General features: G+C 70.5%; 46 protein-coding genes and 1 pseudogene (1 of these 47 running past the window's edge). 27 read left to right on the forward strand and 20 right to left on the reverse strand.

All coding sequences use genetic code 11. The features are described 5' to 3' along the window. Positions 1–368, reverse strand: a 368-nt coding sequence (locus tag ABZ078_RS24430) for a winged helix-turn-helix domain-containing protein (RefSeq protein ID WP_356578383.1), incomplete at its 3' end; no start/stop codon positions are given. Positions 369–415: 47 nt separating this feature from the next. Here ABZ078_RS24430 and ABZ078_RS24435 point away from each other — a divergent pair. Then, on the forward strand, positions 416–991 hold the full coding sequence (locus ABZ078_RS24435) for a carboxymuconolactone decarboxylase family protein (protein ID WP_356578385.1): 576 nt from the start codon (positions 416–418) through the stop codon (positions 989–991). Positions 992–1,116: 125 nt separating this feature from the next. Here the strand turns inward: ABZ078_RS24435 and ABZ078_RS24440 are convergent, their stop codons facing one another. The 3 genes from ABZ078_RS24440 to ABZ078_RS24450 form a co-directional block, all read right to left on the reverse strand. After that, positions 1,117–2,604 carry a glutamate synthase subunit beta gene (locus ABZ078_RS24440; protein ID WP_356578387.1) on the reverse strand — a complete coding sequence of 496 codons (1,488 nt, stop codon included), beginning with the start codon at positions 2,602–2,604 and terminating at the stop codon, positions 1,117–1,119. 223 nt (positions 2,605–2,827) lie between these two features. Next, positions 2,828–3,307 (reverse strand): anthrone oxygenase family protein, encoded by a 480-nt coding sequence (locus ABZ078_RS24445; protein WP_356578389.1) that lies wholly within the window; start codon positions 3,305–3,307, stop codon positions 2,828–2,830. Between the two features lie 377 nt (positions 3,308–3,684). After that, the gene (locus tag ABZ078_RS24450) at positions 3,685–4,380 is read right to left on the reverse strand and encodes a DUF2293 domain-containing protein (RefSeq protein WP_356578391.1); all 696 of its coding nucleotides are present in this window, start codon (positions 4,378–4,380) and stop codon (positions 3,685–3,687) included. Between the two features lie 282 nt (positions 4,381–4,662). Between ABZ078_RS24450 and ABZ078_RS24455 the strand changes: the two genes are divergently transcribed. Both ABZ078_RS24455 and ABZ078_RS24460 read left to right on the forward strand, forming a co-directional pair. After that, positions 4,663–5,304, forward strand: coding sequence for a uridine kinase (locus ABZ078_RS24455; protein ID WP_356578393.1), 642 nt, complete (start codon positions 4,663–4,665; stop codon positions 5,302–5,304). A gap of 304 nt (positions 5,305–5,608) precedes the next feature. Then, entirely contained in the window at positions 5,609–6,046 is a 438-nt protein-coding gene (locus tag ABZ078_RS24460) for a CBS domain-containing protein (protein ID WP_356578394.1), read from the forward strand. Positions 6,047–6,217: 171 nt separating this feature from the next. On the opposite strand, the gene ABZ078_RS24465 is transcribed toward ABZ078_RS24460, so the two are convergent. Further along, entirely contained in the window at positions 6,218–7,345 is a 1,128-nt protein-coding gene (locus ABZ078_RS24465) for a magnesium and cobalt transport protein CorA (RefSeq protein ID WP_356578395.1), read from the reverse strand. Positions 7,346–7,633: 288 nt separating this feature from the next. On the opposite strand from ABZ078_RS24465, the gene ABZ078_RS24470 reads away from it, so the two are divergent. Further along, on the forward strand, positions 7,634–8,428 hold the full coding sequence (locus tag ABZ078_RS24470) for a methyltransferase (protein ID WP_356578397.1): 795 nt from the start codon (positions 7,634–7,636) through the stop codon (positions 8,426–8,428). A 299-nt stretch (positions 8,429–8,727) separates the two neighbouring features. Here the strand turns inward: ABZ078_RS24470 and ABZ078_RS24475 are convergent, their stop codons facing one another. Both ABZ078_RS24475 and ABZ078_RS24480 read right to left on the reverse strand, forming a co-directional pair. Next, positions 8,728–9,672 (reverse strand): sugar kinase, encoded by a 945-nt coding sequence (locus ABZ078_RS24475; protein ID WP_356578399.1) that lies wholly within the window; start codon positions 9,670–9,672, stop codon positions 8,728–8,730. 73 nt (positions 9,673–9,745) lie between these two features. Continuing rightward, entirely contained in the window at positions 9,746–10,654 is a 909-nt protein-coding gene (locus ABZ078_RS24480) for a pseudouridine-5'-phosphate glycosidase (protein WP_356578401.1), read from the reverse strand. A gap of 99 nt (positions 10,655–10,753) precedes the next feature. Between ABZ078_RS24480 and ABZ078_RS24485 the strand changes: the two genes are divergently transcribed. Next, positions 10,754–11,182 carry a VOC family protein gene (locus ABZ078_RS24485; RefSeq protein ID WP_356578403.1) on the forward strand — a complete coding sequence of 143 codons (429 nt, stop codon included), beginning with the start codon at positions 10,754–10,756 and terminating at the stop codon, positions 11,180–11,182. 67 nt (positions 11,183–11,249) lie between these two features. On the opposite strand, the gene ABZ078_RS24490 is transcribed toward ABZ078_RS24485, so the two are convergent. From ABZ078_RS24490 to ABZ078_RS24500, 3 genes and pseudogenes are all read right to left on the reverse strand, one after another. Next, positions 11,250–12,536: an MFS transporter gene (locus ABZ078_RS24490; protein WP_356578405.1), complete on the reverse strand. Its 1,287-nt coding sequence runs from the start codon at positions 12,534–12,536 to the stop codon at positions 11,250–11,252. 139 nt (positions 12,537–12,675) lie between these two features. After that, a complete protein-coding gene (locus ABZ078_RS24495) occupies positions 12,676–13,230 on the reverse strand; it encodes a methylated-DNA--[protein]-cysteine S-methyltransferase (RefSeq protein ID WP_356578407.1) in 555 nt (184 codons plus the stop codon). Positions 13,231–13,307: 77 nt separating this feature from the next. After that, positions 13,308–14,165, reverse strand: a pseudogene (locus ABZ078_RS24500) (glycerophosphodiester phosphodiesterase family protein); the annotation flags it as partial. Between the two features lie 278 nt (positions 14,166–14,443). Between ABZ078_RS24500 and ABZ078_RS24505 the strand changes: the two are divergent. From ABZ078_RS24505 to ABZ078_RS24530, 6 genes are all read left to right on the forward strand, one after another. Then, a complete protein-coding gene (locus ABZ078_RS24505) occupies positions 14,444–15,310 on the forward strand; it encodes an MHYT domain-containing protein (protein ID WP_356578409.1) in 867 nt (288 codons plus the stop codon). 40 nt (positions 15,311–15,350) lie between these two features. Then, positions 15,351–17,498, forward strand: coding sequence for an excinuclease ABC subunit UvrB (gene uvrB, locus ABZ078_RS24510; protein ID WP_356578411.1), 2,148 nt, complete (start codon positions 15,351–15,353; stop codon positions 17,496–17,498). A 143-nt stretch (positions 17,499–17,641) separates the two neighbouring features. Then, positions 17,642–18,220, forward strand: a complete 579-nt coding sequence (locus ABZ078_RS24515; RefSeq protein WP_356578412.1) for a TerD family protein — start codon at positions 17,642–17,644, stop codon at positions 18,218–18,220. A gap of 62 nt (positions 18,221–18,282) precedes the next feature. After that, positions 18,283–20,358, forward strand: a complete 2,076-nt coding sequence (locus ABZ078_RS24520) for a TerD family protein (protein ID WP_356578414.1) — start codon at positions 18,283–18,285, stop codon at positions 20,356–20,358. Between the two features lie 224 nt (positions 20,359–20,582). Then, positions 20,583–21,584, forward strand: coding sequence for a TerC family protein (locus ABZ078_RS24525; protein ID WP_356578416.1), 1,002 nt, complete (start codon positions 20,583–20,585; stop codon positions 21,582–21,584). 252 nt (positions 21,585–21,836) lie between these two features. Further along, positions 21,837–22,937, forward strand: coding sequence for an ionic transporter y4hA (locus ABZ078_RS24530; RefSeq protein WP_356578418.1), 1,101 nt, complete (start codon positions 21,837–21,839; stop codon positions 22,935–22,937). Positions 22,938–23,070: 133 nt separating this feature from the next. On the opposite strand, the gene ABZ078_RS24535 is transcribed toward ABZ078_RS24530, so the two are convergent. Both ABZ078_RS24535 and ABZ078_RS24540 read right to left on the reverse strand, forming a co-directional pair. After that, on the reverse strand, positions 23,071–24,339 hold the full coding sequence (locus tag ABZ078_RS24535) for an MFS transporter (RefSeq protein WP_356578420.1): 1,269 nt from the start codon (positions 24,337–24,339) through the stop codon (positions 23,071–23,073). Between the two features lie 94 nt (positions 24,340–24,433). Beyond that, complete coding sequence (locus ABZ078_RS24540) at positions 24,434–25,480, reverse strand: S66 peptidase family protein (RefSeq protein WP_356578421.1); 1,047 nt, start codon at positions 25,478–25,480, stop codon at positions 24,434–24,436. A 105-nt stretch (positions 25,481–25,585) separates the two neighbouring features. Here ABZ078_RS24540 and aroQ point away from each other — a divergent pair, with 105 nt between their 5' ends. Then, positions 25,586–26,059: a type II 3-dehydroquinate dehydratase gene (aroQ, locus tag ABZ078_RS24545; protein ID WP_356578423.1), complete on the forward strand. Its 474-nt coding sequence runs from the start codon at positions 25,586–25,588 to the stop codon at positions 26,057–26,059. 307 nt (positions 26,060–26,366) lie between these two features. Here the strand turns inward: aroQ and ABZ078_RS24550 are convergent, their stop codons facing one another. Both ABZ078_RS24550 and ABZ078_RS24555 read right to left on the reverse strand, forming a co-directional pair. Beyond that, positions 26,367–27,023, reverse strand: coding sequence for an MBL fold metallo-hydrolase (locus ABZ078_RS24550; protein ID WP_356578425.1), 657 nt, complete (start codon positions 27,021–27,023; stop codon positions 26,367–26,369). Between the two features lie 66 nt (positions 27,024–27,089). Next, positions 27,090–27,776 (reverse strand): maleylpyruvate isomerase family mycothiol-dependent enzyme, encoded by a 687-nt coding sequence (locus ABZ078_RS24555; RefSeq protein WP_356578427.1) that lies wholly within the window; start codon positions 27,774–27,776, stop codon positions 27,090–27,092. Between the two features lie 224 nt (positions 27,777–28,000). Here ABZ078_RS24555 and uvrA point away from each other — a divergent pair, with 224 nt between their 5' ends. Further along, entirely contained in the window at positions 28,001–31,057 is a 3,057-nt protein-coding gene (gene uvrA / locus ABZ078_RS24560) for an excinuclease ABC subunit UvrA (RefSeq protein ID WP_356578428.1), read from the forward strand. 151 nt (positions 31,058–31,208) lie between these two features. On the opposite strand, the gene ABZ078_RS24565 is transcribed toward uvrA, so the two are convergent. The 3 genes from ABZ078_RS24565 to ABZ078_RS24575 form a co-directional block, all read right to left on the reverse strand. Then, complete coding sequence (locus ABZ078_RS24565) at positions 31,209–32,123, reverse strand: carbohydrate kinase (RefSeq protein ID WP_356578430.1); 915 nt, start codon at positions 32,121–32,123, stop codon at positions 31,209–31,211. Next, positions 32,120–33,358 (reverse strand): LacI family DNA-binding transcriptional regulator, encoded by a 1,239-nt coding sequence (locus ABZ078_RS24570; RefSeq protein ID WP_356578432.1) that lies wholly within the window; start codon positions 33,356–33,358, stop codon positions 32,120–32,122. Before ABZ078_RS24570 ends, ABZ078_RS24565 begins: the two co-directional genes overlap by 4 nt. 230 nt (positions 33,359–33,588) lie before the next feature. Then, positions 33,589–34,545, reverse strand: a complete 957-nt coding sequence (locus ABZ078_RS24575; protein ID WP_356578434.1) for a hypothetical protein — start codon at positions 34,543–34,545, stop codon at positions 33,589–33,591. 930 nt (positions 34,546–35,475) lie between these two features. Here ABZ078_RS24575 and uvrC point away from each other — a divergent pair. From uvrC to pgi, 12 genes are all read left to right on the forward strand, one after another. Continuing rightward, positions 35,476–37,617: an excinuclease ABC subunit UvrC gene (gene uvrC, locus ABZ078_RS24580; protein WP_356578436.1), complete on the forward strand. Its 2,142-nt coding sequence runs from the start codon at positions 35,476–35,478 to the stop codon at positions 37,615–37,617. Next, positions 37,614–38,630 (forward strand): RNase adapter RapZ, encoded by a 1,017-nt coding sequence (gene rapZ / locus ABZ078_RS24585; RefSeq protein WP_356578438.1) that lies wholly within the window; start codon positions 37,614–37,616, stop codon positions 38,628–38,630. The genes uvrC and rapZ overlap by 4 nt, the downstream gene beginning before the upstream one ends. Next, positions 38,627–39,694 (forward strand): uridine diphosphate-N-acetylglucosamine-binding protein YvcK, encoded by a 1,068-nt coding sequence (yvcK, locus tag ABZ078_RS24590; protein WP_356578440.1) that lies wholly within the window; start codon positions 38,627–38,629, stop codon positions 39,692–39,694. Before rapZ ends, yvcK begins: the two co-directional genes overlap by 4 nt. Next, the gene (gene whiA / locus ABZ078_RS24595) at positions 39,685–40,674 is read left to right on the forward strand and encodes a DNA-binding protein WhiA (protein WP_356578442.1); all 990 of its coding nucleotides are present in this window, start codon (positions 39,685–39,687) and stop codon (positions 40,672–40,674) included. The genes yvcK and whiA overlap by 10 nt, the downstream gene beginning before the upstream one ends. 151 nt (positions 40,675–40,825) lie before the next feature. Next, a complete protein-coding gene (locus ABZ078_RS24600) occupies positions 40,826–43,780 on the forward strand; it encodes a M14 family zinc carboxypeptidase (RefSeq protein WP_356578444.1) in 2,955 nt (984 codons plus the stop codon). Positions 43,781–44,009: 229 nt separating this feature from the next. Then, positions 44,010–45,017 carry a type I glyceraldehyde-3-phosphate dehydrogenase gene (gene gap, locus ABZ078_RS24605; RefSeq protein WP_356578446.1) on the forward strand — a complete coding sequence of 336 codons (1,008 nt, stop codon included), beginning with the start codon at positions 44,010–44,012 and terminating at the stop codon, positions 45,015–45,017. Positions 45,018–45,170: 153 nt separating this feature from the next. After that, entirely contained in the window at positions 45,171–46,382 is a 1,212-nt protein-coding gene (locus ABZ078_RS24610; RefSeq protein WP_356578448.1) for a phosphoglycerate kinase, read from the forward strand. A gap of 5 nt (positions 46,383–46,387) precedes the next feature. Beyond that, on the forward strand, positions 46,388–47,164 hold the full coding sequence (tpiA, locus tag ABZ078_RS24615; protein ID WP_356578450.1) for a triose-phosphate isomerase: 777 nt from the start codon (positions 46,388–46,390) through the stop codon (positions 47,162–47,164). Positions 47,165–47,294: 130 nt separating this feature from the next. Then, the gene (secG, locus tag ABZ078_RS24620) at positions 47,295–47,525 is read left to right on the forward strand and encodes a preprotein translocase subunit SecG (protein WP_356578524.1); all 231 of its coding nucleotides are present in this window, start codon (positions 47,295–47,297) and stop codon (positions 47,523–47,525) included. Between the two features lie 233 nt (positions 47,526–47,758). Beyond that, positions 47,759–48,094 carry an RNA polymerase-binding protein RbpA gene (locus ABZ078_RS24625; protein ID WP_003976875.1) on the forward strand — a complete coding sequence of 112 codons (336 nt, stop codon included), beginning with the start codon at positions 47,759–47,761 and terminating at the stop codon, positions 48,092–48,094. Positions 48,095–48,240: 146 nt separating this feature from the next. Continuing rightward, positions 48,241–49,509, forward strand: a complete 1,269-nt coding sequence (locus ABZ078_RS24630) for an MFS transporter (RefSeq protein ID WP_356578452.1) — start codon at positions 48,241–48,243, stop codon at positions 49,507–49,509. Between the two features lie 53 nt (positions 49,510–49,562). After that, the gene (gene pgi, locus ABZ078_RS24635; RefSeq protein WP_356578454.1) at positions 49,563–51,218 is read left to right on the forward strand and encodes a glucose-6-phosphate isomerase; all 1,656 of its coding nucleotides are present in this window, start codon (positions 49,563–49,565) and stop codon (positions 51,216–51,218) included. A 124-nt stretch (positions 51,219–51,342) separates the two neighbouring features. Here the strand turns inward: pgi and ABZ078_RS24640 are convergent, their stop codons facing one another. The 3 genes from ABZ078_RS24640 to ABZ078_RS24650 are packed head-to-tail and all read right to left on the reverse strand — an operon-like array spanning position 51,343 to position 54,983. Continuing rightward, positions 51,343–53,625: an FtsX-like permease family protein gene (locus tag ABZ078_RS24640; RefSeq protein ID WP_356578456.1), complete on the reverse strand. Its 2,283-nt coding sequence runs from the start codon at positions 53,623–53,625 to the stop codon at positions 51,343–51,345. Positions 53,626–53,676: 51 nt separating this feature from the next. Then, on the reverse strand, positions 53,677–54,429 hold the full coding sequence (locus ABZ078_RS24645; RefSeq protein WP_356578525.1) for an ABC transporter ATP-binding protein: 753 nt from the start codon (positions 54,427–54,429) through the stop codon (positions 53,677–53,679). Positions 54,430–54,467: 38 nt separating this feature from the next. Next, complete coding sequence (locus tag ABZ078_RS24650) at positions 54,468–54,983, reverse strand: PadR family transcriptional regulator (RefSeq protein ID WP_356578458.1); 516 nt, start codon at positions 54,981–54,983, stop codon at positions 54,468–54,470. A 124-nt stretch (positions 54,984–55,107) separates the two neighbouring features. Here ABZ078_RS24650 and ABZ078_RS24655 point away from each other — a divergent pair, with 124 nt between their 5' ends. Together ABZ078_RS24655 and ABZ078_RS24660 are read left to right on the forward strand one after the other, a co-directional pair. Then, positions 55,108–56,379, forward strand: a complete 1,272-nt coding sequence (locus ABZ078_RS24655; RefSeq protein ID WP_356578460.1) for an ABC transporter substrate-binding protein — start codon at positions 55,108–55,110, stop codon at positions 56,377–56,379. A 131-nt stretch (positions 56,380–56,510) separates the two neighbouring features. Continuing rightward, positions 56,511–57,671: the 5' portion of an alpha-amylase family glycosyl hydrolase gene (locus tag ABZ078_RS24660; RefSeq protein WP_356578461.1), read on the forward strand. The gene runs 768 nt beyond the window's last position; the window shows 1,161 of its 1,929 coding nt (coding positions 1–1,161); its start codon is at positions 56,511–56,513; its stop codon lies off the right edge, out of view.

Raw genomic sequence — 57,671 nt, forward strand, 5'->3', positions numbered from 1 at the left:
CGAACGCCGGTGGCCGGTACGACGTACGACATGGGTGCGGCATCGCCTCCGAGCACACGCCGCGCCGTCTCACTACTGTCCATGCCCGGGGCAACGCCGAGGCCCGAGCCCTGGCGGGCGGTGAGCCAGCCCTCGGCGACCAGCTCCGCGTACGCGTCGGCCACGGTGTTGCGGGCCACCCCGAGGTCCGCGGCGAGCGAGCGGTACGGCGGCAACCGGGTGCCGGGCGCGAGCCGCCCACCGCGCACGGCCTCGCGCAGCGCACGGGCCAACGCGGCCCGCCGCCCGCCCGGCCCGGACCACTCCGAGAGGTCCAGATGCAGGTCGGCGCCGATCCGTTCCGCGGAATTGACCCACGATTTCGCCATGGAAATGCACCCTACAGTCGGTCTTTCCGGCTCGTAGCGTGAAGCCCATGACGACGAACACGACTGCCGCGCAGGGCACTTCCGCCATCGACTCGGCCATCGACTCCGCCACCGAGGCCGACATCGACTCACCCATCGAGGCCGCCGAGGCCGCCGAGGCCGCCGAGGCCGCGCGGACCTGCCTGGACCTCGCGAAATCCGCCCCGAAGGTCTTCCGCGCCATCGTCGGCTTCGACGCGGCCGCCCGCGAGGGCCTGGACCCCGCACTCGTCGAGCTGATCCAGATCCGCGTCTCGCACCTCAACCACTGTGCCTACTGCCTCCACATGCACACCAACGACGCCCGCAAGGCCGGCGAGAGCGAGGACCGGCTGCACATGGTCGCCGTCTGGCGCGAGGCCCGCCACTTCTTCACCGAGAGGGAACAGGCAGCCCTGGCCCTGACGGAAGCGGTGACCCTGGTGGCCGACGGCGGAGTCCCCGACGAGGTCTACGCCCGGGCCGCAGCCCACTTCGACGAGCAGGAACTGGCGCACGTACTGGCCCTGATCCTCACGATCAACACGTGGAACAGGGTGGCTCTGGCGACGGGGAAGGTGGCGGGGACGGACGAGCGGCGTTGACCCGCCTGTCTTGAGCCCTGGCGCCCCAGCGTCCGGCTCCGGCTCCTGCTCCGGCTCCTGCTCCGGCTCCGGCTCCGGCTCCTGCTCCACGGTGCCGGACCTACCGCGACCGGCGACCGGCGCTCTCACACCGTCATCGGGCGGTCGTACGGCGATATCGGCGCCGGCAACCGCGAACTCCCCGTGAGGTGACGGTCGACGGCCGCCGCCACCGCCCGCCCCTCCGCGATCGCCCACACGATCAGTGACTGCCCCCGGGCGGCATCCCCCGCGGCGAACACGCCGGGGGCGTTCGTGGCGAACCCCGCGTCCCGTGCGAGCGTGCCGCGCGGCTCCAGCTCCAGCCCCAGCTGGTCGATCAGCCCATCGCCCCGATCGGGCCCGGAGAAGCCGAGGGCGAGCAGCACGAGGTCGGCCGGCAGCGTCCGTCCGGTGCCGGGCAGCGGGCGGCGCCCCGCGTCCACTTCGACCAGGTGCAACGACCGCACGTGCCCATCGGCGTCACCGGTGAAGCGGAGCGTGGACGCCGCGAACAGCCGCGCGTCCGCGTCCGCCGCGGGCGCCGTCCGCAAGTCACGCGCCTCCTCGTGGGCCGCCGACAGACGGTAGAGCTTCGGGTACGTCGGCCAGGGCTCGGTGTCCTCGTCCCGCTCGGCGCCCGGCTGGGCGTAGATGTCCAACTGGGTCACGGACGCGGCACCCTCCCGCACAGCCGTGCCCAGACAGTCGGCCCCGGTGTCCCCGCCGCCGACGATGACGACATGCTTCCCGGCGGCGGACATCGGAGAACTCTCCAGGTCCCCCTCGCACACCCGGTTGGCCAGCGGCAGGTACTCCATCGCCTGATGAATGCCGCTCAACTCGCGCCCGGGAACGGCAAGTTCACGCCAGGCGGTGGCACCCGTCGCGATCACCACGGCGTCGTAGCGCGACCGCAGCTCGGCCGCCCCGATGTCCCGCCCGACCGCCGTCGACGTACGGAACTTGGTCCCCTCGGCCCGCATCTGCTCGATCCGCCGCTCCAGATGGTGCTTCTCCATCTTGAACTCGGGGATGCCGTACCGCATCAGCCCGCCGATCCGGTCGTCCTTCTCGTACACGGCGACCGTGTGCCCCGCCCGCGTCAGCTGCTGCGCCGCGGCGAGCCCGGTGGGCCCTGACCCGATCACCGCGACCGTGCGCCCGGACAGCCGGTCCGGCGGACGCGGCGGCGCGAAGCCCTCCTCCCAGGCGTGGTCGGCGATGGCACACTCGACGTTCTTGATCGTCACGGCCGGCTGGTTGATCGCCAGCACGCACCCCGCCTCGCACGGCGCGGGACACAACCGCCCGGTGAACTCCGGGAAGTTGTTCGTCGCGTGCAGCCGGTCGGCGGCCGCCCGCCAATCCTCCCGCGCCACCAGGTCGTTCCATTCGGGGATCAGATTGCCCAGCGGGCAGGCGTCGTGGCAGAACGGTATGCCGCAGTCCATGCAGCGGTCGGCCTGCTTGCTGATGATCGGCAGCAGCGCCCCCGGGACGTAGACCTCGTCCCAGTCCTTCACCCGCTCCTCGACGGGCCGACGCGGCCAGTCCTGGCGGGGGGTCTTCATGAAACCCTTGGGATCGGCCATGGCCGTCTTCCTCGCCTGCGCGTGCGCGTGTGACGTGCGCGTGTGACGTGCGCGTGTGACGTGCGTGTGACGTGCGTGTGACGTGTTGGAGCCGTGCGTCATCGAGCGGCACTCTTCCGGCAACGATACGTCCGACCCGCCACGTACGCAGAGTGGGCGGACAGCGCTTTCTCCGGGGCTTTCCGCGCGGATCCCCCTCCGCGACTCGCCCGGGGGGGGCACGTCAGGTGAGGGCCAGTGCGTACGACACCGTCGCGGCGGCCGAGGCCACCGTGCGGACGTGGTTCCACGCCGTCCACTCGCGCACGTAGGTCGGCCAGTAGGCGGCCGCCTCCGGAGTGCCCGCGTCGAGCTTGAGCAGCGCCTCATTGCGGGGCACGTTCGCGGCTATGGTCACCCCGAACGAGCCGAACAGATACAGCGCGCTGCCCAGCAGCAGCTCCACCGTCCCCTCGTCCGGCCACAGCACGAACGTCACCACGGCGATCACCGCACACAGCACCGCCGACCCGGTGAACACCAGCATGAACGCCGGCCTCAGCGCCGCCACGTTGATCGACTTCATCGCGGCGACGCCCTGCGCGGGCGGCAGCGCGGCGAGCCCGCGCATCACGAAGGTCGAGAAGGCACAGAAGGCCCCGGCCACGAGGCCCGTCCCGACCACCCCGATCACGATCAGTACGAAGTACGGTCCATCGATCATGTCAACGTCACCCCCGCATCTCGCCGAGATCCTTCCCGGCACCTACCGTCACCACAAGTGAAAACGCTGTACGAGATCGGTCACCATGGCCGATCGACGCGAGCCCATACGCGAGCGTCCAACGGGGCGAGGAGCGGCCTCGCGTAGTGACGGACGCGCCCTGTGCCGTGACGGACGGCCTCGTGCCCCGAAGGACGGCACGGTGTCGGTCGACCACGGCCAGTGCTGCCCGGCGGCGCTGCCGGTGCTGCCGGTGCTGCCGAAAGGTCTGCCCGGCGCCGTCGAGCAGGGCTGCGCCCCTCCGAACGTCCCACCCACCGATGCCGTCTCCCGCCCCGTCCCGCCCCGTCCCGCCCCGTCCCGCCCCCGGGCCACCGTCAGCCGACCTCCGCCACCTCCGCCCGCCACGCCCGCAACGTCGTCTCCACAGCCGCCGCGATCCGGCGCCGAGCCTCGGGTCGCGGCACCCCGCTCATCAACAGCTGGTCGTACGGCGTGTCCAGATGCCGTACGGACGCCACGACCGCCGATATCACCGCCCCCTCCGACAACGCCCGCCCCGCCGCGCTGCGCCCCACTCTCCCGCTGCCCCGCACGGACGCATGCGCGGCGATGTCCCGGGCCCGGTCCGCCGGACACCCCGGGAGCAGCCGTCGTATCTCCGCCGCGAACGCCTCCGCGAACCGCACGTCCTCCCGCGCCCGCCGCCGGGCATCCCGCACCCGGCGCCGACGCCGAGCCTCCGCGTCGGCGAGGCACCGCTGCTCGGCCCGGGCGAGCCCCGCCTCCTCGACCAGGACGCCCCGCCGCTCATAGCGGCCCCTGCGCCGGTTGAACCGCACGACCACCACCGACAGCGCGCTCTCCTCCCGCGACCGACGGGTCAACGCCGTGTCCCCGCGCGGCAGGAACACCAGATGCCCGAGGTCGGCACAGTCCAGACACCGCGGCGCACCGTCCTCCAGCACGAGCATCTGCAACGGCCCCGCATGGCACCCCGCGCAGTGCCGCCGCTTGAGCGGCTGGATGACGAGAAGGCCGGTGCGGCGTGGGGGAGTTGCGAGGTGCGCCATACGAGGTTCATCCCCTGGGGGAGCGGCCGGAGAACTACCTGGCCGGGGCAGGGCTTGCTCGAACGGGAAGGGGAAACGTGCTGGCCGGGAGCAAAGCACTGCCTGATCGGGCTCAGTGAACGGCTCGCCTGCCGTGAGCTGACCCGGTCTGGTCCGTGCGCCATCCCCGCGCCATCTCCGCACTCGTATACCGCCCCGCCCACAGCCCTGGAGCCGCCGGGCACCGAAGCCTCGCCGCCCGCGAGCGGCACCGGACCCCTCGCGACCGCGCCCTGTCGCATCATGGGCCGTGTGCGACTCGAAGCGATCACTTGGGACCGGCTCGGCGACCTGCTGGCGGAGCGGCTGCTCGACCTGAGGCCGGCCGACGGCAGCCCCTGGCCGCGCGTCGCTTTCGACGGCGCACCGGCGGCCCGCCCGGGAGAACTCGCCGAACGGGTCGGCGAGGCGCTGCGCATACGCGGCCGCCCCTCGCTCACCGTCGGCACGGAGGGCTTCCTGCGCCCCGCCTCGGTCCGCCTGGAGTACGGCCACCAGGACGTGGACGCCTACTACGACGGCTGGTTCGACACCGGCGCCCTGTGGCGCGAGGTCTTCGGCCCTCTCGAACCCGGCGGCGACGGTCGTGTCCTGCCCGATCTGTGGGACCCGGTCACCGACCGGGCCACCCGCAGCCCCTACGTCCAACTCCCGCCCGGCGGCTTCCTGTTGCTGCACGGCCCCCTCCTGTTGCGTCACTGGTTCCCCTTCGACCTGACCGTTCACGTCCTGCTCTCACCCGGTGCCCTGCGCCGCCGTACCCCCGAGGCGCAGCACTGGACCCTCCCCGCCTTCGCGCGCTACGAGCACGAGACCGACCCGGTCGGCACGGCCGACGTCCTGGTGCGTGCCGACGACCCGCGGCACCCGGCATGGAACGGGTGACCCACCGAAACGCTCGAACCGCGATCAAACGCGAGGCTGACACCGTGGTCTTCTCCTCCGTCGACGCTCGCCAGAAGGCGCGTGACCTCCGCCGCGGCCTCGCATCAGCGTCTCGGTCTACGACCTCGCCAACCCCTACAGCTCGGTAAGATCGTGCGCTTCTCGGCCCGATCGCCGCCTGCCGCAGGGGGCCTCACCGCTCGGTTCCGGGTGCATGTGCCGGGTGGCGCGGCGACAATGAAGGTCGCCGGGACTAGCGGTGCGTACCGCGCCGCGCCGGCCGTCCGGCACCGGGAGGTACTTCATGACCACTGCCGGAGACATCATGCACCGTGGCGCCCAGTGGATCCCGGCCCACGAGACCCTGGACCGCGCCGCCCAGCTGATGCGCGAGCTGGGCGTCGGAGCCCTGCCCATCAGCGACGAGAACGAACGGCTCTGCGGCATCCTCACCGACCGCGACATCGTCATCGGCTGCGTGGCCATGGGCCGCGACCCGAGCAAGGTCACCGCCGGCGAGATGGCTCAGGGCACCCCGCGCTGGATCGACGCGAACGCCGACATCAGCGACGTGCTCCGGGAGATGAAGGAGCACCAGATCCGCCGGCTTCCCGTCATCGACAACAAGCGCCTGGTCGGCATGATCAGCGAGGCCGATCTGGCCCGGAACCTGCCGGAGAGCGATGTCGCCCACTGGGCGGAGAGCGTCTACGCCAGGACTTCGGCGCCGACGACGCACTGACCCGAGGACCTGACTCCGACTCTCACTCTCACCTCTTGTGCCGTCCTTGTCCGTCCGTCCATTCGCCCGCCCGTCATTCGTCCGTCCCTCCGCCCAATCGTTCGGTGGACCGGTCGGCCCGTGCGGGCGGGGACGGGTGAGGGCGGGCCCGGAGTGGGACGGTGGTGAGCGTCAGAGCCATCTGTTGCGCCGGAAACCGCGGTACAGCACCACACACACCGTGGATATCACGGCTATGACCATCGGATAGCCGAACGTCCAGCGCAACTCCGGCATGTAGTCGAAGTTCATGCCGTACACCCCGCACACCATCGTCGGTACGGCGACGATCGCGGCCCAAGCGGTGATCTTCCGCATGTCCTCGTTCTGCGCGACGGTGACCTGGGCCAGATGCGCCTGCAGAATCGAGTTCAGCAGTTCGTCGAAGGCGAAGATCTGCTCCTTGGCCCTCAGCAGATGGTCGGAGACGTCCCGGAAGTACGCCTGTATCTCCGGCTCGACCACTCTGATGGGCCGTGTGGCCAGCTCCTCCAGCGGGCGGCTCAGCGGGACCACCGCCCGCTTCAGCTCGAGGAGTTCGCGCTTGAGCTGGTAGATCCGCCCGGGGTCGGCCCGCGCGCCGTTCTCCGCGAAGACGTCCGTCTCGACCTGGTCGATGTCCTCCTGCACCGAGTCGGTGACGCTCAGATACTGGTCGACCACATGATCCGCGATCGCGTGCAGCACCGCGGCCGGCCCTTTGGCGAGCTGCTCCGGGGCCGACTCCAACTCCTCGCGCAACGGACCCAGTGAACCGTGCCGCCCGTGCCGCACCGTGATCACGAAGTCCTGGCCGACGAACACCATGATCTCGCCGGTGTTCACGACTTCGCTCGTCGCCGTGAGTTCCTCGTGCTCGACGTAGCAGACCGTCTTGAACACCGCGAACAGCGTCTCGTCGTAGCGCTCCAGTTTCGGCCGCTGATGCGCCTCGATGGCGTCCTCGACCGCCAGCGGATGCAGGGCGAACAACTCGGCGATGCCCGCGAACTCCTGGTCCGTCGGCTCATGGAGACCGAGCCAGAGGAAGCCGTCCCCGCGCTTGCGTACCTTCTGCACGACGTCGACCAGATCGCCGCTCTCCGGGACCCGTACACCCTCCCGGTATCTCACGCAGTTCACCACCGAGGAGCCCAGTGGCGACCGGGCAGGATGGCTGAGGTCGACGCGGGGGCGACGTCGAGCCAGCCGAGCCACCTTGCGGAGGCCGCCGACCTTCCCAAGGCCCGTGACCTTCCGCAGATTCCCTGCCATGGACATCTGGATCTCCTTGCGTGGCTCCCTCGCGCCGCATCTCTGCGCCCTGGCCCGCCAGTTTGCCAGTTGGGGGTGAGCGACGGGTAAGCCTGTGGGAACAGTGCATTCCGCTTTGTTCCCGCCTGTGGACGAAGGCGGCGATGAGCGGGGTGCGGGGTGCGGGATCCGGGTGCGGGGCACATGGAGCGGGAGTGGGAGAGGTGTGGCGGAGAACGGGGAGTTCGGAATTCGAGACCGTGCCGCCGAGCGTCGACCACTCCCGACAAGCCGGACAACTGGGATGATCTCGCCATGATGCGAACCGACGGGTATCTCCTCGACAACCGGCATTCCGCGGCGGGCGAGCAGGGCGACGCCGTGGGCCCCCTCTTCGACCCCACGACGTTCAGGCACCTCGAAGGGTTGGGCATCGGACCCGGCTGGCGCTGCTGGGAGGTGGGTGCCGGCGGCACCTCGGTGGTCTCCTGGCTGGCCAAGAAGGTCGGACCGACCGGAAAGGTGATCGCGACCGACCTCGACACCTCACGACTCGACCCGGCAGCGCGCCCGCCGGTCGAGGTCCGCGTCCACGACGTCGGAGTCGAGGAGCCGCCGGGTGAGGGGTTCGACCTGGTGCACGCCCGACTGGTCCTCGCCCATGTCCCGGACCGCGAACGGGCGTTGCGGTCGATGATCGCGGCCCTGGCCCCCGGTGGCCGGCTCCTGGTCGAGGACGCCGACCTCGCCCTGCAACCCCTGCTCTGCCCCGACGAGCACGGCCTCGAACAGCAGCTTGCGAATCGTCTCCGCGACGGCGTCCGCACCCTCCTCGCCGACAACGGCTCCGACCTCTCCTTCGGCCGCAGACTCCCGCGTCTGCTCCGTGAGGCCGGACTGTGCCGGGTCTCGGCCGACGCGTACTTCCCGGTCGCCTCGCCCGCCTGCGCCGCGCTCGAGTCAGCCACCATCCGCGAGCTCCGCGACCAGCTCGTCGCCGCGGGCCTCGCCACAGACCCGGACATCGACCGCCACCTCACCAACGTCACCACCGGCGCCATGGACCTGGCCGTGGCGCCGATGATCTCGGCGTGGGGGCGTAAGCCGTAGGTGGGGGCACAGGGCCTGGGCGCCGGAGTTGCAGCCGACCCGCCGGGAATCGGCACACGGGGGACCGGAGCGGGCACTCACGGCGGATACGGCCACGCTGGCACGGACGGCTCGACGACGACCGGTCCGCGGCGGTCCGAGGCCCGGCTGCGGCTCGGCGACGCCGACTGCTGTGGGCGGCATGCTCGGCCGCGGCGTCTTGATGTCGCACGAGGCCCCGGTAGCCGAGCACCTGACCCTCGGCCACCGTTGTCGCCCCCGGCGAGGCGCCAGGTGCCGACTGCCGCGCGAGCGACCCCTCACGGCAGCCTCGGCGGCCTCCCACCCACCCGCTCCACCGCCAGCGCTCCCGCCCGGCACCCTTCCCGCGCCGCCTCTTCCTGCCCGGCGCCGGCCAGGAGGGCGGCGAGGAAGGCACCGGTGAAGGCGTCACCCGCTCCCGTCGTGTCCCTCGGTGCCGTGGGCACGGTGGGGACGCGGGCGCTCACGGCGCCTGAGCGGGCGATCAGTGCACCGTCCGCGCCCTGCTTCGCGACCACCAGCGGGACGTGACGGCTCAACTCGGCCGTCGCCTCCGCCACATCGGACAGCCCAGTGAGCAGACAGACCTCGTCGCGGCTCGGCAACAGGACGTCCACGCCCTCCACCAGCGCCAGGAAACGGTCGACGCCCAGTTCCACGAGGAACCCCGCCGACGCCGGATCCAGACTCACCGGCACTCCACGCGCGCGTGCCGAGGCGAGGGCCACCGACACAAGCGCCCGGCTCGGCGCGGAGAACAGCAGGTAGCCCGAGAGGTGCAGCCGGGCGACGCCGTCGAGCAGCGCGTCCGACCAGTCGTCGGGCTGGAGCCGCAGGGACGCGCCGCTGTCCGTGAGGAAGGTCCGCTCGGCGGCGGCGCCCGTGTCGACCAGGCAGATGACCGTCCCGGTCGCCGCCTGCGGATCCACGACGAGGCGGGGCCGTACGCCGCCCGCGGTCAGCTCCCGCTCGTGCCACGTGGCCGTGTCCGCGCCCACCCGTCCCAGCAACCGCACGTCCGCACAGCCCCAATGCGCGGCCCAGCAGGCCACATTGGCGCCCGCGCCGCCCGGCACCGTCCGGATGGCCGCGGCCGTGTCCGTCCCCGAGGCGAGCGGTCCTCGGTGCCGAGCTATGACGTCCGTCACCACGTCTCCGATGACCAGTAGTGCGTCGCCGTGGCCGCCGTTGACGTCCGGTCCGCTCCCTGAACCGTCGGACACAGTCCCGCTGCCCGGCGCAGGCGCTTGCGGCTCGTTCCCCGTTCCCCGTGCCTCCGCCCCGGTCACGTCCCGTTCACGCCCCGGCCCAGGCCGCCGCGATCCGCCCCGCCAGCCGTACGTTGCCGCGGACCGCCGCGAGATTGGCGCTCAGCGAGGCCCCGTCGGTGTGCCGTACCAGGTAGTCCAACAGGAACGGCGTGACCGCCTGACCGGTGATGCCCTGCTCCTCGCACGCGTGCAGCGCGTCGGCGAGCACGCGCGCGTGCAGGTCGGGATCCAGCTGCTCCGCCTCCGGCACCGGATTGGCGACGATCAGCGCCGACTCGGGTCCCTCGAGCGCATCCTGAGCACGCATCACCTCGGCCACCTCCTGCGGCGACTGAAGCGTCCAGTCCACCGGATGCCCGGAGTCGGACAGGTAGAAGCCGGGGAAGCGTCCCGTGCGGTAGCCGGCCACGGCGACCCCCAGCGTCTCCAGCCGTTGCAGGGTCGCCGGGACATCCAGGATCGACTTCACGCCGGCACACACCACCGTGATCCGCGTACGAGCCAGGAGACCCAGATCGGCCGACTCGTCCTGCGTCACCGTCCACTCCCGGTGCACGCCGCCGAGCCCGCCCGTCGCGAAGACCCGTACGCCCGCGAGAGCCGCCAGCAGAGCGGTCGCCGACACCGTGGTCGCCCCGCTCGCCTCCGAAGCCATCGCCAGCGGCAGATCGCGGTGCCCCAGCTTGCGGATCTCGTCCTCGTTCGCGATCCGCTCCAGTTGCTCCTTGTCCAGCCCGACATGGGGCCGTCCGTCCAGCACGGCGATCGTCGCGGGGACGGCGCCTTCCCGCCGTACGAGGTCCTCCAGTTCCAGCGCCACCTGCAGATTGCGCGGACGCGGCAACCCGTGCGCGATGATCGTGGACTCCAGGGCCACGACGGGTCGACGCGCGTTGATCGCCTCCCGCACCTCTTCGGACACCACCAGCACCACGCGCCTGCCTCCTGTCTGTCGGTCTTCCCTCATCTCTGGCGGGCGGCCCGCCCGGTCAAACCCTTGCGGCCTGTGGGGGAGGACACCAGCCTTGGAGGCATGACCGAGAACACGCCACGTCTCGACCACGTCGTCCTTCGGGTTCGCGACCCGGTCGCGTCGGCCGAGTTCTACGACAAGACCCTCGGAACGGCGCCCGTCAGGCTCGCCGAGTTCATCGCGGGCGGAGGCGCCGTTCCCCTCGATGCGCGTCAACGAGGAGACCATCCTCGACCCATGCCCATGGCCATGGCGGAGCGCATGAAGATGCTCCCCGGCGCCGCCCAGAGCGCGGGACACCCGGTCAATCACGTCTGCCTGTCCCTGCCGGAGGCCGACTTCCACGAGCTCCGCACCCACCTGGAGGAACAGGACGTCCCCGTCTCGGACTACTCGTACGACTCCTTCGGCGCCCGCGGCAAGGCCAGGCGGAGCTTCTACTTCCGGGACCCCGACGGCAACGTCTTCGAAGCGCGGTACTACGACTGAGGCGCGGCACTACGACTAAGCGTGCCCCAAATATGGAATCGGCACGCGGGACGGCCTGGGTGTGGCCTCAGTGGTCCATGGAGACGTCTCGCGCCCGGCGCCTGCCCCGCGTGAACAGCGCCAGCGCAGCCAACGGGAGCAGCAGGCACGCGGCGGTGAAATTCAGCCAGGCGTAGCTCGCCTGGGCGACGACCAGCCCGGCGACCGCCCCACCGATGCCCGCGCAGGCGTTCATGACGAGGTCCGACAGCCCCTGCGCGGCGGCCCGCGCGGGCTGCGGCACGGAGTCCGTGAGCAGCGCGGAACCGGAGACGAGCCCCGCCGACCAGCCGAGCCCCAGTACGAACAGCCCGACGGCCGTCTGGCCGTGGCTGCTGCCCGCCGTACCGGCGAGGAACACCGCGCACGCCAGCAGTCCCACCGCGAGCCCGATCCCGGACAGCCGCCCCAGCCGGTCCGTCAACCGCCCCATCAGCGGTGCGAACGCGTACATGCCGGCGATATGCCCGCTGATGACCAGGCCGATCAGATCGATGCCCGCGCCGTGGTGCGCGAGGTCGACCGGGGTCATCGACATCACCGAGACCATCGCCGTGTGCGCCACGGCAACCGTGACCACCGCGAGCCGGGCCCTCGGCGACGCGGCCACGGCGGCCAGCCCGGCACGCAGCGAACGGGCCGCGGGCGACTGGTCCTCGGCCGGTGCGAGCGCACGCGCCGTCAGCAGCGGGTCCGGCCGCAGCAGGACGGCCACCACGACCGCGGATATCAGGAAGATGCCCGCCGCCCACAGGAACGGACCCGCCGCCGCGGGTATCCCAAGGCCCGCGACGCTGCGGCCGGCGGGGGCGGCGATGTTCGGGCCGACGACCGCGCCGATGGTCGTCGCCCATACGACGAGCGAGATGGCCCTGGCCCGCCGCTCCGGCTCGGCCAGATCGGCGGCCGCGAACCGCGCCTGGAGGTTCGCCGACGAGGCGGCGCCGAACGCGGCCATTCCGCACAGCAGCAGCGGGAAGCTCCCGATGGCGGCCGCGATCACCGTGACACCGGCGCCCACGGCGCCGATGAGGTACGCGAGGACGAGCCCGGGACGCCGTCCCCGCGCGGTCATCAGCGCGGCCAGGGGCATCGACAGCACCGCCGTACCGGCGACGGTCGCGGTGGGCGCGAGCCCGGAGAGCGACTCGGTGCCGCTGACCTCGGTGGCGAGGACGGCCGCGAGCGCGATGCCGGTGGCGACGCCCAGTCCACCCAGGATCTGCGTCGTGACCAGTACGGCCGATATGCGGCGCCGCAGGGCCGGCAACCGGTCGGGCGGGACGGCGACGACCTGCCGCTCGACGGCGGTCACGACGCGTACCCGGACATGGGGCGCCTTGGAGCGGCCGCCACCGGGCCGGCCGCGTACAAGTGGGTGATAAATGTCGTCACAGGCGCAGTCTCCCCCTCGTCTCCCGCCCGCCCAACCCCATAAAGGGACCCAGGAAGCCTCAGAACAGCGGCTCCGGCAGCACGCCCTCCAGCGCGAGCAGCTTCCGCTTGGTCTCCAGGCCGCCCCCGAACCCGCCGATGCCGCCGTCGCTCTCGACGACGCGGTGACAGGGCACGACGACCGGCAGCGGATTGGCACCCATCGCCATCCCCACCGCCTGGGCCGCGCCCGGCTGTCCGACCCGTCCGGCCAGGTCGCCGTACCCGACTACCGTGCCGTACGGGACACCGGAGGACAGTTCGCGCAGCACCTGGCGGTTGAAGCCGGAGATGAGCGACCAGTCCAGCGGCAGCTCGAAATCGCGCCGGGTGCCCGCGAAGTACTGCTCCACCTGACGTATCGCCTCGGCCAGCAGCGGAGAGTCGGGTGCCTCGACCGGCTCGGTGCCCAGCTGTGCCGCCAGTCGGCCCAGTGCCTTGTCGCGCACCCCGTCCGTGGCGTGGAACACGACGCTGACCAGGCCTTCGCGGGTCGCGGCCAGCATCAGCGGACCGATGTCCGTACCGACGACGGCCCATACGACCTGATGCTCGTACTGCCCATGGCTGTCCATGCGCCCACCGTACGGCCCGCCACTGACAACGCCCCGGCAGCCGCCGTCGACTCCCGGCCGGGGACCAGGCTCTCGGTGAGCGCGTCCCGCACCACGTCCGGACGGTTGGTGATGATGCCGTCGACGCCGTACCCGGCGACCAGCCGAGCCCTTTCCGCGTCGTTCACGGTCCAGGCGAAGACCTCCAGCGGCCTGCCGTGCGGTCCCGTGAACTCGTGGACCGAGGCGACGTAGTCCCTGGAGATGGAGCCGTACGAGGGGTTGATCTGGTCGGCGAAGGCCGCGTACCTGGCGAGGTCCTGCTCGGGCGGTGTCCCGAGGAAGCCGGTCTTGACGTCGGGCTGAAGCCGGTGGACGGTCCGCATGGTGTCGGCGCTGAAGCTCTGCACGATCAGCCGGCTCGCGAGATGGCGCGGGTCGAGCCAGCCCTCGTCGTCCAGGACCTGGAGGGTCTGCCGCTCGATGCCCGGATACAGTTCGGGGTTCTTGATCTCCAGGAGCAGCTTCTGATGGTGCAGCTCCACGCGGTCCGTGAACTGCTCCAGTGTCGGCACGCGCGCGCCCGCGTACGCGGGGCTGAACCAGCTGCCCGCGTCCAGGCGGGCGATCTCGGCGGCGGTGAAGTCCTTCACCTTCCAGGGCGCCCGGCCGGGAAAGACCTCCTCCACGTCGGTCGTGCGCTTCAAGTTGTCGTCGTGGAGGACGACCAGCTCACCGTCCTTCGTGCGCTGGACGTCGTTCTCGATCCAGCGGATGCCCATTTCGGCGGCCTTGTCGACGGCGGCCAGCGTGTTCTCCGGGGCGTAGGCGGAGGCCCCCCGGTGGGCGATGACCGTGGGCACCTCGCCGCCGGCGCGGGCGTCGGAGGCGGGAAGCAGAAGAGCGGCAGTTCCCAGGAGCGCGGTCGTCGTTGCGGCTACAGCGCGCGCGTGCATGCGTACTCCTCGCGTCGAACGATCACGGACAGTTCAACTGTGACAGCAGTCCGTCAACGGTGAGGGAGTACAGAATGGCCACAGAATGAATGGAGTTGCCCAGGCCCGCTCACTCGTGCCGCACAACTGGGGCAAGGCCGTGTTTCTTTGCCGGAAAATCGTTCGACCATTCCGGTGGGAGTTACTCTCTGCCTCAACCCTGACCGCTCGGTCGGTGCTGGGAGGGGGCGCATTCCAGGGAGTTCCGGGACGTAAGAGGGCGGGAAGGGCAGCCGCGTATGCAGGGCACCATCGACGGATTCAGCTATGGACTCGTCACACCGCTGGTGGCTTATCTGATGGCCTGCCTCGGCGGTGCGCTCGGTCTGCGCTGCACCACCAGATCCATGCTCGTCCCGCAATCCTGGCGCCCGGGATGGCTTGCTCTGGCGGCGGCGGCCATCGGCTCCGGCATATGGACCATGCACTTCGTCGCGATGATGGGGTTCACGGTCAAGGAGACGCCGATCCACTACGACAAACCGATGACGTTCGCGAGCCTTGCCGTCGCCATCGTCATGGTGGGCATCGGGATCTTCATCGTCGGCTACAAGGGCGCCAGCGGAACGGCCCTGTTCACCGGCGGCACCATCACCGGCCTGGGCATCGCCTCGATGCACTACCTGGGCATGGCCGGGATGCGGCTCAACGGAAAGCTGGAGTACAACACGTTCACGGTCGCCGCCTCCGTCGTCATAGCCATGGCGGCGGCCACCGCCGCCCTGTGGGCCGCCGGACAGATCAGAGGGTTCCTGTGGAGCGTGGGCGCGAGCCTCGTCATGGGCCTCGCCGTCAGCGGCATGCACTACACGGGTATGGCCGCCCTCAGCGTCCATCTCCACGGCATCGAGGCCCCCTCCGCGGGTGACTCGCCCGCGGCCCTGCTCGCGCCGATGCTGGTCGGACCGCTCGCCTTCCTGCTGCTCGCGGGGGTCGTCGTGCTGTTCGACCCGTTGATCGTCATGGGGCGATCCTCAGGTGCCCCCGCCGAGCACAAACCGGGCGTCCCGGCCCACACCACCGTCCCGCACCAGGCCCGCCGCCCCCAGCTGCGCGTCCGTCGCGGCCAGGACCGTCGCAGCTCCCGCGCCCCGCAGAACCACTGATCCGGACGCGTTGTCAGTGCGGGGTCGTACGGTGGATTCCATGCGGCCCGTTTCCCAGATCGAACGCACGGTGGCGCCCTTCGAGGTCGTCAGCCCCTACCAGCCCAGCGGCGACCAGCCGCAGGCCATCGCCGAGCTAGCCCGGCGCATCGAAGCCGGCGAGAAGGACGTCGTCCTGCTCGGCGCGACCGGCACCGGCAAGTCCGCCACCACCGCGTGGATGATCGAGAAGCTCCAGCGCCCCACCCTGGTGATGGCGCCGAACAAGACACTGGCCGCCCAGCTGGCGAACGAATTCCGCGAGCTGCTGCCGAACAACGCCGTCGAGTACTTCGTCTCGTACTACGACTACTACCAGCCCGAGGCCTACGTCCCGCAGTCGGACACCTACATCGAGAAGGACTCCTCGATCAACGAGGAGGTCGAGCGCCTGCGCCACTCCGCGACCAACTCGCTGCTCACCCGCCGCGACGTCGTCGTGGTCGCCTCGGTCTCCTGCATCTACGGCCTCGGCACCCCGCAGGAGTACGTGGACCGCATGGTCCCCCTCAAGGTCGGCGAGGAGATCGACCGGGACGAACTGCTGCGCCGCTTCGTGGAGATCCAGTACACGCGCAACGACATGGCCTTCACCCGAGGCACCTTCCGGGTGCGCGGCGACACCATCGAGATCTTCCCGGTCTACGAGGAGCTCGCCGTCCGCATCGAGATGTTCGGCGACGAGATCGAGGCCCTGTCCACGCTCCACCCGCTCACCGGCGAGATCATCAGCGACGACGAGCAGCTCTACGTCTTCCCGGCCTCCCACTACGTCGCGGGCCCCGAGCGCATGGAGCGGGCCGCCAACGACATCGAGAAGGAGCTGGGGGAGCGCCTCGCCGAGCTGGAGAAGCAGGGCAAGCTCCTGGAGGCGCAGCGCCTGCGGATGCGCACGACGTACGACCTCGAGATGCTCCGCCAGATCGGCACCTGCTCCGGTGTCGAGAACTACTCGATGCACTTCGACGGCCGCTCGCCCGGCTCCCCGCCCAACACCCTGCTGGACTACTTCCCGGACGACTTCCTGCTCGTCATCGACGAGTCGCACGTCACCGTGCCGCAGATCGGAGCCATGTACGAGGGCGACGCATCCCGCAAGCGCACCCTCGTCGACCACGGCTTCCGCCTGCCCTCCGCCCTCGACAACCGCCCCCTGAAGTGGGAGGAGTTCCAGGAGCGCATCGGTCAGACCGTCTACCTGTCGGCGACTCCCGGCACCTACGAGCTCTCCCGCTCGGACGGCCAGGTCGAGCAGATCATCCGCCCCACCGGCCTCGTCGACCCGGAAGTCGTGGTCAAGCCCACCGAGGGCCAGATCGACGACCTGGTCCACGAGATCCGGACGCGCGTCGAGAAGGACGAGCGCGTCCTGGTGACCACCCTCACCAAGAAGATGGCCGAGGACCTCACGGACTACTTCCTGGAGCTCGGTATCCAGGTGCGCTATCTGCACAGCGACGTCGACACACTGCGCCGTGTCGAGCTGCTGCGAGAGCTGCGCGCCGGCGAGTTCGACGTCCTGGTCGGCATCAACCTGCTCCGTGAGGGCCTCGACCTGCCCGAGGTGTCCCTGGTCGCGATCCTCGACGCCGACAAGGAGGGCTTCCTGCGCTCCGGCACCTCCCTCATCCAGACCATCGGCCGCGCGGCGCGCAATGTCTCCGGCCAGGTCCACATGTACGCCGACAAGGTCACCCCGGCGATGGAGAAGGCCATCGACGAGACCAACCGGCGCCGGGAGAAGCAGGTCGCGTACAACAAGGCGAACGGCATCGACCCTCAGCCGCTGCGCAAGAAGATCAACGACATCGTCGCGCAGATCGCCCGCGAGGACGTCGACACGGAGCAGCTGCTCGGCACGGGTTACCGGGCCAAGAAGGACGGCCGGGGCACCAAGGCCCCCGTGCCCTCCCTCGGCGACAAGGCGGCCAAGAGTGCGAAGGCGGCCAAGCCGGCCAAGGGCAAGGCCAAGGAGACGGTGCCGACCGACCGCCCGGCGGCCGACCTCGCCGAGCAGATCGAGGAGTTGACGGCACGTATGCGTGCCGCCGCCGCGGATCTGCAGTTCGAGATCGCGGCCCGGCTGCGCGACGAGGTGTCCGAGATGAAGAAGGAACTGCGCCAGATGAAGGAGGCCGGCCTGGCCTGACGGCCCACCCGGGCACGCGCTGTGTTGCAAGACCGACACAAAGTGCGGACCGGACTACGTCACTGTCAGTGCCCCTGCGTAGGGTTCTGAACATCCGCGGAGTCCGCGGCCAACAGGGGACAGCTCGAGAGGGGAATCGGCACGTGACCGTCAACATGACCAAGGGTCAGGCCATCAGTCTGCAGAAGAACGACGGAGGCAGCCTGACCGCGGTGCGCATGGGTCTCGGCTGGCAGGCGGCTCCCCGGCGCGGCCTGTTCGGCTCCCGCACTCGGGAGGTCGACCTGGACGCCTCCGCCGTTCTGTTCGCGGACAAGCAGCCGGTCGACGTCGTCTTCTTCCGCCACCTGGTGAGCGACGACGGCTCGGTCCGTCACACCGGTGACAACCTCGTCGGCGGTGTCGGCCAGGGCGGCGACGACGAGGCGATCCTCGTCGACCTCGCGCGCGTCCCGGTCCACATCGACCAGATCGTCTTCACCGTGAACTCCTTCACGGGCCAGACCTTCCAGGAGGTGCAGGACGCGTTCTGCCGCCTGGTCGACGAGACCAACGGCCAGGAGCTCGCCCGCTACACGCTCGCGGGCGGCGGCTCCTACACGGCCCAGATCATGGCGAAGGTGCACCGCAACGGCCCGGGCTGGACGATGACGGCCCTCGGCACCCCGGCCAACGGCCGTACCTTCCAGGACCTGATGCCGGCGATCCTGCCGCACCTGTAACAACCGCGGCGCGGCCCGGCGAGCCGCGCACGACAAGACAAGCGACACAGGGGGACGAAGGCATGACGGCCGAGCTGGTGCGGGGGCAGAACCACCCGCTCTCCCAGGCCCGTCTGGAGATCAGGGTCTCGGCCGGAACGCCGATCGTGGCCGGGGCCACGCTCGGCGACGAGCAGGGCAGGATCCACGGCGTCGAAGGGGTGGCCCACCCCGGCGCCCCCACCCTGCCCGGCCTTGAGGTCTCCCGGCAGGCGGCGGCCGATCATCGCCTCGCGGTGGACCTGGACGCCATGCCCGAGGCCGTCCACCGCGTCAGTGTGCTGCTCGCCCTGCCGGCCGGTGTCGGCGGCCCGACCCGCTTCGGCGCCGTAGCCACCCCCTTCGTCGCGGTCACCGGCCTCGACGGCACCGAGGTCGCCAGTTACACCATCACCGGCCTGGAAGCCGAGTCGGCCGTGGTCGCCCTGGAGCTCTACCGCCGCCAGGGCGCCTGGAAGGTACGGGCCATCGGCCAGGGCTACGCCGGCGGCCTCGCCGAGCTCCTCACCGACCAGGGCCTGCCCCAGTCCCACCAACTGGCCGGCAGCATCAACGAAGCGGTGGCCCAGGGCATGGCCCGCTCGATACCGGCACCCCCGTCACGGACGGACGGCGACCGCTCCCGGCAGGCGGCCGCACCAGCACTCGGCCCGGACCAGGGCGGCTCCGCACCGCAAGGCGCCTCCGGGCCCGTACCGCCGCAGCCGACCTCGCCCTACGGCACCCAGACACCGGGGGCGCCCGGACAGCCGACACCGCAGGCGAACTCCCCGTACGGCGCCCAGACGCCAGGCATACCGGGCCAGCCCGCGCCGCAGCCGTCGTATCAGGGCGGAAGCGGCGCCAGCGATACCACCCAGCCGTCCGCACCCACCTCCGGTGGCCCGATCGACTACAGCCACCCGCGCCGCCAGAACGCGGCTCCGCCGCCCCCGCCGACCGCGCCCCCGGCCCAGCCCGGGCAGCCGGCGCAGCCCGTCGCGGGTGACGCCAATGGCTGGTCCATGGACGAGCGGCTGTACAACCAGGTGTGGGGCATGTTCGAGGACCTGGCCCGTACGACCGCCGCCTACCGCAGCGCGGTCGACTTCGCCGACTCCCGCATGGAGAAGGAGCTCGACCAGGTCCTGTCGGACCCGCGCAGCCGGATCGGCGGTCAGGGCGACGCCGCACGCGAAGCCGCCCAGGCCAAGCACGCCCAGCTCGTCAGCCAGGCCAGGGCGACGCTCGACCGGGACCTCGCTCAGCTCACCGCCGAGGCCGACGTCGTCGAGCCCGCCCTGCCGCCCGCGTACGCGCGCTGGGACAACCCCGTCTGGCACGGCTACCGCGTGCCGATGGAGATGCCCATGGCCCTGCGCCTGGGCGACCTCCACCTCCCCGAGAGCGCCCAGTTGCGCATCCCGATGCTGGTCCGGCTGCCACTGGAGCGCGGCCTGTGGATCGACAGCGGACGCGCTGGATCGATCGACGGCTCGTTCACGGACTCCCACGACCTGCGGCGCCTCGCGATGGAGGCGGCCGTGGCGCACGCGGCACGGCTGCTCGCCGTCCATCCGGCGGGCGAATTCACCGTGCACGTCATCGATCCGGCCGGTTCGGGCGCGCAGGCACTCGCACCGCTGGTGCAGACCGGTGTGCTCGCTGCCCCGCCCGCGGTGGGCGCGGCCGGTGTCGCGGACGTCCTGGCGCGGCTCACTCAACGCGTCGACCTGGTGCAGATGGCCGTGCGCGGCGGAGCGCCCGACTCCCTGCCGCCCGGCTTCGACACCTCCGAGCAGTTGCTGATCGTCAACGACTTCCCGCACGGCTTCGACGACCGGGCCGTCAACCAACTGCGCTACCTGGCGGACGAGGGACCCGCCGTCGGCGTGCACCTGATGATGGTCGCGGACCGGGAGGAGGCCACCGCCTACGGTCCGTTGCTCGACCCGCTGTGGCGTTCGCTGCTGCGATTGAGCCCGGTGCCGGACGACCACCTCGCCGACCCTTGGGTGGGGCACGCCTGGACCTACGAGCCCTCACTCGTCCCGCCCGGCAGCCAGGTGCTCCAGCAGGTGCTCACGCAGGTTTCCGAAGCTCGCGCCAAGTACAGGTAAAGCCACCTTGACCTGCTCACTTGGCGTTCCTTTTGCCGAGCGCTTTACCTTTCTTTGGTGATTGGGGTAGTGTTCGTCCCACGGAGGGGAGTACTCCCTGTCTAGTGCGACGTACCCGTCAATACGGATCCGGCCAGATCCCGGGGCGTCGGCCCATCGTGGGTGGAAGAGACCTCCGGCGCGCGACGACGCTGACATTTGCCGTTACGACTGCCGGAGGCGCAGTGGAAGTTTCCGCGACCCTATGGGTCCTGACCATCGTGGGCCTTGCCGCCCTGATCGCGGTCGATTTCTTCATCGGCCGCAAGCCGCATGACGTGTCGATCAAGGAAGCCGGAATCTGGACGGTCGTCTGGATCGTCCTGGCCGCCCTCTTCGGGTTCGGCCTGCTGATCTTCGGAGGCGGACAACCCGCCGGCGAGTTCTTCGCGGGCTTCATCACCGAGAAGTCGCTGAGCGTCGACAACCTCTTCGTCTTCGTCCTGATCATGGCGAAGTTCGCGGTGCCCTCGCAGTACCAGCAGCGTGTACTGCTCATCGGTGTCCTGGTAGCCCTCGTGCTCCGCGCGGTCTTCATCGCCGCGGGTGCCGCGATGATCTCCAGCTTCTTCTGGATCTTCTACGTCTTCGGCGCCTTCTTGATCTACACCGCCTGGAAGCTGATCCAGGAGGCCAGGGCCGACGAGCCCGAGGAGGACTGGGAGGAGAACAAGCTGCTGAAGGCCGTCGAGAGGCGCTTCGGCGTGGCCGACCGCTATCACGGCACCAAACTGTGGATCGAGGAGAACGGCAAGCGCGTCATGACGCCGATGCTGGTCGTGATGCTCGCGATCGGTATGACGGACGTGCTGTTCGCGGTCGACTCGATCCCCGCGATCTTCGGCCTGACCCAGGACCCGTACATCGTCTTCACGGCCAACGCCTTCGCCCTGATGGGTCTGCGGCAGCTGTACTTCCTGATCGGCGGCCTGCTGAAGAAGCTGGTCCACCTCAGCTACGGCCTGTCGATCATCCTGGGCTTCATCGGCGTCAAGCTCGTGCTGCACGCGCTGCACGAGTCCGGTGTCCACGTCCCCGAGATCAGCATTCCGGTCTCGCTCGGCGTGATCTGCTCGGTCCTGGTCATCACCACGATCACCAGCCTGAGGGCTTCCAAGAAGCAGGCGGCGGCCGAGGCGGCGCAGGAGCGGAGCGAAGACACTCCGAAGAACAGCATCGACGTTTGACCCTGTCGAACGTAGGAAGACCAACACCGGGAGTGGTGCCCAGCGAATTCGCCGAGCACCACTCCCGGTGCTTCTTCGGGTCGGCTCAACCGCTACCTGGACCTGCTACCTGGACCTGCGACGTACAGGAGATGACCGATTTCGCGTAGCGACACACACCACACGAAGGCCCCGCATCCCGAGGGCGCTGGGCCGCCTGACCACCACACGGACCGGAATGCGAACCCCCAAGGGCTCTGCGACGATCGCTCCATGATCGCTCGGCTGAGGTCGCTCACGACCCGGTGGACGTCCTTCGTGCCGGTGCTCGCGGTCGTCCTGCTGGCGTTCACCTGGGGACGGGATCTGCCCGGCGCGGTCATCGCCGTGGTGACGCTGGTCCTGGCGGGGGCCGTCCTGTCCGCCGTACACCACGCCGAAGTGGTCGCGCACCGGGTCGGCGAACCGTTCGGCTCCCTCGTCCTCGCGGTAGCCGTCACGATCATCGAAGTCGCCCTGATCGTGACCCTGATGGCGGACGGCGGAGACAAGGGCTCGACCCTCGCCCGGGACACGGTCTTCGCCGCCGTGATGATCACCTGCAACGGCATCGTCGGCCTGTGCCTGCTGGTCGCCTCTCTGCGGCACCGGACGGCGGTCTTCAATCCCGAGGGCACCGGGGCCGCGCTGGCGACCGTCGCCACCCTGGCCACGCTCAGCCTGGTGCTGCCGACGTTCACCACGAGCAAGCCCGGGCCGGAGTTCTCCACCGTGCAGCTGACGTTCGCGGCGGTCTCCTCGCTCATCCTGTACGGCCTGTTCGTGGCGACCCAGACCGTGCGCCACCGCGACTACTTCCTCCCCATCACCCGGCAGGGCGAGGTGATCACCGTGGACGACCACGCCGACGCGCCCTCCGCCCGCACCGCACTGCTCAGCCTGGGGCTGCTGGGGCTGGCGCTGATCGGCGTGGTGGGCCTGGCCAAAGGCGTGTCGCCCACCATCGAGTCCGGGGTGGCGGCCGCCGATCTGCCCCACGCCGTGGTCGGCGTGATCATCGCCATGCTGGTGCTGCTTCCCGAGACGATCGCCGCGCTGCGCTCCGCCCGCCGGGACCGCGTGCAGACCAGCCTGAACCTCGCGCTCGGTTCGGCGATGGCCAGCATCGGCCTGACCATCCCCGCGGTCGCCCTGGCCTCCATCTGGCTCTCCGGCCCGCTCGTCCTCGGCCTCGGCCCCACCCACATGGTGCTGCTCGCCCTGACGGTGGTGGTGAGCTCGCTGACGGTGGTACCGGGGCGGGCGACGCCGCTCCAAGGCGGCGTCCACCTGGTGCTGTTCGCGGCGTATCTGGAACTCGCGATCAACCCGTAGCCGTGGCCGCCGTATACGGGACCGAGGTGTACGCGACCGAAGGTGTATGCCACCGACGTATACGCGGCCGACGTATGGGCGACCGACGTCTGCACAGCCGTGGTGTTCCGTCCCGCCGCCGTCCCGGAGCCCGTCACCCCGTGGCGGGCTCCGCCGCGGCAGGCACCGGACGGGTCTCGGGCAGCAGCGCGAAGCACCCCAGGCTGAGCAGCGCGACCCCCGTCAGATACGCCCCCACCCCCCAGGGCACCCGACCGCCCTGCTCGGCGAGCGCCGTCGCCACGATAGGTGTGAGCGCGCCCCCGAGAACGCCGCCGAGGTTGTAGCCCACCGCGGCCCCCGTGCAGCGCACCCGGGGCTCGTACAACTCCGGCAGGTACGCGGCGATCACGGCGAACATGGTGATGAACGCGATCATCGCCCCGAGAAAACCCAGGAACATCGGCAGCGGCGCGCCCGTCGCGAGGAGCGCGACCATCGGGAACATCCACAGGGCCGAGGCGGCGCACCCGATCAGGGCCAGCGGCCGCCGCCCGTACCGGTCGCCCAGCAGCGCCGCCAGCGGTGTGAGCGCGCCCTTCACCACCACCGCGGCCATGATGCAGGTCAGCATGACGCTGCGGCTCACACCGAGCCGTTCGGTGCCGTAGGCGAGGGACCAGGTCGTCACGGCGTAGAAGATCGCGTATCCGACCGACAGCGCCCCGGCTGTCAGCAGCAGGAGCCGCCAGTGGTCGCGTACGACTTCGACGAGCGGCACGCGCGCGTGGTCGTCGAGTTCGAGGAACCGCGGGCTCTCGGCGAGCGACGACCGCAGCCACAGTCCCACCAGGGCGAGGACCCCCGCCGCCCAGAAGGGCACCCGCCATCCCCACTGCGCGAACTGCGCCTCGGACAGCGTCGCCGACAGCCCGAGCACCACCCCGTTGGCGAGCAGGAAGCCGAGCGCGGGCCCGACCTGCGGGAAGCTCGACCACAGACCGCGCCGGTCGGCGGGCGCGTGCTCCACGGTCAGCAGGACCGCGCCACCCCATTCGCCGCCGAGGCCGAGGCCCTGAAGAAAGCGGAGTACGAGCAGCAGCAGGGGAGCGGTCACACCGATCGTGTCGTACGTCGGTACGCAGCCGACCGCGACCGTGGAGGCGCCGGTCAGCAGCAGCGAGGCGACGAGGACCGGCCGGCGTCCGTGACGGTCTCCGATGTGCCCGAACAGCACCGACCCCAGCGGCCGCGCCACGAAGCCCACGCCGAACGTCGCGAAGGCGGCCAGGGTTCCCGCCACCGGCGAGAACGTCGGGAAGAACAGCGGTCCCAGGACCAGCGCCGCAGCGGTCCCGTAGACGAAGAAGTCGTAGAACTCGATGGCCGTCCCGGCGAGCGAGGCGGCAGCGAGCCGCAGCATGGAGGGCGCCCTTACTGTGCGTACGTCGTGCATGCCGCGACAACTACCCACCGTGACCACGGGTTACGGGGGCGTGCGGGGGCGGTCGGGCCAGTCAGTAAGTGACGGTGATGCGCCGGGCGGGGCCGTCGACGCGGACGACGCCGCCGTAAGGGATCACGAGTTGTGGGTCGGTGTGCCCGAAGTCCACGTCGAAGACGATCGTGGTGTCGGGGGCGTACGCCCGCATGGCGCGCAGGACGGCCTCGCGCTGCTCGGTGGCGTAATGAGCGGCCTCGTCCGGGCCGTTGGGGCGTTCGAAGGACCATGTCTTCGCACGGCCCATCAGCAGCGCCGAGAAGCGCTGGAGCAGCCCGCGCTCGCCCATGTTGCGCAGGGTGCGGAAGACCTCCGTGCCGCTCGGCATCTCCTCCGACGTCTCCAGGATCAGCACCCCGCCGTCGAATTCCGACAGGTCACGCGGGATCTCCCGGTCGGCCATCAGCAGCCAGCCGAGGATCTCCAGACAACCACCCCAACTGCGGCCCTCCACCACCCGGTCGGCGTTCACCCAGGTCCACCCGGCGCCGGACCGCGTCTCCGGCTCCGCGTCGAAGGTCGCCGGGTCGGCCCAGTCGCGGTTGACATCGTTCCAGCGGTCGGCGGGCTTCAACTCGTACTCGCCCGACGTGAACAGCGCCGCCCGCAGCGACTCCGCGGTCAGCGGATCCATGGCGACCGGGCGGCCCAGCGCGGTCATCACGGTCGCGCCGTGGTAGCCGACGATTCCGGTGTTGCGCAGGAACATGAGCAGGTTCGTGTTGTCGCTCATCCCGAAGAACGGCTTCGGGTTCGCCCGGATCAACTCCCGGTCCAACAGCGGCAGTACGGTGATCTGGTCGTCTCCGCCGATGGAGGCGATGACCGCCCTGACGCCGGGGTCGGCGAAGGCGGCGTGGACGTCGTCGGCCCGCTCCTGCGGCGTGGAGCCCATCTTGCGGGTCGCCGGGTACTCGACCGGTTCGAGTCCGTAGTCCTCGCGCAGCCGCTCCAGACCCAGTTCGTACGGGCGCGGGTAGAGCCCGGGCAGGCCCGACGCGGGCGAGATGACGGCGATGCGGTCGCCGGGGGAGGGCTTGGGAGGATACGAGATCACGCTCATGACCGGAGCGTATGGCGGAGGGCGCGGGCCGTGCACCGTGATAAACCGGGGTCCGAGCAGCGGTCGTCGACGGACCGCCCGACCCCCGAAAGGACCGGAGGAACCGTGCCCCGCACCCTGGCCAACGCCCCGATCATGATCCTCAACGGCCCCAACCTCAACCTGCTCGGCCGGCGCCAGCCGGAGATCTACGGCTCCGAGACCCTGGCCGACGTCGAGGCCCTGTGCGCCAAGGCGGCGGCCGCGCACGGCGGCACGATCGACTTCCGGCAGTCCAACCACGAGGGTGAGTTGGTGGACTGGATCCACGAGGCACGGCTGAAGCACTGCGGGATCGTGATCAACCCCGGTGCCTACTCCCACACCTCCGTGGCGATCCTGGACGCGCTCAACGCCTGTGACGGCCTTCCTGTACTGGAGGTCCACATCTCCAACATCCACAAGCGCGAGTCGTTCCGGCACCACTCGTACGTCTCCCTGCGCGCCGACGGCGTCATCGCGGGGTGCGGTGTCCAGGGGTACGTGTTCGGGGTGGAGCGGGTCGCGGCGCTGGCGGGGGCTGGGCGCGCGGACGCCTGACGCCTAGGGGGCGATGTACCGGCCCCGCCGAGCTGGTCCCTGATCCCTGGTCCCTGGGCAGTCGCCGGGGCCGCCGGTCGAGGGCGGGGATTGAGGGACCGGCGGCCCGTACCGCTCAGGAGCCGTCATCCTGTGCGGGGCTGCTTCCAGTTGACTGCGCAACAACGCCCGCCGGGAGCGCGCGTAGGGCACCGGCGCGTGTGAACGGTTCACACGGGGTGTGTACGGCGCGCGGTTGCGATTCCCGCCGGGCGCACGTGTTTCCGCCGGGCGCACGCTCTTGAGCTTCGCGCCACCGGGTCCGCGTTCACCAGCCTCGCTCGTGCCACTCCGGCAGATGCGGCCGCTCGGCGCCCAGCGTCGTGTCGTTGCCGTGCCCCGGGTAGACCCAGGTCTCGTCCGGCAGCACGTCGAAGATCTTCGTCTCGACGTCGTGGATCAGGCGGGCGAACGCCTCGGGATCCTTGCGGGTGTTGCCGACGCCGCCGGGGAACAGGCAGTCCCCGGTGAACACATGGGGGTGCCCGTGCGGGTCGTCGTAGACAAGCGCGATCGAGCCCGGTGTGTGCCCGACCAGGTGGCGCGCGGTCAGCTCCACGCGCCCCACCCGGATGATGTCACCGTCGTCCACCAGGACGTCGGTCGGCACCGGAATGCCCTCGGCGTCGTCCCGGCCGGCGTACGTGCGCGCGCCGGTGGCCTCGACGACCGCGCCGAGCGCCTGCCAGTGGTCGCCGTGCTGGTGCGTGGTGACGACGGACGCGATGCCGTCGTCACCGATCATGCCCAGCAGTACGTCCGCGTCGTTGGCGGCGTCGATCAGCAGTTGCTCGTCCGTGGCCCGGCAGCGCAGCAGATAGGCGTTGTTGTCCATCGGGCCGACCGCGATCTTGGTGATCATCAGGTCCTTGAGCTCGTGCACGTCGGCGGGGCCACCGACCGTCACCTGTCCGCTGTAGGTCATGTCGGCAGCCTATAGCGGCAGAACGATCCACGGACCGTCCAGAGGCTGGAGCGGCAGAGGCAGGCGCTACAGCGGCGGGAGCGACGGCAGCGCGCCGCCCTCGGCACTCAGGCCGGACCCGTCACGGCGCCCGGCGAGCCAGCCGAGCAGATCGGGCGCGGAACCTCGGACGGTGACCTCGGCAGCTCCCGCCTCCCGGCCCGTGCTCCACGCGCGCGTGCCGTCCGTGAGACGGGTCGGCGGCACATCGGGATGCCCGGTGAACCGCTCCGCGAGGAAGTCGATCTCCCGCTCCACGAACTCCGCCGGCAGATCCTCGAGCTCGTACCCGATCCCGAGATCCACGTGATGCAGTTCCACCTCGACCCACCGCCGGAACGGCACCCGGGCCGCCGCGTCGGTGACGCCGTTGCGCAACTCCACCGTGCGTGACCAGTCCGCGGGCACGGCACCCGTGTCCTGGAAGCGGGCGGCGCTCTCGCGCACGTCGGCGAGCTGGACGTCGAGGGGGCGTGGGGCGTCCCGCTCGATGTCGGCGTCGCGGGCGGTGGGGGAGACGTACATGGGGCGCCCTTCGAGGACGTTCACGAGGGCGTCCGCGTTGCGGGCGAGATGCGCGAGGACGTGGCCGCGGCTCCAGCCGGGGAGCCGTGACGGCTCGGCCACGGATGCGTTGTCCAGCTTGGCCGCTGCGGTGAGCAGTCGTTCCGTCGCCTCACGTACAGACGCCAGGTCACGAGCGTGATCAATCATGGTGCTGACATTAGCCGCGCCACACCTTTGGGTGAAGGTGGTGAACGGGCGCCGTAAATCGAATGCGCGTGCTATAGGGTCGGATGTGGCGTCGGGCATGCTGGATAGCCCGGGATTGTTGTCCCATTCGGGAATCCGACCGGCGTTGTCAGTGGCTCCCCCTAGTCTGAGAAAGCACGGGGGCCTCGCCCCTGTCACTTCTCTCAAGAAAGGTGCGGACCGGCGTGGCCGACCGTCTCATCGTCCGTGGCGCGCGCGAGCACAATCTGAAGAATGTCTCGCTCGACCTGCCGCGCGACTCGCTCATCGTCTTCACGGGCCTGTCGGGGTCGGGCAAGTCCTCGCTGGCCTTCGACACCATCTTCGCCGAGGGCCAGCGGCGCTACGTGGAGTCGCTGTCGTCGTACGCACGGCAGTTCCTCGGCCAGATGGACAAGCCGGACGTCGACTTCATCGAGGGTCTGTCCCCGGCGGTCTCCATCGACCAGAAGTCGACCTCGCGCAACCCGCGCTCGACGGTCGGCACCATCACCGAGGTCTACGACTACCTGCGTCTGCTCTTCGCGCGTATCGGCAAGCCCCACTGCCCCGAGTGCGGCCGCCCGATCTCGCGACAGTCGCCGCAGGCCATCGTCGACAAGGTCCTGGAGCTGCCGGAGGGGAGCCGCTTCCAGGTGCTGTCGCCGCTGGTGCGCGAGCGCAAGGGCGAGTTCGTCGACCTCTTCGCCGATCTCCAGACCAAGGGCTACTCACGCGCGCGCGTGGACGGCGAGACGATCCAGCTCTCGAACCCGCCCACGCTGAAGAAGCAGGAGAAGCACACCATCGAGGTGGTCGTCGACCGCCTCACGGTGAAGGACTCCGCCAAGCGCCGCCTCACCGACTCCGTGGAGACCGCCCTCGGCCTGTCCGGCGGCATGGTCGTGCTCGACTTCGTCGACCTCCCCGAGGACGACCCCGAGCGCGAGCGCATGTACTCGGAGCACCTGTACTGCCCGTACGACGACCTCTCCTTCGAGGAGCTGGAGCCGCGCTCCTTCTCCTTCAACTCGCCCTTCGGCGCCTGCCCCGAGTGCACCGGCATCGGCACGCGCATGGAGGTCGACCCCGAACTGATCGTCCCGGACGAGGACAAGTCCCTCGACGAGGGCGCCATCCACCCCTGGTCGCACGGTCACACCAAGGACTACTTCGGCCGCCTGATCGGTGCCCTCGCGGACGCGCTGGGCTTCCGCACGGACATCCCCTTCGCGGGCCTGCCGCAGCGCGCCAAGAAGGCGCTCCTCCACGGCCACAAGACGCAGATCGAGGTCCGCTACCGCAACCGGTACGGCCGCGAGCGCGTGTACACGACGCCGTTCGAAGGTGCCGTTCCCTTCGTCAAGCGCCGGCACAGCGAGGCCGAGAGCGACGCCAGCCGCGAGCGCTTCGAGGGCTACATGCGCGAGGTGCCCTGCCCCACCTGTGAGGGCACGCGCCTGAAGCCGATCGTCCTCGCGGTCACGATCATGGAGAAGTCGATCGCCGAGGTCTCCGCGATGTCCATCAGCGACTGCGCGGAGTTCCTGGGCGAGCTGAAGCTCAACGCCCGCGACAAGAAGATCGCCGAGCGCGTGCTGAAGGAGGTCAACGAGCGGCTGCGCTTCCTGGTCGACGTCGGCCTCGACTACCTCTCGCTGAACCGCGCCGCGGGCACCCTCTCCGGTGGAGAGGCCCAGCGCATCCGCCTCGCCACCCAGATCGGCTCCGGGCTCGTCGGCGTCCTGTACGTCCTCGACGAGCCGTCCATCGGTCTGCACCAGCGCGACAACCACCGGCTGATCGAGACCCTGGTCCGGCTGCGCGACATGGGCAACACGCTCATCGTCGTCGAGCACGACGAGGACACCATCAAGACCGCCGACTGGGTCGTCGACATCGGCCCCGGCGCCGGTGAGCACGGTGGCAAGGTCGTGCACAGCGGCTCCCTGAAGGAGCTGCTGGCCAACGCCGAGTCGCAGACCGGTCAGTACCTGTCGGGGAAGAAGTCCATCCCGCTGCCCGACATCCGCCGCCCGCACGACCCGTCCCGGCAGCTCACGGTGCACGGCGCGCGCGAGAACAACCTTCAGGACATCGACGTCTCGTTCCCGCTGGGCGTGTTCACCGCGGTCACCGGTGTGTCCGGCTCCGGCAAGTCGACGCTGGTCAACGACATCCTGTACACGCACCTGGCACGCGAGCTCAACGGCGCGCGCAACGTCCCCGGGCGGCACACGCGCGTGGACGGCGACGACCTCGTCGACAAGGTCGTGCACGTCGACCAGTCGCCCATCGGCCGCACCCCGCGGTCGAACCCGGCGACGTACACCGGCGTCTTCGACCACATCCGCAAGCTGTTCGCCGAGACGACCGAGGCGAAGGTCCGCGGCTACATGCCGGGTCGCTTCTCCTTCAACGTCAAGGGCGGCCGCTGCGAGAACTGCGCGGGCGACGGCACGATCAAGATCGAGATGAACTTCCTCCCGGACGTGTACGTCCCGTGCGAGGTCTGCCACGGCGCCCGGTACAACCGGGAGACCCTGGAGGTCCACTACAAGGGCAAGTCCATCTCCGAGGTCCTGAACATGCCGATCGAGGAGGCGACGTCGTTCTTCGAAGCCGTCCCCGCCATCGCCCGGCACCTCAACACGCTGAAGGACGTCGGTCTCGGCTATGTCCGGCTCGGCCAGTCCGCGACGACACTGTCCGGCGGTGAGGCCCAGCGCGTGAAGCTCGCCAGCGAGCTGCAGAAGCGCTCCACCGGCCGTACGGTCTACGTCCTGGACGAGCCGACCACGGGTCTGCACTTCGAGGACATCAGCAAGCTGCTGAGGGTCCTGTCCGGCCTGGTCGACAAGGGCAACACGGTCATCGTCATCGAGCACAACCTCGACGTGATCAAGACCGCCGACTGGATCGTCGACATGGGTCCCGAGGGCGGCGCCGGCGGTGGCCTCGTCGTCGCCGAGGGCACGCCCGAGGAGGTCGCCGCGGTCCCGGCCAGCCACACCGGCAAGTTCCTGCGCGAGATCCTGGGCGCCGACCGCATCAGCGACGCGTCCTCGGTGAAGGCCCCGCGCAAGACGGCGGCCAGGAAGACGGTCGCGGCAGGGGCGACGGCGAGGAAGACGGCGACGGCCAGGACCACGAAGACGGTCAACAACAAGGCGACGGACAAGACGGCCGGGGCCGCGAAGAAGACCGCGACGTCGAAGAAGACGGCGACCGCGAAGAAGACGACGCGGACCCGTAAGGCCTGAAGCTCGCGAGCGACAAGCCCGAACAAGTCCTGAAAAAGTGCGGCGCCCCGCGGGAACTCCCCGCGGGGCGCCGCACGTTCCCTCATCAGCCGCCCGATCCCCGCGGCTGCGACGGACCTTGACTCCTCAACAGCGGAACAGAGCGGAACGCCTACTGGAAGTCCCCCAGTTCCCAGGCGTACGGCGGCTCGGCGCCCGCCCGGGAGCAGGTGATCGCGGCAGCCCGCGCCGCGAACCGCAGCAGCCGTGTCCAGCCGTCGGCGCCCAGTCCCACGAGCGCCTCGGCCGACAGGGCGTCCTGGGCGGCCAGCCCGTGCAGCAGGGCCGCGTTCACGGTGTCGCCCGCACCGATCGTGTCCACGACGTCGACCTCCTCGCCCGGCACGGAGTGCACCCCACCGTCCCGTGTGAAGGCGGTCAGTCCCTCACCGCCGTGAGTGATCACAACGGCCGCAGGTCCCGCGGCCAGCCACTCGCGCGGGGTTCCGCCCAGCCACAGCGCGTCCTCCTCGGAGAGCTTGAGCAGCGACACCGACGGCAGCCAGCTCTTGAACCGTGCCCGGTAGCCGTCCGGGTCCGGGATCAGACCGGCCCGGATGTTCGGGTCCAGCGCGGTGAACACCCCTTGCGCCGCCGCACCGCGCATCAGTTCCTCGTAGGCGCTCGCCCCCGGTTCCAGGACGAGTGAACAGGTACCGAAGGACACCGCGCGGGACGCCGCGGGCAGCTCGGGAGGTGCCGTGAAGAGCCGGTCCGCGGTGCCCTCGACATAGAAGGAGTAGGCGGCCGAGCCGCTTGCGTCGATGGTGGCGACCGCGAGGGTGGTCGGCTCCGTGCCGCGCTGCACGGCCGACACGTCCACCCCGGCCTTCCGCAGCCCGTCGAGCAGCGCCTCACCGAAGGCGTCGTTGGAGGTGCGGGAGCAGAAGGCGGTGGGGGAGCCGAGGCGGCCGAGGGCCACGGCGGTGTTGTAGGGGCCGCCGCCCAGCGCCGGCTTGAGGCCCGCGAGGGCGCCCGAGCCCTGCGGTACCAGGTCGATCAATGCCTCACCGGCGACGACGATCACGAGACGGTTCCTTTCACGGACCTCAGGGGCTGTTCGGGACTGTCGGAGGACGAGGGCTCGGCCGTGCCGTCGGGGTTCTCGGGCCGCGCCGACCACTCAGGCTCCGCCGGTCGCTGAGACCCCGGGACTTTCTCCGACCTCATGGCTTTCTCGGACCTCATGGCTTTCTCCGACCACATGGCTTGCTCCGGCCCCGCGGATCCCCCTGACCGCCGGGGCTGTTCGGCGCAGCCGCACGAGGTGCGATGCACGAAGGTGCACGGCAGACGCACGCTCCGGGCAGGCCGGTCCGGCGAGTCGAGTCGGTCCAGCAGCACACGCACCGCCTGGGCGCCGATGTCCCTGCTGGGCTGGGCTATCGCGGTGAGTCGGGGCGAGAAGAGATCGGCCCAGGCGAAGTCGTCGAAGCAGCACAGTGCGATGTCGTCGGGCACGGAAAGGCCCCGGTCACGCAGGGCGCGCAGGGCGCCGATCGTCATCGCGTTGTTGGCGGTGACGATCGCGGTGGGCGGCGAGGCGAGCGACAGCAGTGCGGCGGTGGCCTGTTCGGCACCGGCCGACGCGGAGTCGCCGTGCACGACGAGGTCGCCGTCGTAGGTGAGCCCTGCGGCGGCCAGGCCGTCCCGGTATCCCGTGCGGCGCTCGCTGGTGGTGCTGAGCCCGGGCAGGCCCGCGACCAGGGCGATCCGACGGTGGCCCAGACCGGCGAGATGGGTGACCAGCCGCGCCATGGGTTCGGCGCTGTCGGCGCAGACCTGGTCGAACCGCGTCGAGTCGTCCGCCGGGGCGTCGACCACGCGGTCGAGAAGGACGGTCGGCACCTTGTGGCGCCCGAGGTAGGCGATCAGCTCGCGCGGGTCGGCGGAGGGCGCGACGATCATGCCGTCCACACGGCGTTCGTGCAGGAGCTGGACGACCTTGCGTTCATGCACCGGATCGTCGTGCGGGTCGGCGATCAGCAGGCTGTAGCCGTGTTCCAGGGCAGCGGCCTCGACGCCCTGGAGTATCTCCGTGAAGTACGGGTTGCTGATCGCCGACACCGCGAGCCCGATGGACCGGGTGCGGGACGTCACCAGGGAACGGGCGAGGCTGTTGGGTGTGTACCCGAGCTCCTCCACGGCGTCCAGCACCGCCTGACGGGTGTGGGGCAGAACCGGCCGGGTGTCGTTCAGCACATGCGAGACGGTCGCCACGGACACGCCGGCGCTCCGCGCGACGTCGGCCATGGTTGCCATCGCGTCCCCTCCCACTTCCGCTTCCCACCGACGCCTTCCACCGCAGCGTCCCACCCCGGGCCGCCATGGCACTTCTGGCGGGAAGGTATCTCATTCGGAGCCTGACGTAAACGCTTGCGCAAGCGTTTACGTCCACGGGCGCGTCACGCGACGCGCCCCACGAGAGATCGCGTGGGGAGGAGGACTGCCCCGGAGGGTGCTTCAGGCGAGGGTGCTTCAGGGGTGGCTGCTCACTCCCACTCCCACCCGATGCCCACGATCCCCGTCCGCACCCGTGGCTCGACGAGGTGGACCGAATGGTGCGGCCCGCTGAGGGTCAGCCCCTGGCGGCCGCTGCGGGGCGCTGCCGCGGAGTGCTGGGAGAAGCGGTGGCAGCGGACAGGGAGGGTGTTCTCGGCGAAGCAGACCTGTAGGGCGTACTGACCGCCCGCGAGAGGGAAGCCTCGGGCGTACTCGCGGGACACCTCGGCCGTGCCGTCCTCGACACCGTAACGGAAGAGGTAGGTGTCGCCGGAGCGCAGCCGCGTGCCGAAGAAAAGCTCCGCCACGAGGACACCGGTGTCGTGGTGCCAACGGACCCGGCCCGTACGGCAGTTCTCCAGGGCGTGGACTGTCATGCGCTCCGGTATGCACCCCGGATCGCCGTGGTGGACGGCCACGAAGCGGTCCACGCCGTCCTTGTGGGACCGCACGATGTGGTGCGACTCGCGTCCGGCGAGTTCGCGGCGGGCCCCGATGCGTACCCGCTCGTGGTGGGCGAGGGTGTGCACGCCGCCGTCCACCGGACAGTCCAGCTCGGCCAAGAGCTGTTCCAGGACGTCCGACGCCTCCACCAGGGAGCGGTAGGAGCGGGCCGCCGGCCGCTGGACGGCGGAGTGGTCGTCGGCATCCGCGAGCAACCGGATCAGGGACTCCTCCGGCAGTTGGAGGATCTCCTCCAACGCCCGTACCGCGCGCAGTGACTCGGGGCGCTGCGGCCTGCGGGCACCTTGCTGCCAGTAGCTCAGGCTGGTGACGCCGACCTTCACACCGCGACGGGACAGATGGTGCTGCACGCGCTGCAGCGGCAGTCCCCGGGCGGCTATCGCGGCGCGCAGAGCGACGTGGAAGGGGCCGCCTCGCAGGGCCGTGTCCAGTTCCGCGGTGGCGATGGCGGGGATGTCCGCGTGCTGAGTGGCGTGCGGCATGCAGGGGCCTTTCTGTGGTGTTCACAACGGCTGGTCGGACCGTTCGCGTGGCTGCTCGGGGCCACCCCGTCGGCGCGGCAGAGGTCTTCACATCCGTATGCCGTCGTTCCCGGCCCCGAGTTCCCCCGCATTGAAGCGTGTTGACCAAGTCCCGACAACACCTGACGCCCAATGCGGCGCGGGTCTGGCCGAGTCCTGGTGCCGTCGCGCGCACCGCAGTCTCAAGCCGCCGTACCGGGAACGCGGTTGCGAGTGCGCGGCCGTGCGGGGCCGGGTCCTGGCATCCACGTGCGGACAACGAGTGGACACACTTCGCAGCCAGGCGCGTGTGCGGTCATTGGCGTGGCGACTCCCTGCCGTCGACAGGCGATCAGCCACAGCCCTTGTCGACCTGCTGGCTGAAGTGGATCGCGGTCCCGGCCGGCGACCAGGCCGCGGCCATGGCGACGCCGGGGCTCACCCGGCCCCGGCCCCAGGCCCGTGCCCTTCGCCGGGGTCGAGGCCGAGGCGATCATCGACGAGGACGGCCGCGGAGGCGTATGGCCACCCCGACGGCCTGGCCCCGGCGTAAGCGTGCCCCGAGACCGACGGTCGGACGCCGGCCATCGGCCCGTGGTGCGACCCGTGCGAGAGCGCGCGCGGCGACGAGGTTGTTGCAGAGACCACATCGCCCACAGCCCACGAGGCCCACAAGGCCCACAAGGCCCACAAGGGCTGCGCTGAGTGTCCTGAGCCGCCGCCATCGGCTCCCGCTCCCGCAGCTCGGTGACGCGCCATCGCGGGAGAGCCCGGGCGGAGCCCCGCCTCACCGAGGACGGCGACGACCCCCCCTGTCCTGGCCGTTCTCAGGTGGCCGGTGCCCGTGGAGCGCGCAAGCGGGTTGTCCACAGCCTCGTCGGACTGTCAGCCCTCGCCAGTAGGGTGTGAGACATGGCCGACCCCTCCAGCTACCGCCCCAAGCCGGGACAGATCCCGGACTCTCCCGGGGTGTACAGGTTCCGTGACGAGCACCGCCGGGTGATCTACGTCGGGAAGGCGAAGAGTCTGCGCCAGCGCCTGGCGAACTACTTCCAGGACCTGGCGGGCCTCCACCCGCGTACCCGCTCGATGGTCACCACGGCCGCGTCCGTCGAGTGGACCGTGGTGTCCACGGAGGTCGAGGCGCTGCAGCTGGAGTACTCCTGGATCAAGGAGTACGACCCCCGGTTCAACGTCAAGTACCGCGACGACAAGAGCTACCCGTACCTCGCGGTGACGATGAACGAGGAGTTCCCGCGGGTGCAGGTGATGCGCGGTCACAAGAAGAAGGGCGTGAGGTACTTCGGCCCGTACGCCCACGCGTGGGCGATCCGCGACACGGTCGACCTCCTCCTGCGCGTCTTCCCCGTGCGCACCTGCTCGGCGGGCGTCTTCAAGAACGCCCGCCGCACCGGCCGCCCCTGTCTGCTCGGCTACATCGGCAAGTGCTCCGCCCCCTGCGTGGACCGCGTCTCCGCCGAGGAGCACCGTGAACTGGCCGAGGAGTTCTGCGACTTCATGACCGGCCGCACGGGCACCTACCTGCGCCGTCTGGAGAAGCAGATGATGGAGGCGGCCGAGGAGATGGAGTACGAGCGGGCCGCCCGCCTGCGCGACGACATCGAGGCTCTGAAGAAGGCCATGGAGAAGAACGCGGTCGTGCTCGCCGACGCGACCGACGCCGACCTCATCGCGGTCGCCGAGGACGAGCTCGAGGCGGCCGTGCAGATCTTCCACGTCCGTGGCGGCCGGGTGCGCGGCCAGCGCGGCTGGGTCACGGACAAGGTCGAGGAGATCACCACCGGCGCCCTCGTCGAGCACGCCCTCCAGCAGCTCTACGGCGAGGAGACCGGGGACGCGGTGCCCAAGGAGGTCCTCGTCCCGGCCCTGCCCGACCCGCTGGAGCCCGTGCAGGAGTGGCTGTCGGGGCGGCGCGGCGCCAATGTCTCGCTGCGCATCCCGCAGCGCGGCGACAAGCGCGCCCTCATGGAGACCGTCGAGCGCAACGCCCAGCAGGCGCTCGTCCTGCACAAGACCAGGCGCGCGTCCGACCTGACCACGCGCTCGCGTGCCCTGGAGGAGATCGCCGACGCCCTCGACCTGGACAGCGCCCCGCTCAGGATCGAGTGCTACGACATCTCGCACCTCCAGGGCGACGACGTCGTGGCCTCCATGGTCGTCTTCGAGGACGGGCTGCAGCGCAAGAGCGAGTACCGCCGCTTCCAGATCAAGGGCTTCGAGGGCCAGGACGACGTCCGCTCCATGCACGAGGTGATCACCCGTCGCTTCAAGCGCTACCTCGCCGAGAAGGAGAAGACGGGCGAGTGGACCGAAGGTGAGAACGCCCCCAGCGACACCTCGTCTGGTCACCTCAGCGACACCTCGTCCGATCCCCTCACCGACACGTCCGGGGCTCTCACCGACACCACCTCAGCCCCCCTCGCCAACGGCCTCAAGGACGACGACGGCCGCCCCAAGCGCTTCGCCTACCCGCCCCAGCTCGTCGTCGTCGACGGCGGTCGGCCGCAGGTCGCCGCCGCTCAGCGGGCCCTGGACGAGCTCGGCATCGACGACATCGCCGTCTGCGGGCTCGCCAAGCGCCTGGAGGAGGTCTGGCTGCCCAGCGAGGACGACCCGGTCGTCCTGCCCCGCACCAGCGAGGGCCTCTATCTGCTCCAGCGCGTCCGGGACGAGGCCCACCGTTTCGCGATCACCTACCAGCGCACCAAGCGGGCCAAGCGCTTCCGGTCGAGCCCGCTGGACGACGTGCCGGGCCTCGGCGAGACCCGCAAACAGGCGCTGATCAAGCACTTCGGCTCGGTGAAGAAGCTGCGATCCGCGACAATTGATGAGATCTGTGAGGTTCCGGGCATAGGTCGCAAGACGGCCGAGACGATCGCCGCGGCCCTCGCCCGGGCGGCCCCGGCCGCACCCGCCGTGAACACGGCGACTGGAGAGATCATGGAAGACGAGGACTCCGATACGACGGCGGAGACCTCGGGGGAGCCCGTGTCCGCGGGCGCCCCGGACGAACGACGGGGGCAGGAGAGATGAGCGAGCACGACACACAACCCACGCCCGAGCGAGATCCACACAGCCAGGAACCCCACAAGGTGACCGGCGAGGACCTCACCCGGCAGGAAGCACGCCAGGAAGACGGAGCACAGGTGAGTACGGGCATCGACGCGGGCGGGGTCCCCGAAGCGGCCATCCCCGAGCTGGTGATCATCTCCGGCATGTCCGGGGCAGGCCGCTCGACGGCCGCCAAGTGTCTGGAGGACCTCGGCTGGTTCGTCGTCGACAACCTCCCGCCCGCGCTGATCCCCACCATGGTGGAGCTGGGCGCCCGCTCCCAGGGCAACGTGGCGCGGATCGCGGTGGTCGTCGACGTCCGCGGCCGCCGCTTCTTCGACAATCTCCGCGAGTCCCTCTCCGACCTCGACACCAGGGGCGTGACGCGGCGGGTCGTCTTCCTGGAGTCCTCCGACGACGCCCTGGTGCGCCGCTTCGAGTCGGTGCGCCGCCCGCACCCGCTCCAGGGCGACGGCCGTATCGTCGACGGCATCGCCGCCGAGCGCCAGCTGCTGCGCGAGCTGCGCGGTGACGCCGACCTGGTGATCGACACCTCCAGCCTGAATGTGCACGAACTGCGGGCCAAGATGGACGCCCAGTTCGCCGGCGAGGAGGAGCCCGAGCTGCGGGCCACGGTCATGTCCTTCGGCTTCAAGTACGGCCTCCCGGTCGACGCCGACCTGGTCGTGGACATGCGCTTCCTGCCCAACCCGCACTGGGTCCCGGAGCTGCGCCCGTTCACCGGCCTCAACGAGGAGGTCTCGGCGTACGTCTTCAACCAGCCCGGCGCGAAGGAGTTCATCGACCGCTACTCCGAGCTGCTCCAGCTGATCGCGGCCGGATACCGCCGCGAGGGCAAGCGGTACGTGACCATCGCGGTCGGCTGCACCGGCGGCAAGCACCGTTCGGTCGCCACATCGGAGAAGCTCGCGGCGCGCCTTGCCTCCCAGGGCGTGGAGACGGTGGTCGTACACCGGGACATGGGACGCGAATGACGGGACGTACTCCGCGGCTGAGCAGGCTGCGCCGTGCGCTGCCCGAGTCACGCGCCGGCCGACCCGTCGAGCCCCGTGGCGGCAGACCACGCCGCCGGGGCGCCCAGCCCAAGGTCGTCGCCCTCGGCGGCGGCATGGGGCTGTCCGCCTCGCTCGCCGCGCTGCGCCGGATCACCGGCGACCTCACCGCCGTCGTCACCGTGGCCGACGACGGCGGCTCCAGCGGGCGCCTGCGCGACGAGCTGGGCGTGCTGCCGCCCGGTGACCTGCGCAAGGCGCTGGCCGCGCTGTGCGGGGACGACGACTGGGGCCAGACCTGGGCCCGCGTCATCCAGCACCGCTTCCACTCCAAGGGCGACCTGCACGACCACGCGGTCGGCAACCTGCTGATCGTCGCCCTGTGGGAGCAGCTCGGCGACCACGTCCAGGCCCTCGACCTGGTCGGCAAGCTCCTCGGCGCGCACGGGCGCGTGCTGCCCATGTCCGCCGTGCCGCTGGAGCTGCAAGCCCTGGTCAAGGGGCACGACCCGGACCGGCCCGAGGACGTCGACACCGTGCGCGGCCAGGCCACCGTCGCCCTCACCCCCGGCGAGGTGCAGTCGGTGCACCTCGTGCCGCACGACCCGCCCGCCGTTCCGGAAGCGGTCGCCGCCGTCCGGGACGCGGACTGGGTGGTGCTGGGACCGGGGTCGTGGTTCTCCTCGGTCATCCCGCACCTGCTCGTACCGGAACTCCTGGACGCCCTCACCGAGACGAAGGCGCGGCGAGTACTCTCGCTGAACCTCGCCCCGCAACCCGGAGAAACCGAAGGCTTCTCCCCGCAGCGTCATTTGGAGGTTTTGGGACGACACGCCCCTAAACTCGCCCTGGACGTGGTGCTGGCCGACGAGGCCGCCGTGCCGGACCGGGATGTGCTCACCGAGGCCGCCAAGCGGCTCGGTGCCGCGGTCGAGCTGGCCCCGGTGGCCCGGACGGACGGGACGCCCCGGCACGACCCGGAGCTGCTCGCCGCCGCGTACGACCGTATTTTTCGGATGCATGGAAGGATCGGCCCATGGCGATGACGGCAGCGGTGAAGGATGAGATCTCCCGACTCCCCGTCACCCGGACCTGCTGCAGAAAGGCGGAGGTCTCCGCCATTCTGCGGTTCGCCGGCGGCCTCCACCTGGTGAGCGGACGCATCGTGATCGAGGCGGAGCTGGACACCGCGATGGCGGCTCGCCGGCTCAAGCGGGACATCCTGGAGATCTTCGGGCACAGCTCCGAGCTGATCGTGATGGCACCGGGCGGGCTGCGTCGCGGTTCGCGCTACGTCGTGCGCGTGGTCGCGGGCGGTGACCAGCTGGCCCGTCAGACGGGCCTGGTCGACGGGCGGGGCCGCCCGATCCGCGGCCTGCCCCCGCAGGTGGTCTCCGGGGCCACCTGCGACGCCGAGGCCGCCTGGCGCGGTGCCTTCCTGGCGCACGGCTCGCTCACCGAGCCCGGCCGCTCCTCCTCCCTGGAGGTGACCTGCCCGGGACCCGAGGCCGCGCTCGCCCTGGTCGGCTCCGCCCGCCGGCTGTCGATCGCCGCCAAGGCCCGCGAGGTGCGCGGAGTGGATCGCGTGGTCGTCCGGGACGGTGACGCGATCGGCGCCCTGCTGACCCGGCTCGGCGCGCACGAGTCGGTGCTGGCCTGGGAGGAGCGCCGGATGCGCCGTGAGGTCCGCGCCACGGCGAACCGCCTCGCCAACTTCGACGACGCCAACCTGCGTCGCTCGGCGCGCGCGGCCGTGGCCGCCGGCGCCCGCGTCCAGCGCGCGCTGGAGATCCTCGGCGAGGAGGTCCCCGAGCACCTCGCCGCCGCCGGACGCCTGCGCATGGAGCACAAGCAGGCCTCCCTCGAAGAACTGGGCGCCCTCGCCGACCCACCGCTGACCAAGGACGCCGTCGCCGGCCGTATCCGCCGACTGCTGGCCATGGCCGACAAGCGGGCCCAGGACCTCGGCATCCCGGGTACCGAGGCCAACCTCTCCGACGAGTTGGCGGACAACCTCGCGGGATGAGGTGAGGAGTCGTCAACAGTCCGGTGCCGGTGTCCGCTTGGGACATCGGCACCGGTGTTCGCCTGTCTTTGCAGCGCCCTTGACTGGGCTGTGATGTGGCATGAGCCTGGCAGTCATTCGTCACTGTGGCGAATCACCGCCAGGGGGGTTCATGAGACCCAGAGCAAGATCGATCGTCGCTGCGGGCGCGCTCCTCATAGCCGGAGCGAGCATCGCACCCATCGCCCAGGCTCGACCGGGAAGTTCGCAAGGATCCGACCCGAGCGAAATCAAGGTCTTCCGGGCCGAGGTCACCAAGAAGCAGGTACCCCTGCTGCTGGCGGCCGGCCAGGACGGTCACGAACTCAGCGAGCAGGCGCCCGAGAAGGGCACGGCCACCGTCGAGGTCTACCTCACCGACGACCAGGCCGAGAAGTTGGAGAAGCAAGGCGTCGAGCTCACCGAGCACGACCTCTCCGCCAGGGCCGAGGCCCGTGTCGAGAAGGCCGCCGAGGGCGTGTACCGCCCGTACAGCGGGAGCGGGGGGATCAAGGAGGAGATCGTCCGGACCGGGCAGGAGAATCCCGGCCTGACCAAGGTCGTCTCCATCGGCAAGACGGTCAACGGCCAGGACATCCTGGCGCTCAAGCTCACCAAGAACGCGAAGAAGACGAAGGACGGCGCCAAGCCGTCCGTCCTCTATCTCTCCAACCAGCACGCCCGCGAGTGGATCACGCCGGAGATGACCCGGCGCCTGATGCACTACTACCTGGACCACTACAAGACGGACAAGCGGGTCAAGAAGATCGTCGACTCGACCGAGCTGTGGTTCGTCCTCTCGGCCAACCCCGACGGCTACGACTACACCTTCCAGGACACCGACAACCGCCTGTGGCGCAAGAACCTGAGGGACAACAACGGCGACGGTGCCATCAGCACCGGCGACGGCGTGGACCTCAACCGCAACTTCACCTACAAGTGGGGCTACGACGACGAGGGTTCGTCGCCCAACCCCACCAGCGAGACCTACCGCGGCGCGTCCCCGGGTTCGGAGCCGGAGACGAAGGCGCTGGACGCCTTCGAGAAGCGCATCGGCTTCACCTACGGCATCAACTACCACTCCGCCGCCGAACTCATCCTCTACGGCGTCGGCTGGCAGGTCGCCACCGACAGCCCGGACGACGTCCTCTACGAGGCGCTCGCCGGCACACCGGACAACCCGGCGGTCCCCGGCTACCACCCGCAGGTCTCCTCGGAGCTGTACACCACCAACGGCGAGGCCGACGGCCACGCCTCCAACGTCAACGGCATCGCGATGTTCACGCCCGAGATGTCGACCTGCCAGACCGTGTCGAACATCGACCCGAACGACCAGTGGAACGCCGCCGACTGCCAGTCGGTCTTCAACTTCCCGGACGACGAGAAGCTGATCCAGCAGGAGTTCGCCAAGAACGTGCCCTTCGCGCTCTCCGTCGCCGAGAGCGCCGCGCGTCCCGACCAGCCCTCGTCCTCGGTCGGCGCGAAGGCCGCCGACTTCAGCCCGGCGCCGTTCACCACGTCGTACTCCCGCGGCGCCGACCAGGAGGTCTCGGTCGTCGTACGGAAGTCCGTGCGCGACAAGGAGCTCAAGTACCGCGTCAACGGCGGCCGTACGCACGACATGCGGCTCAAGCCCTGGAAGGGCGGCGAGACGTACGGCGGTGAGGACAACCTCTACTTCGACGAGTACCGGGCCGAGGTCGCGGACGGCGACCCGGGCGACAAGGTCGAGGTGTGGTTCACCGGCGAGACCAGGAGCGGGAAGAAGGTCTCCAGCGAGCACTTCACGTACACCGTGGCGCAGCGGCCGCGCGCGGACGTCCTCGTGGTCGCCGAGGAAGGCGCCACCGCCACGCACGCGCAGAAGTACGTCGACGCGCTCAAGGCCAACGGCCACCGGGCGATCGTCTGGGACGTCGCCAAGCAGGGCGCACCCGACGCCCTCGGCGTGCTGGGCCACTTCGACACCGTCGTCCACTACACCGGCGCGAACGTCCCGGGCAACGCCACCCAACTCCAGCTGCGCGCCTACCTCAACGAGGGCGGCAAGCTGATGGAGGCGGGCGAGCAGGCCGGCGGCAGCGTCGATCTCGGCGGCGGCACCCTGTCGAACGACTTCAGCCAGTACTACCTGGGCGCCTACTCCCGTACGTCGCTCCCCGGCGCCACCGGCTTCGCCGGCTCCGGCAGGCTCGGCGGCGTCACCGGAGCGCTCGGTGACGCCACCGGAAACCCGCTCGACAAGGCCGGGAGCTACGGCGTCACCTCGGACGAGCTCCCTGTCGACAAGTACCCGCAGTTCGCCAGCGCGGGCGCCGGCCAGTTCGCCGGGACCGTCAACCCGTACGGGCCGTACGCCGGTTCGTACATGGCGGCCGCCGTGCACACCGACGACGCCTACAAGCGGCTGACCAGGACCGTCGACCTCACCGGGGTGAGCGCGGCCGACAAGCCGACGCTGCGCACCCAGCTGCTGTGGGACGTCGAGCCCGGCTACGACAACGTCCTGGTCGAGGCGCACACCACCGGGGCCGAGGACTGGACGACCCTTCCGGAGGCGGGCGGCGCCACCAGCACCACCGTGCCCGCGGAGTGCGAGGCCGGGTTCTACATGGCCGAGCACCCCTGGCTCGCGCACTATCTGACGCACTCGGCCGACGCCTGCACCGCGACCGGCACCAGCGGCTCGTGGAACGCCCTCACCGGCGCCTCCTCGGGCTGGAAGCAGGTCGAGTTCGACCTGAGCGCCTACGCGGGCAAGTCGGTCGAGGTCTCGATCAGCTACGTCACCGACCCGGGCTTCGGCGGTCGCGGCGTCCTCGCCGACGATGCCTCGCTCGTCGTCGGCGGTACGGCGACCGGCACCGAGGGCTTCGAGACGTCGCTGGGCGCCTGGAGCGTGACCGGCCCGCCCGCGGGCAGCCCGGCCGTCCTCAAGGACTGGGCGCGCACGGGAGCGCTGTTCCGGACCTACAGCGCGGTCACCACGGACGACACCGTGCTGCTGGGCTTCGGCCTGGAGCACGTCCCCGCGGCGGCCGACCGCAAGGCGCTCATCGGAAAGGCCCTCGACTCACTTGACGACTGACACGCCGAGGTCAACTGCGCGCAACGCACAGTGACCGAATCGAGTGATCCGGGTTTCCGGGCAGGGCGGTCCGTACCCCTACTGGCGGGTACGGACCGCCCTGCCGTGTATGAGGCATCTGAATGTCACCACGGCGGCCTCAGGGAGGTAGGGTCGTAGGCGGTCGGGGACATCCCAAACAGAGCTCGCCGGCACCGCATGGCCGGCGTACCAACGAGGAGATCGGTTCGTGACGATCCGCGTAGGCATCAACGGCTTCGGTCGTATCGGTCGCAACTACTTCCGCGCACTGCTGGAGCAGGGTGCTGACATCGAGATCGTGGCTGTCAACGACCTGGGTGACACTGCGACCACCGCTCACCTGCTGAAGTACGACACCATCCTGGGCCGCCTCAAGCAGGAGGTCACGCACACCGCCGACACGATCACCGTCGACGGCAAGACCATCAAGGTCCTGTCCGAGCGCAACCCCGCCGACATCCCGTGGGGCGAGCTGGGCGTCGACATCGTCATCGAGTCGACCGGCATCTTCACCAAGAAGGAAGACGCCGCCAAGCACCTGGCCGGTGGCGCCAAGAAGGTCCTCATCTCGGCTCCGGCCAAGGACGAGGACATCACCATCGTGATGGGCGTCAACCACGACAAGTACGACGCGGCGAACCACCACGTCATCTCCAACGCCTCCTGCACCACCAACTGTGTGGCGCCGATGGCGAAGGTCCTCGACGAGAACTTCGGCATCGTCAAGGGCCTGATGACGACGGTGCACGCGTACACGAACGACCAGCGCATCCTGGACTTCCCGCACAAGGACCTGCGCCGCGCGCGTGCCGCCGCCGAGAACATCATCCCGACCACGACCGGTGCCGCCAAGGCCACGTCGCTGGTCCTGCCGCAGCTCAAGGGCAAGCTGGACGGCATCGCGATGCGCGTCCCGGTCCCGACCGGCTCGGTCACCGACCTGGTCGTCGAGCTCGGCCGCGAGGTCACCAAGGAAGAGGTCAACGCCGCCTTCCAGAAGGCCGCCGAGGGCGAGCTGAAGGGCCTCCTCGACTACACCGAGGACCCGATCGTCTCCTCCGACATCGTCAACGCCCCGGCGTCCTGCACCTTCGACTCCTCCCTGACCATGGTCCAGGAGGGCAAGAACGTGAAGGTCATCGGCTGGTACGACAACGAGTGGGGCTACTCCAACCGCCTCGTCGACCTCACGGTCTTCGTCGGCAACCAGCTCTGATATCCAGAGCAGGCGCATTGATGTGAGTCAGGGCTCGGGCGGCGCAGGGACGCGTCGTCCGAGCCCTGACGCGCGTGCAGAACAGACCTGTTGGATCACGAGCGCTTCCGAGCGATCACGAGCGATCACGAGCCCTCCTCAGGAGTCCCCTTCATGAAGACGATCGACGAACTTCTCTCCGAAGGCGTCGCCGGCAAGCGGGTCTTCGTCCGCGCCGACCTGAACGTGCCGCTGGACGGCACCACGATCACCGACGACGGCCGTATCCGCGCCGTCCTGCCCACCGTCAAGGCGCTGGCCGAGGCGGGCGCGCGCGTGGTCGTCGCCTCCCACCTGGGCCGCCCCAAGGGCTCCCCGGATCCCGCCTTCTCCCTGGCCCCGGCCGCCGCGCGCCTCGGCGAACTCCTCGGCACGGACGTGGCGTTCGCGACCGACACGGTCGGCGAGTCCGCCCAGGCCGTCGTCTCCGGCCTCACCGACGGCCAGGTCGCGGTCGTCGAGAACCTCCGCTTCAACGCCGGCGAGACCAGCAAGGACGACGCCGAGCGCGGCGCCTTCGCCGACCGGCTCGCCGCCCTCGCCGACGTGTACGTCAGTGACGGCTTCGGCGCGGTGCACCGGGGGCACGCCTCGGTGTACGACCTCCCGGCCCGCCTGCCGCACTACGCCGGCCACCTCATCGCCACCGAGGTCGGCGTCCTGAAGAAGCTCACCGAGGACGTCAAGCGCCCGTACGTCGTCGCGCTCGGCGGCGCCAAGGTGTCCGACAAGCTCGCCGTCATCGACCAGCTGCTCGGCAAGGCCGACCGTCTCCTCATCGGCGGCGGCATGGCGTACACCTTCCTCAAGGCCAAGGGCTACGAGGTCGGCATCTCCCTCCTCCAGGAGGACCAGATCCCGGCGGTCACCGAGTACATGGAGCGCGCCGAGAAGAACGGCGTCGAGATCGTCCTGCCGGTCGACGTCCTGGTCGCCACCGAGTTCCCGGACCTGAAGACCAAGGCCCCGGCCAACCCCACGACCGTCGCCGCGGACGCCATCCCCGCCGACCAGGAGGGTCTGGACATCGGTCCCGAGACCCGCAAGCTGTACGCCTCGAAGCTCGCCGACGCCGCCACCGTCTTCTGGAACGGCCCCATGGGCGTCTTCGAGCACCCCGACTACGCCGAGGGCACCAAGGCGGTCGCCCAGGCCCTCGTCGACTCCAAGGGCTTCACCGTGGTCGGCGGCGGCGACTCCGCCGCGGCCGTGCGCACCCTGGGCTTCGACGAGAACGCATTCGGCCACATCTCGACCGGTGGCGGCGCCTCCCTCGAATACCTTGAGGGCAAGACGCTCCCCGGCCTCGCCGCACTGGAGGACTGACCTTAATGAGCACGCGCACGCCGCTGATGGCGGGCAACTGGAAGATGAACCTCAACCACCTCGAGGCCATCGCCCACGTCCAGAAGCTCGCCTTCGCCCTGGCCGACAAGGACTACGAGGCCGTCGAGGTCGCCGTCCTGCCGCCCTTCACCGACCTGCGCTCCGTGCAGACCCTGGTCGACGGCGACAAGCTGAAGATCAAGTACGGTGCCCAGGACATCTCGGCCCAGGACTCCGGCGCCTACACCGGCGAGATCTCCGGCCCCATGCTGGCCAAGCTGAAGTGCACGTACGTGGCGATCGGCCACTCCGAGCGCCGCCAGTACCACGCCGAGACCGACGAGATCGTCAACGCCAAGGTCAAGGCCGCCTTCAAGCACGGCCTCACCCCGATCATGTGCGTCGGCGAGGAGCTGGACGTCCGCGAGGCCGGCAACGCCGTCCCGCACACCCTGGCCCAGGTCGAGGGCGGTCTGAAGGACATCCCGGCCGAGCAGGCCGAGACCATCGTGATCGCCTACGAGCCGGTGTGGGCCATCGGCACCGGCAAGGTCTGCGGCGCCGAGGACGCCCAGGAGGTCTGCGCCGCCGTCCGCGGCAAGATCGCCGAGCTGTACTCGCAGGACGTGGCCGACAAGGTCCGCATCCAGTACGGCGGCTCCGTGAAGTCCGGCAACGTCGCCGAGATCATGGCGCAGGCCGACATCGACGGCGCGCTGGTCGGCGGTGCCTCGCTGGACGCCGACGAGTTCGTCAAGATCGTGCGCTTCCGCGACCAGTGAGTAGGCCATAGCGGCGATCCGTCGTACCCTTGCGGGGGCATGGTAAGTGCATTGATGTGCGGCTCCGCCGCGCGGCTACCGTGCCCCCGTCGTTCATCCGAATTCCGAGAGAGTTGGTCCAGCCGTGGTTTTGGGGTTCTCGATCGCCCTGATCGTCTTCAGCCTGCTGCTGATGCTGCTGGTGCTGATGCACAAGGGGAAGGGCGGCGGCCTCTCCGACATGTTCGGTGGCGGCATGCAGTCGTCCGTCGGCGGCTCCTCGGTCGCCGAGCGCAACCTCGACCGGATCACCGTGGTGGTCGGTCTGCTGTGGTTGGCGTGCATTGTCGTACTCGGCATCCTGATGAAGGTCAACAACTGACCCGCTGAACGCAGCCGACCGGTCCGCGCGCACATTCCGCACGCATACCGCACGTAAGGCCCCATGTTCGGTACGCGCAGCTGAGCGCGGCCTATCATGGGGCTTGCGTCTTGTGTGGGGGATCTGTAACTCCAATCACTGGACGCGCGTTGGGCCTTACGTAGACTGAGGCGCTCGCAGCGAAGCGGAACGCCGACTCGCTTCGCGGCACCATCACGCAGGGAGTTACGACCGTGGCAAGTGGCAACGCGATCCGAGGAAGCCGGGTCGGGGCGGGGCCGATGGGCGAGGCCGAGCGCGGCGAGTCCGCGCCGCGTCTCCGCATCTCCTTCTGGTGCTCCAACGGGCACGAGACGCAGCCCAGCTTCGCCAGCGACGCGCAGGTTCCCGAGACCTGGGACTGCCCGCGCTGCGGCTTCCCCGCCGGACAGGACCGGGACAACCCGCCGGACCCGCCGCGCACCGAGCCCTACAAGACGCACCTGGCGTATGTACGGGAACGGCGCAGCGACGCGGACGGCGAGGCGATCCTCGCCGAGGCACTCGCCAAACTGCGGGGTGAGATCTAGGAGTTGAGGACCGGCCGGGCATCATCGGATGCCCGGCCGGACCTGTACGAAGCTCCGGCGGACTCCCGCTCCAAGGCCGATTGTCAGTGGTGCCCTCTACGGTTTGTCCATCGATCTCGTGCATCGGTGGACCGGGAGGGGGAGCCGTGACGACGGCTGAGGCGGCGGGCGTGCGTGCGCCCGCGTGGCGCGGGGGTTTCGGGCGGTTGTGGAGCGCCGCCGTGCTCTCCAGCTTCGGTGACTCCCTGCGTACGGCCGCCCTGCCGCTCCTCGCCGTGACGCTGACGGACCGGCCGTTGCTGATCGCCGCGGTCACCGCCTGTGGCTATCTGCCCTGGCTGCTTTTCGGCCTGCTCGGCGGCGCTGTCGCCGACCGGGTGGACCAGCGGCGCGCGATGTGGACGGTGGACGCGTTACGCGGCCTGCTGGTCGGCGCGTTCGCGGTGGCCGTGGCCCTCGGTCACGCCTCGATCGGCCTGCTCATCGCGCTGGCCTTCACCTTGACCGCGCTCCAGACCCTGTTCGACAACGCCGCCACGGCGCTGCTGCCCGCCCTGGTGGACCAGAAGGCCCTGAGCAGCGCCAACGCCCGGTTGATGACCGGGCAGAAGATCGCGGGCGGACTGCTGGGGGCGCCCGCGGTGCCCCTGCTGCTCGCCGCGGGGGCCGCCGTTCCCTTCGTGGCCGACGCCGTCACCTTCCTGCTGGCCGCCGCGCTGATCGCCTCACTGCGGGCCGCGGCGCCCGACCGCGCGCCGAAACCGGCCGGCAGCACCCTGCGCCGGGAGATCGCGGACGGGCTGCGCACCCTGTGGGGTGACCGGGCGCTGCGGGGGCTGTGCGCCGCGACAGCCTTGTGCAACGTCGGCATGGGTGCCCTGATCGCCACGCTGGTCGTCCTGGTGACCGGATGGCTGGACGCGGGCACCACCGGATACGCGGTGGCGACCACCGCGTACACCGTCGGCAGCCTGGCCGGGGGCCTGGGGAACCGGTGGGCCGCCGCCCGGTTCGGGCCGGCGCGGGCCGTGCTGCTCGCCGGAGTCGTGCAGACGGGCGCCCTCGTCGTCATGGGCAGCGTGCGCAGCCTGACCGCGGTGGCGGCGGCCCTCGCCGTCTTCGGGTTCATGGGCATGGTGTGGAACGTCAACACCACGACGCTGATGCAGCAGCGCGCCCCCGCCGACATGCTGGGCCGGGTCAGCTCCGCCTTCCGCACCCTGGCCGTCGTCGGCACCCCGCTGGGCGCCCTGCTCGGCGGTGCCGTCGCCACCGCCTGGGGCCTGAACACGCCCGCCCTGCTCACAGCCGCCTTCTTCGTCCTGTCGGTCCTCGCGCTGATACCCGGCGGCAAACCGGACGTACCTGTTGTTGCGCCGGACGACGACGCGACGACAACTCACGTCACCCGCTGATCAACTACGTTGGGACAGGCCCCCTCAGGCACGGAAGAAGGCTGAAGTCGGACATGAACGCAGACGGACGTACCAGGCTCAACCGGACGCCCCAGTGGACCGCGCTGGCCAAGCATCGCGAGGAGCTGGGCGAGGTCGAGTTGCGGGACCTGTTCGCCGCCGACCCCGATCGCGGCGCGGGGTACACGCTGCGGGTCGGCGACCTGCACATCGACTACTCCAAGCACCTGGTCACCGACGAGACGCTGCGGCTGCTGCGCGAGCTGGCCGCCGCCACGGACGTGTTCGGGCTGCGGGACGCCATGTTCCGCGGCGAGAAGATCAACACCACCGAGAACCGCGCCGTGCTGCACACCGCGCTGCGCGCGCCGCGCGACGCGGTGATCGAGGTCGACGCGGAGAACGTCGTCCCCGGTGTGCACGCCGTCCTCGACAAGATGGCCGACTTCGCCGAGCGGGTCCGCTCCGGCGCCTGGACCGGCCACACCGGCAAGCGCATCCGCAACGTCGTCAACGTCGGCATCGGCGGCTCCGACCTCGGCCCGGCGATGGCCTATGAGGTGCTGCGCAGCTACACCGACCGCGACCTCACCGTCCGCTTCGTGTCGAACGTCGACGGTGCCGACCTGCACGAGGCCACCCGCGACCTGGACGCGGCCGAGACACTGTTCGTCATCGCCTCCAAGACCTTCACCACGATCGAGACGATCACCAACGCCACCTCGGCGCGCAACTGGCTGCTGCGCGAGCTGAAGGCGGGCCCGGAAGCGGTCGCCAAGCACTTCGTCGCCCTGTCGACGAACGCCGAGAAGGTGACGGACTTCGGCATCGACCCGGCGAACATGTTCGAGTTCTGGGACTGGGTCGGCGGACGGTACTCCTACGACTCGGCGATCGGGCTGTCCCTGATGACCGCCATCGGCCCGGACCGCTTCCGGGAGATGCTCGACGGCTTCCGCCTCGTCGACGAGCACTTCCGCACCGCGCCCGCCGAGTCCAACGTGCCGCTGCTGCTCGGCCTGCTGGGCATCTGGTACGGCAACTTCCACGACGCCCAGTCGCACGCGGTGCTGCCGTACAGCCACTACCTGTCGAAGTTCACGGCGTATCTCCAGCAGCTGGACATGGAGTCCAACGGCAAGAACGTCGGCCGGGACGGGCAGGAGGTCGACTGGCAGACCGGGCCGATCGTGTGGGGCACGCCGGGCACCAACGGGCAGCACGCGTACTACCAGATGATCCACCAGGGCACCAAGCTGATCCCGGCGGACTTCATCGGGTTCGCCGAGCCGGTCGCCGAGATGAGCGACGAACTCAAGGCGCAGCACGACCTGTTGATGGCGAACTTCTTCGCCCAGACGCAGGCGCTGGCCTTCGGCAAGACGCCCGACGAGGTGCGTGCCGAGGGGGTGCCGGAGGAACTGGTGACCCACAAGACGTTCAAGGGCAACCACCCGACGACCACGATCCTCGCGCGCGAGCTGACCCCGTCGGTGCTGGGCCAGCTGATCGCGCTGTACGAGCACAAGGTGTTCGTGCAGGGCGCGGTGTGGAACATCGACTCCTTCGACCAGTGGGGCGTGGAACTCGGCAAGGTCCTCGCCAAGCGCGTCGAGCCCGCGCTGACCGAAGGCGCCGACGTGCCGGGTCTCGACGCGTCGACGAAGGCGCTCGTCGCCAAGTACCGGGAGCTGCGCGGGCGGAGGTGACGGGCGGTGCGGGGCAGCGGGCGGCGCGTGGCCGTCCGCTGCCCGTAAACACCCCAGGTGCGCTCAAGTTGCTGCTGCTTGGGCACCGCCGCCGCGCAACCCGCGGTGGCCCCGCGGGCGTCGGTCAGGTCACCGCGGTCAACGTGTCCGCGAGTCGGCGGCGGGCCGCGCGGGATGCCGGGACGGTGGCGAGGGCGGCCGCGCCGAGGACCGCGGCCATGCCGAACAGGAGCAGGAACGCGGTGGACGGACCCTGGGCGATCCCGGCGCCGATGCCGCTCCATCTGCCCTGGGCGTCGATCAGCCAGTTCGCGAGCGGTGCGCCCAGCGCAGTGCCGATGCCGACCGCGGCCAGGGCGGTGCAGGCGGTGGACGTGACGGTGATCGCGGTGATCTGCCGTGGGGACAGACCGATGGCCTTGAGGGCCAGCAGGTCACGCTCGCTGTCGCGGACGGTGCCGCCGATCGCGGTCAGCAGTTCGATGAGGCCGATGAGGGCCAGCACGGCGATCAGGCCCACGACGACTCCGCGCAGCGGCGAGAGGCCCTCGGCCGGGTTCGGCGCGGCGTTCACGTCCAGGTGCCCGCGCCCGGCCTCGGTCAGCCGGTCGGCGACCCGGTTCGGGTCCGCGCCCGGGTGGAGCCGCAGTTCGTAGAGGGTGGGGCCGAGGCCCGGGTCGTTCTCGCGGAGGGTGTCGAGGGAAGTGGAGATGACCCGGCCGGCGTTCTCCGGCTCGATGCTGCGGCCCACGATGTGCAGGATCTGCGGCTGGTCGCCGACGGTCATCCGCACCCAGTCGCCGACCCGCACGTCCAGCAGATCGAGCAGCCCCTGCCCGGCCACCGCCTCGTCGCGACCTTGGGCGGGGCGGCCTTCGGCCAGGGCGTACGGGTAGGGCTCCTGGCGGGTGCCGAGGCCGCGCAGGGCGATCGTGGCCGTCTGGCCGGGGACCAGGGCGGCCACCTCCACGCCCGGGTAGGCGGCGGCGACCTGCGGGTCGCGTTCCAGCACCGCGCGGGTGTCGCGGTCGGTCAGGCCGGAGTCGGCGTGGACGGTCAGGGCGGTCGGCAGGCCGATCTGCTCGGGTCTCGAGTCGAAGCGGTCGATCGTGGTCCACGCGCTCATCGCGACCACGATCAGCAGCAGCGGCAGCGTGAGCCGGGCGACCGTCGCCAGCGACCGCGGACGGCGCGTGAACGCCCGGTGCCAGCCGAGCACCAGCGCGGGCGGCAGCCGTAGCCCCAGCGCCCGCCGGGCCACCTCCGACAGCCGCCCGCCGAGCGGAGCCGCCGGCCGGGGCACCGGCACGGGCGGCACGCGTCCGGCCCGCCACGCCGCGAGCCCCGTGGTCGCGCCGATGAACAGCACCGCCCCCACCGGCACCACGACCAGCGCCACGGTGTGCCCGGGCAGCCCCTGCCACACTCCGACCGTGTCCCCGAGCCGCCCCGGGATCCGGCGGCCGAGGACCTGGACGAGGGCCGCCGCGGCCACGGCGCCCAGCAGCGCGTAAGCGAGGTGCTGGAGCAGGAAGACACGGACCACCTGGCCCGGCGTGAAACCGATCGCCTTCAGCACCGAGATGTCCCGCAGATGACCGCGGATCCGGGTGCCGATCGCCCCGTGCACGGCGAGCCCGGCGGCGACCAGCGCGCCCAGCCCGAACAGGCCCAGCACCTGCCCGAGCAGCCGGTTGTCGCCCTGCGCCTCGGCGCGGGCCTGCTTCCAGGTGGACACCTCGCCGACCGCTCCGGCGCCCAGCACGGTCACGGCGCGCTGGACGGCGTAGTCCGTGTCGTCGGGATCCGTCAGGCGCAGCCCGATCACCTGCCCGCCCGGGTCGCGCACGGCCGACGGCTGCGCCCAGACGAGCCCCGGTCGCTCGCCGGGCCGGTAGCGGGGCTCCGCGCTGTCGGCGACGCCGAGGACGGTCACGGTCCGGCCGGTGCCGGGCAGGGCGAGGGTGTCGCCGGGCGCGGCCAGGAGGGCACGGGCCAGCCGGGTCTCCAGGACGACGCCGTCGGGGTTCGCCGGGTCCAGCCAGTGGCCGGCGGTGAGGAGCGGGCGGCCGACGGCGGGGCGGTCAGGTGTGCCGCGCAGTTCGACGGAGGCGCGGGTGCCCTGGGAGGCGAGGGTGGTGGCGGCGGTCGGGTAGGGGCCCGCGACGGACTCGACGCCGTCGAGTGCACGGAGTTTTCCGGTGTCGGCCGCGGAGCCGGTGTGCAGCCAGACGTGCGCGCCGTGGGCCTGGGTGAAGACACGCTGCCAGGGGTTGGTGGCGTAGCCGAAGAGGGCCGTGGCCAGCAGCAGGGAGACGACGATCCCGGCCGTGGCGAGCACGAGGAACAGGGCCTCGCCGCGGTGCGTGCGCAGATCGGAGTGCGCCCAGCGCAGGGTGGCTCGCACGGGCCTCAGCCCCTCGGCCCGAGTGCCGGGCGGTCGTCGTGGAGCCGCATGTCAGTCCTTGAGCTCCAGCACACCCGAGATGCCGGGCCGGCGCGGCGGCGGGCCGGCGTCCAGTTCGGCGTCGTCGGCTATGCGGCCGTCGAAGAAGCTGATCACCCGGTCCGCGGCGCTGGCGAGCCGTGCGTCATGGGTGACCAGCACGATGGTCTGGCCGCGCTGGTGGAAGCGGGACAGCAGGCGCATCACCTCGCGGGTGCCCTTGCTGTCCAGGCTGCCGGCGGGCTCGTCGGCCAGCAGCAGGGGCGGCCGGTTCACCAGGGCCCGGGCCAGCGCGACGCGCTGCTGCTCGCCGCCGGACAGCTCGCCCGGCATGCTCCGCTCCTTGCCCGTGAGCCCCAGCTCGCCCAGCAGTTCCGTCCGCTCGGCGCGGGCCCGCTTCGGCGGGACGCCGGCCAGCAGGGCGGGCAGCTCGACGTTGTCGGCGACGGAGAGGTCGGAGACCAGGTTGAAGAACTGGAAGACGATCCCGATGCGCTTCCTGCGCTCCACCGCCCAGCGGGCCTCGCTCCACGCGTCGGCGCATTCGCCGTCCAGCCAGATGCTGCCGCGGTCGGGTCGCTGGAGTCCGCCGAGCAGATGCAGCAGGGTCGACTTGCCGGCCCCGGACGGACCGGTGACGGCCACGAACTCGCCCCGCCGGACGGAAAGACCGACTCCCCGCACGGCATGCGCCGGAGCGCCCTCGCCGTAATGCGTCTTGACCAGCCCCTCGGCGCGCAGCACAGGGCTCTCGGCGCGCAGCACAGGGCTCTCGGCGCGCGGCACAGGAGTGGAATCGTCGCTCACTCCAGCTCCTCCAGCTCTTCCTGGCACCGCTCCAGCCAGTCGAGGTCGGCCTGCAGATGCAGCATCGCGCCCTCGATCAGCAGATGGGCGACGCGGTTGTCCCGGTCCTCGGCGGCGGCGAGCTTCGACAGGTGACGCATGGTGTTCAGATACTGACGCCGCTGTTTGTTGATCAGGGCGACTTGGTCGGCGAGACCGGTCTGCGGGGCGAGGGCCAGTTTCATGAAGAACTCGTCCCGCACCCGCGGCTCGTCCTCGGGCTCCTCGAACCAGGCGCGCAGTGCCTCGCGCCCGGCTTCGGTGAGGTGGTAGACCTTCTTGTTGGGTCGGCTGGACTGCTCCACGTCCTCGCCCTCGATCAGTCCCGATTTCTCGAGGCGGCCGAGGGTCACATAGATCTGGCCGACGTTCGGCTGAGGGTACGCGGAGCCCAGCGTCTGCTCAAGGTCCTGCTTGAGCTCGTACCCGTGGGCCGGTCCGCGTGCCAGCAGCGCCAGGAGGGGCAGCCGCACTCGCGCTCTCCTCCTCGCATCCGGTCAATCTGCCGAGGGACCTAGTATCGCGCATACCTAACAGGTATACATGGCCTCTGACTCCGGGCGAAGGTGCTTGGGGCCGGTGTGCAAGGAGGAACCTATGCGGTGGATCCACGCCGCTGGTAGGGGCCTTCTCGTCCTTGTCGTGATCGTGACCGGCTACGTCGCCTCCGGCGTCGGCTCCGGTGCGGGCCCCGCGGACGGCAGGGGGCCCTTGACCCTCGCCACCGCCGGCGATCTCACCGGCTATCTCGGCTCCGTCCTGGAAGGCTGGAACCGCACCCACCCCGGCGAGAAGGTCACCCTCGTCGAGCTGCCCGACTCCGCCGACGAGACCCGGGCGCAGATGGCCACCGACCTGCGCGGCGGTGACCGCAGCCGCTTCGACGTCCTCAACATCGACGTCAGCTGGACCTCGGAGTTCGCCGCGCAGGGCTGGATACGCCCGCTGGCCCGCGACCGCTTCCCGCTGGACACCTTCCTGCCCAGGGTCGTGGACACGGCGACCTACGACGGACAGCTGTACGCGGTGCCGTACGTCACCAACGCCGGACTGCTGCTCTACCGCAAGGACATCCTCGCCAAGGAGGGCGTCGACCCACCGCGCACCTGGTCCGAACTGGAACGGGCGGCGAGGACGATCGCGCCCAAGTACGGCCTCGACGGCTACGCGGGCCAGTTCCTGCCGTACGAGGGCCTCACCGTCAACGCCGCCGAGGCCGTCTACTCGGCGGGCGGCACGATCCTCGGCGACGAGGGCGAGCGCGTCACCGTGAACTCGACGGCCGCCCGTGAGGGCATCGGCTTCCTCGCCCGTGGCGTGCGCGAGGGCTGGATCCCGAAGCAGGCGCTGACGTACAAGGAGGAGGAGTCCAAGCGGGCCTTCCAGGACGGACGCCTGCTTTTCCTCCGCAACTGGCCGTACGCCTATGCCGTGGCGTCGGCCAAGGGCTCACCGGTGGCCGGGAAGATCGGCGCCGTACCGCTGCCGGGTCCGCGGGGGCCCGGGGTGAGTGTGCTGGGCGGCTCCAACCTGGCCGTCAGCAGCCACGCCCGGCACCCCGACTCGGCCGCCCGGCTGATCGCGTACCTGACCAGCGAGCGGGTCCAGCGCCAGGTGCTCACGCGGGGCGCGCTGCCGCCCGTGCGGGCCGACCTCTACGAAGATCCGGACCTGGTGCGGGAGTTCCCGTATCTGCCGACCCTGCGCGAGAGCGTGCGGGCGGCCGCTCCGCGTCCCAAGAGCCCGCGCTACGACCAGGTGAGCCTGGTGGTGCAGGCGGTCGCGCATGACGCGATGACCGGGCGCCAGACGCCTGTGGCAGCCGTGCGGCGACTGGCGCGGGAGCTCGACGCCATTTCCTCTCGCTAGTTACTTGTTAGGTAACGCCCAGGTCTCTTCTGGGATCCTCTTGGGTTATTAAGTCCTGATATAAAGCCCTAACCCCTCGGTAGCTTGCGTCCAGTTCATTGACACTCTCGCGACATGCCTACTTAACATGCATGCATAACTGCTGCCCTCCTCAGAGACAGGTCAATGGGTTGAACAGGCACCCTTGGTGGCGTGACGCCGTGATCTACCAGGTGTACGTCCGCAGCTTCCTCGACAGCACCGGCGACGGTGTCGGCGATCTCGCCGGCGTCCGGGCCGGGCTGCCGTACCTGAAGAAGCTCGGGGTCGACGGGATCTGGCTGAGCCCCTTCTATCCCTCGCCGCAGCACGACCACGGCTACGACGTGGCCGACTACTGCGACGTCGACCCGCTTTTCGGCGACCTCGACGAGTTCGACCTGCTGGTGGGGGCCGCGCGGCGGCTCGGCATCAAGGTGCTGCTCGACATCGTCCCGAACCACTGCTCCAGCGAGCACCCGTGGTTCCGCCAGGCGCTGGCGGACGGTCCCGGCAGCGCGGCCCGCGCCCGCTTCCACTTCGCCGACGGCCGGGGCGCGGACGGGTCCGAGCCGCCCAACAACTGGCACTCCATGTTCGGCGGCCCCGCCTGGAGCCGGGTCACCGAGGCGGACGGGCGGCCCGGCCAGTGGTACCTGCACATGTTCGCGCCCGAGCAGCCCGACTGGAACTGGCGCGACCCCGAGGTCGGCGCCGAGTTCGACCGCATCCTGCGCTTCTGGCTGGACCGGGGCATCGACGGCTTCCGCATCGACGTCGCCGCCGGCCTCTTCAAGCACCCGGAGCTGCCCGACTCGGACGACCCCGAGGCCGACGCCCGCACCCGCGACTCGGTCAACCCGCTCGCCTGGAACCAGCCCGAGGTGCACGACGTATGGCGCCAGTGGCGCTCCATATGCGAGGAGTACACCGCCCGCGACGGCCGGGAACGCCTGCTCGTCGGCGAGGTGTCCGTCCCGACCGCGCGCGAACACGCCCTGTACGTCCGCCCGGACGAACTCCACCAGGCATTCTTCTTCGACTTGCTCAGCGCCCCCTGGGAGGCCGACGCCTTCCGCAAGGTCATCTCCGAGGCCATGCAGGACATCGCCGGCACGGGCTCGACGGTCACCTGGGTCCTCAACAACCACGACCAGGTCCGCACCGTCACCCGCTACGGCGAACCCGCCACCGAGGGCAGCGGCCCAGGGGCTGCGTCGGAAGTGGCGCCTGCCGGGCGACGCCTGGCACGCTCCCCCACTGCCCTAAAGGCG

Source organism: Streptomyces sp. NPDC006385 (assembly GCF_040612485.1).
Classification (GTDB): Bacteria; Actinomycetota; Actinomycetes; order Streptomycetales; family Streptomycetaceae; genus Streptomyces.

What these genes read in the sequence shown, in the direction of transcription:
- ABZ078_RS24435 (WP_356578385.1), top strand. Translation starts at nt 416, where the DNA reads ATGACGACGAACACGACTGCCGCGCAGGGCACTTCCGCCATCGACTCG.
- ABZ078_RS24440 (WP_356578387.1), bottom strand. Translation starts at nt 2,604, where the DNA reads ATGGCCGATCCCAAGGGTTTCATGAAGACCCCCCGCCAGGACTGGCCG.
- ABZ078_RS24445 (WP_356578389.1), bottom strand. Translation starts at nt 3,307, where the DNA reads ATGATCGATGGACCGTACTTCGTACTGATCGTGATCGGGGTGGTCGGG.
- ABZ078_RS24450 (WP_356578391.1), bottom strand. Translation starts at nt 4,380, where the DNA reads ATGGCGCACCTCGCAACTCCCCCACGCCGCACCGGCCTTCTCGTCATC.
- ABZ078_RS24455 (WP_356578393.1), top strand. Translation starts at nt 4,663, where the DNA reads ATGGGCCGTGTGCGACTCGAAGCGATCACTTGGGACCGGCTCGGCGAC.
- ABZ078_RS24460 (WP_356578394.1), top strand. Translation starts at nt 5,609, where the DNA reads ATGACCACTGCCGGAGACATCATGCACCGTGGCGCCCAGTGGATCCCG.
- ABZ078_RS24465 (WP_356578395.1), bottom strand. Translation starts at nt 7,345, where the DNA reads ATGTCCATGGCAGGGAATCTGCGGAAGGTCACGGGCCTTGGGAAGGTC.
- ABZ078_RS24470 (WP_356578397.1), top strand. Translation starts at nt 7,634, where the DNA reads ATGATGCGAACCGACGGGTATCTCCTCGACAACCGGCATTCCGCGGCG.
- ABZ078_RS24485 (WP_356578403.1), top strand. Translation starts at nt 10,754, where the DNA reads ATGACCGAGAACACGCCACGTCTCGACCACGTCGTCCTTCGGGTTCGC.
- ABZ078_RS24495 (WP_356578407.1), bottom strand. Translation starts at nt 13,230, where the DNA reads ATGGACAGCCATGGGCAGTACGAGCATCAGGTCGTATGGGCCGTCGTC.
- ABZ078_RS24505 (WP_356578409.1), top strand. Translation starts at nt 14,444, where the DNA reads ATGCAGGGCACCATCGACGGATTCAGCTATGGACTCGTCACACCGCTG.
- uvrB (WP_356578411.1), top strand. Translation starts at nt 15,351, where the DNA reads ATGCGGCCCGTTTCCCAGATCGAACGCACGGTGGCGCCCTTCGAGGTC.
- ABZ078_RS24520 (WP_356578414.1), top strand. Translation starts at nt 18,283, where the DNA reads ATGACGGCCGAGCTGGTGCGGGGGCAGAACCACCCGCTCTCCCAGGCC.
- ABZ078_RS24530 (WP_356578418.1), top strand. Translation starts at nt 21,837, where the DNA reads ATGATCGCTCGGCTGAGGTCGCTCACGACCCGGTGGACGTCCTTCGTG.
- ABZ078_RS24535 (WP_356578420.1), bottom strand. Translation starts at nt 24,339, where the DNA reads ATGCTGCGGCTCGCTGCCGCCTCGCTCGCCGGGACGGCCATCGAGTTC.
- ABZ078_RS24540 (WP_356578421.1), bottom strand. Translation starts at nt 25,480, where the DNA reads ATGAGCGTGATCTCGTATCCTCCCAAGCCCTCCCCCGGCGACCGCATC.
- ABZ078_RS24550 (WP_356578425.1), bottom strand. Translation starts at nt 27,023, where the DNA reads ATGACCTACAGCGGACAGGTGACGGTCGGTGGCCCCGCCGACGTGCAC.
- ABZ078_RS24555 (WP_356578427.1), bottom strand. Translation starts at nt 27,776, where the DNA reads ATGATTGATCACGCTCGTGACCTGGCGTCTGTACGTGAGGCGACGGAA.
- ABZ078_RS24570 (WP_356578432.1), bottom strand. Translation starts at nt 33,358, where the DNA reads ATGGCAACCATGGCCGACGTCGCGCGGAGCGCCGGCGTGTCCGTGGCG.
- ABZ078_RS24575 (WP_356578434.1), bottom strand. Translation starts at nt 34,545, where the DNA reads ATGCCGCACGCCACTCAGCACGCGGACATCCCCGCCATCGCCACCGCG.
- uvrC (WP_356578436.1), top strand. Translation starts at nt 35,476, where the DNA reads ATGGCCGACCCCTCCAGCTACCGCCCCAAGCCGGGACAGATCCCGGAC.
- rapZ (WP_356578438.1), top strand. Translation starts at nt 37,614, where the DNA reads ATGAGCGAGCACGACACACAACCCACGCCCGAGCGAGATCCACACAGC.
- yvcK (WP_356578440.1), top strand. Translation starts at nt 38,627, where the DNA reads ATGACGGGACGTACTCCGCGGCTGAGCAGGCTGCGCCGTGCGCTGCCC.
- whiA (WP_356578442.1), top strand. Translation starts at nt 39,685, where the DNA reads ATGGCGATGACGGCAGCGGTGAAGGATGAGATCTCCCGACTCCCCGTC.
- ABZ078_RS24600 (WP_356578444.1), top strand. Translation starts at nt 40,826, where the DNA reads ATGAGACCCAGAGCAAGATCGATCGTCGCTGCGGGCGCGCTCCTCATA.
- ABZ078_RS24610 (WP_356578448.1), top strand. Translation starts at nt 45,171, where the DNA reads ATGAAGACGATCGACGAACTTCTCTCCGAAGGCGTCGCCGGCAAGCGG.
- tpiA (WP_356578450.1), top strand. Translation starts at nt 46,388, where the DNA reads ATGAGCACGCGCACGCCGCTGATGGCGGGCAACTGGAAGATGAACCTC.
- pgi (WP_356578454.1), top strand. Translation starts at nt 49,563, where the DNA reads ATGAACGCAGACGGACGTACCAGGCTCAACCGGACGCCCCAGTGGACC.
- ABZ078_RS24655 (WP_356578460.1), top strand. Translation starts at nt 55,108, where the DNA reads ATGCGGTGGATCCACGCCGCTGGTAGGGGCCTTCTCGTCCTTGTCGTG.